This is a genomic window from Microbacterium pumilum (genome assembly GCF_039530225.1).
Lineage (GTDB): Bacteria > Actinomycetota > Actinomycetes > Actinomycetales > Microbacteriaceae > Microbacterium > Microbacterium pumilum.
Window position 1 is genome coordinate 3887450 of sequence record NZ_BAAAOH010000001.1, and the last position, 56787, is coordinate 3944236.

Sequence of the window (56787 nt, forward strand, 5' to 3'; positions counted from 1 at the left end):
CCCATTCCCATGAGCACGCGTGCGATGCCCAGGGTGATCAGAGTCGGAGACAACGCTGCTCCGATGCTGGCGACGACGTGCAGCGCCGTCACGGCGAGCAACGGGATGCGGCGGCCCACCTTGTCGCTGAGCGGCCCGACGATGAGCTGCCCGAGTGCGAAGCCCAGCATCGTGCCCGTGAGGGTGAGCTGGATCATCGTGGCGGTCGTCTGGAAGTCCTCCATCAGCACCGGGAACGCCGGCAGATAGAGGTCGACGGTGAACGGTCCGAGCGCCGTCAGCGCACCGAGCAGGATGATGTAGACCACCCTGCGCCCGTGTGAGATCGAGTCGCCCGGGTGAAGCATGATCGGCGCCGTGGCCGGATTCGGTCCGAGCGTGCGGATGGCACCCGTCGCGGGCACTCCGCCGATCGTGTGGATCGCCCCGGTGGCCGACAGGTCGCTGACGGTTCGGACAGCGCCGGTCGAGGGCGCGGGCGACGTCGAGGCGCCTTCGGTGGCATCCGTCGGAGGAATGACGGGAACAGTGGCGGTATCGAGCACAGGGTCTTCGTTTCAGAAACGGGAGCGGAGTGCGCCGACACCGGTGGGGCGCATGGGGATGGGTCGTTCCGGATCGGCTGGATCGAATCGATTCGGAGATCTCTATCGTAACGGATGCATCCCCCTTCCCCGCAACCGCCGACGCGGCATCGGGTGTTTGCCCCGGCTTCTGTCGGCGCCTTCTCAGACCCCCTCGCATGCGCTCGCATAGGATGGCCGTACTCTTTGCGCCACCCCCACCGACCTGTCCGCCAGCCCTGTGCCGGGCGCCCGAGCCGAGATCCTGCTTATGACCCCGACATCCCAGCGCCCGTCCGACAAGCGCGTCAGCGGCAACCCCGCAACGCAAGCCGACATCAATCTCACCGTCAAGCAGCAGCGGGAGCAGAAGCGCCAGGAGAAGCTGGCCGAGTACCAGAAGCAGCTCGCCAAGCGCCGGCGCAGCAAGCTCGTGTGGTGGGTCGTCGGATCGGCCGCCGTCGTGGTCGTCATCGCTCTGATCGTCGCCTCCATCGTCTTCGCTCCGAAGGCGGCACCGACCTACACCCCCGGCAGTGACGGCGCGGATATCGAGGGCGTCGAAACGTTCGAGAATGTGACCGAGCACGTCGACGGCACCGTGGACTACCCCCAGTCGCCTCCGGCAGGCGGGCCGCACAACCCGGTGTGGCTCAACTGCGGCATCTACGACCAGCCTGTGCCGAACGAGAACGCCGTCCACGCTCTCGAGCACGGCGCGATCTGGGTGACGTACGACGCATCGCAGGTCACGGGTGACGAACTGGCGAGCCTGAAGAGCCAGCTGCCGTCGACGTACGTGGTCCTCTCGCCTTTCGAGGGACTCGATTCGCCGATTGTGCTGAGCGCCTGGAACCACCAGCTGAAGCTCGATTCCGCGGATGACTCGCGGATCCCGCAGTTCTTCGAGGAGTACTGGCGCAGCCAGAGCGCGCCCGAGCCGACGGCGGCCTGCACCGGAGGGCTCGATGCTCCCGGCAAGCAGTCCTAGGCAGGATCCGTGAGCGAGGCCGACCCGAGCAGCGCCGAGCCGACGAGCACACCGACGAGCAGCGCCATGAGGCGTGGGCTGCTCATCGCTCTGAGCCTCGTCCTGGTCATCGCGCTCGGGTTCGCCATCGGGCGGTTCTCGACGTTCGGCGCGTCCCCGTCGTCGGCTCCGGCATCAGACTCGGCCGAGGCGGGCTTCGCGCGCGACATGCAGGTGCACCATGCGCAGGCCGTCGAGATGGCGATGGAGATCTACCGCAAGACCGACGATCCCGATCTCCGAGTGCTCGCCTACGACATCGCGACCGGCCAGGCCGGCCAGCGCGGCGAGATGTACGACTGGCTCGTGCAGTGGGGTCTGCCGCAGTCCGGGGCACCGATGATGGCGTGGATGACGGAATCCGACGCGGGACACGAGCACGGCGGGTCGAGTGCGCCCCCCCTGACGGATGACCAGGCGCGTGAGGCGATGGGCATGGCGACGGATGCGGAGATCAGCGCCCTCGCCGCGGCCACCGGCAGCGATGCGGACTGCATGTTCCTCTCGCTCATGATCCGCCACCACGAGGGAGCAATCCCCATGGCCGAAGCGGTCATCGAGCTCGGCTCGGAACCACGGGTGCGGGAAGTCGCGCAGAGCATGAAAGCGACCCAGACGGCCGAGATCGACGCCATGGAGAGCATGCAGAGCCGCCTCGGCTGCAGCGGCTGACCCCGGGTGCTCCTCGCCCCCCCCCGTTACAGTGGTCGCGTGACCGCAGCGAGTTCCCCCCTCCCCCGGCGGCGGCCGGTGGTCGTGACGATTGCGGTGGTGCTGGTGTATCTCACCGGGGCAGTGGGCGCGCTGATCGGCGTGCTGATCCTGCTCAGCCGGTACCAGGTCGACCGCGCTTCGGTGCTTCCGGTCTCGCTGCTGGGTGCGGGGATCATCCTGTTCGCGCTGTTGACGTTCGCGGTCGCCTCGGGACTGTCACGGGGCAGCACTCTGGCACGACTGCTCGTCACGCTCTATCTCGGAGCAGAGTTCGTCCTGAACGTCATCGCGATCGCCTCGACCGACTCGTGGGATTGGGTGGCGACGATCCAGGTCGTCGCAGAGGCCTTCGTCGTGTTCGCGCTCTGGGCGCCGCCCGGTCGAAAGCATTTCGCGCCTCAACCCGGGCAACCCGTCGCCACGGCGAGCGCCCGGCCCTGACGCTCATCCGAGGCTCGTGACTCCGGCTTTCGCGAGCTCCTTCGCGACAAAACGGCGATGGAAGAACCTCACGATCTCGATCGCCCCGATCGTGAGCACCGTCACGATCGTCACGAGATATGCGACATCCTCGCCCGGGTCGACGAGCTCGAAGAACTCTGACGCGAGCGGGATCGTGAAGATCACGAGGAGCGTGATGAACATCGCTCCGATCACGAGCACCTTGTAGCGGTTGATCGGGCGCGACAGCACGGTGAGCACCCAGATGCCCACGATGGCGAGGATGATCGTCGACCCCGTCCGCAGCTCGGGCTCCTCCGCCCCGAGCGACTTCGCCCCGAGCGTGTACAGCGTCAGCGCGATCGCGATGATCGTGCCAGAGGGGATCGCGAAGCTCAGCGAGCGCTTGAGGAACCCGGGCACATATCGCTGCGAGTTGTGCATCAGCGCGAGGAAGAACGCCGGGATGCCGATGGTCAGTCCGTCGGTGATGGAGAGCTGGCGCGGCAGGAACGGGAACTCCAGCACCAGCACGCCGAACAGGATGGCAAGTCCCGTGGCATAGACGGTCTTGTTCAGGAACAGCATCGACACCCGCTCGATGTTCGCGATGACCTGCCTGCCTTCCGCGACGACGTCGGGGAGGTGCGAGAACTGTCCGTCGAGCAGCACGAGTCTCGCCACCGCTTTGGTGGCCGCCGCTCCGGAGTTCATCGCGATGCCGATGTCCGCGGTCTTGATGGCGAGCGCGTCGTTGACGCCGTCCCCCGTCATCGCGACGGTGTGGCCGTTGGCTTGGAGCGCGACCACCATGCGCTTCTTCTGCTCGGGTGTGACGCGTCCGAACACCGTGTGCGTCTCGAGCACCTCGCCGAGCGCCGCATCGCTCTCCGGGAGCTTGCGCGCATCGAACCCTTCCGCGACGTCGAGACCCACTTCGCGCGCGATGGCCGCGACCGTGCGTGGATTGTCACCCGAGATGACCCGGATGCCGACCCCCTGCTCGCGGAAGTACGTGAGAGTCTGTGCGGCATCGGGCCTCACCCGCTCGCGGAAGGTCAGCACGACGGCCGGCGAGACGCCCGGAGGCAGACTCTCCTCATCGACAGCGGCATCGGTCAGGGCCGTCGCAGAGTGGGCCAGCACGAGCGTGCGGCGGCCGGTCGAGGCCAGCTCGGTGACCGTTCGGCCGAAGCCCGTGGCCGGGTCGGACGCCGCGTCGCCGAACACCATCTCCGGCGCGCCCAGCACCCACGTGCCGCCCGGGCCGTTCGCGAACGACACCGCGCTCCACTTGCGGGCGGACGAGAACGGGATGTCGCGGGCGACAGAGAGCGCATCCTGCACCGGATACGGCGCCTGCAGGCATCGTGCCGTCGCGTTCGCCGCGGGTGCGGCGCCGTACCACGCCAGCACCGCGTCGACGTCGGGCGCGGCATCCGGAACCGGGTGAGCACCGTCGAACTCGATCTCGCCCGCGGTGAGCGTGCCGGTCTTGTCGAGGCAGATGACGTCCACGCGGGCGAGCCCCTCGACTGCGGGCAGCTCGTTCACGAGCACTTGGCGGCTCGCCAGCTTCGCGGCACCGACAGCGAACGCGATGGAGGTCATGAGCACCAGGCCGAGCGGGATCATCGCGGTGAGGGAGGCGATCGTGTTCACGACCGCCTGCACCCACGTTCCGCTCTCCCACGCGGTGACCCAGCCGCCGGCGACCATCATCTGGGCGTTGAGGACGAGGAGTCCGATCGGACCGATGATCCAGCTCATGAACCGCAGCACGCGGTTGATCGAGGTGCGCAGCTCCGACGAGACGAGCGAGAACCGCTTCGCCTCACCCGCGAACTTGTTCGCGTACGAGTCGGCTCCGACGCGGGTCACCTGTGCTTCGCTCTCGCCCGCGACCACGATCGAGCCCGAGAGAGCCTCGTCGCCCGGCTTCTTGTCGACCGCGTCGGACTCGCCGGTGAGCATCGACTCGTCGATCTGCAGCGCGCGGGTGTCTATCACGATCGCGTCGGCCGGTACCTGGTCGCCTGCGCGCAGGATGAGTATGTCATCGAGCACGACGTCCACGGGTGGAATCTCGGCGTCGAGACCGTCGCGGCGCACCCGCGCGAGCGGAGCGTTGAGCAGCGCGAGCCGGTCGAGGGCTGCTTTGGCACGGAACTCCTGCCAGCATCCGATGATCGAGTTGGCGAAGGCCGCGAGCCCGAAGATCGCGTCCTGCCAACGGCCGAGCACCAGCAGGATGCCGAAGCAGGTGAAGACGATCGCGTTGAACAGTGTGAAGACGTTGGCGCGGACGATCGTCCAGACACTCCGGCTCGTGTTGGCCGCGAAGGAATTGGTGCGACCGGTGGCGATGCGCTCGGCCACCGCAGCCGCGCTGAGACCGATCGACGGGTCGACGTCGACGGGTGCGGAGACGACGGGCGCGGCATCCATGGACTCACCCTAACGATGAGCGGGACGCGATCAGCCGGCCGGGTCGAGTGGGCAGGTACGACGAGACCGGGAGTGCGCCTGCCCCCCGGCGGCGCGCTCCCGGTCCGTCGATCGGCCGATCAGCCCTTCGTCGCACCTGCCAGCAGGCCACGCACGAAGAAGCGCTGCAGCGCGAAGAACACGATGAGCGGCGTCAGCATCGTGATGAACGCACCCGCGGATTGCAGGAACCACTGGTTGCCCCATGTTCCCGATAGGGACGCCAGAGACTGCGTCATCGGCAAGGACGTCGATGGCGCGAATATCGTCGCGACCAGCAGGTCGTTCCAGACCCAGATGAACTCCAGCACCGCGAACGACGCGAGCGCCGGGGCCGACAGGGGCAGGATCATCCGGAAGAAGATCTGGCCGTGCCCGGCACCGTCCACGCGTGCCGCCTCGATCACCTCGCTGGGGATCTCGGCGATGAAGTTGTGCAGGAGGAAGACCGCCAGCGGCAGCGCGAAGATCGTGTGGGCGATCCACACGGTCGCGAAGCTGTGGTCGATGTCGCGCAGTTCGAGACCAGGGAAGATACTGACACCGTTGACGGTCAGGCCCCGGGAGAAGAGGCTGAGCAGCGGGACCAGGGCCATCTGGATCGGCACGATCTGCAGCGCGAACACCGCGATGAAGATGAAGTTCTTGCCCTTGAAGTCGATCCAGGCGAACGCGTACGCCAGCAGCGATGCGACGGCGAGCGCGAAGGCGACCACGGGGATCGTGATGGCCAGCGAGTTCAGGAACGACTGCGCGAGGGTCAGCGACGTTCCGCCGGCTGTGAGCGCGGCCTGATAGTTGCCGAGCGTGAAGTCCGGGTTGGTGAAGACGGTCCACCAACCCGTGGTCTGCGAGTCGGCACCAGGGCGGAACGAGGTGACGAAGAGGCCGAACGTCGGGATCGTCCAGAAGAACGCGATCGCGATGGCCGCGATCGTCGCACCCTTGGAGGTGAGGCGCTTCTGGGCCATCTTCTCGTGCCGGCGGGTGTCGCGGGCGACCTGTCGTGCCGAACGCCCATCGACGTTCGACTCGATCACCAGATTGGTGGTGGTCATCGGATCTCCCTCTGCTTCCTGATCTGAACGACGTTGAACCAGATGAGCGGTATGACGAATATGAACAGCACGATGGCGAGCGCGGCAGCGTGGCCGTAGCTCTGGAATCGCTGCTGCTGGTTCACCATCTCGAACGCGAGGACGGTGGAGTTCGCGCGACCACCGGTCATGACGGCGACGATGTCATAGATCTTGAGCGAGCCGATGGCGATCGTGGTCACGACGACGACAATGGAGGATCGGATGCCGGGAATCGTGACGTTGCGGAACCGTTGCCAGGCGTTGGCGCCGTCGATCTCCGCCGCCTCGTTCTGCTCCGGCGGCACCGCCTTGACCGCGGCGGACAGGATGACCATCGCGAGCCCGGTCTGGCTCCAGATGAAGACGACGACCAGCAGCAGCGTATTGACGAGGGGCTCGGTCGCGAGCCACGGCACCGGGGGGAATCCGAAGAACGTCACGATCGCATTGAGGAGACCGATCTGGTCGCCCTGGCGATAGTCGTACATGAATTTCCAGATGATGCCCGCTCCCACGAACGAGATCGCGAACGGCATGAAGATGAGGATCTTCAGTGCCTTCTCGCCCTTCGCGCGATCGATGAAGACCGCGTAGGCGAGTCCGATGACAGTCGCAAAGATCGGCGCCACGATCACCCAGATGATCGAGTTGACGACCGACCAGAAGCCCTCGGGGTTCGTGAAGACCCAGATGTAGTTCTCGAGTCCGACGAAGCTCTTCCCGGTCTTGTCGAAGAACGACTGGAAGAACGTCGAGATGGCAGGGTAGATCAACCCGATGAGCAGCAGGACCGCCGCGGGAGCCGCGAACAGGATCAGCTGGAAGAGGTAGCCCCTGCCCTGACGCGCCCGGAAGTCGGCGTAGAACAGTATGGCGCCGAGGAGGATCGCGATGGCCAGCACATAGATGACCGCGTTCTGGTACGGGCGCAGCAGCATGAAAGCGATGACCGGAATCGCGAAGCACGCGATCACCCGAATCCAGAAATAGACCGTGCCGGCACGGGGTGCGTATTCGATCAGAAGCAGCAGGATGCCGACGACGGCCCCGAAGACCAAGAGGATGATGGGGATCTGCACGATCGGCCCCATGTTGCCGATCCACTGGAAGAAGCTGTTGAACGAGACGCCCAGCGACGTCGGCCGGGCTCCCTCGACCGGCGGTCGGGTGACCATGAAGAGGAACAGGGCCGCGACCAGGATGAAGCCGATCCACACGACGATGACCGTCGTGCGGTGTTGTCGGGCGAAGAACGCGGCCTTCTCCGCAGCAGACTTCTCGGCTGCTGCGATCACATCAGCCTTGGTTTTCGGCGCCTTTACGGTGTCAGTCATGACTGCCTTTCCGAGCACGTCATCGGACTCATGGATGAGAGCCTGCCACGGCCGGGACTGCCGAGACCAGTGGCGGTGATGACAGCGGGGACGCTCGCCGAGACGAGCGACCCCGCTGTCATGGCGGGCTAGTTCTCGTAGCCTGCCTGGATGTCACTCAGGACCGTTGCGGTGTCCTTGCCGTCGATCCAGTCGACCATGCCCTTCCAGAACGACCCTTGGCCGACGGTCGCCGGCATCAGGTCGGCTGCGTCGAAGCGCACGGTGGTGTTCGGGTCCTGCAGCAGGGTCATCGCCTCGGTGAGGAACTCGCTGGAGGCGAGCGACGGGTCCGCGTTGAGGTTGGCGGAGATGTTGCCACCCAGCTCGACGCGGGTGTCGGCCCACTCGGGCGTCGACATGTATTCGAGCACCGCGACGGTGGCCGCGTCATCCGAGAATGCCGTGACGAACTCGCCACCGACCTCGAGCGTCGTCTCGCCACCCGCCTCGATGCCGGGGAGCGGGAAGGCGTAGACATCGCCATCCGGTGCGACGTTCGGCGTCGCACCATCAGCGGTCTGGACATCGAGGAAGTTGGCCGCGAGGAACGATGCCTGGTGCGTGAGCGCGCAGGTGCCGTCAGCGACCTTGGCCGCGACGTCGGCGAATGCCGTTGCGTTGATGCTCGCCACGTCGCCGAAGCCCGCGTTCACATAGTCGGGGTTCAACAGGATCTCGCCCACGGCGTTGAACGCGTCTTCGATCTGGGGATCAGTGAACTTGACCTCGTTCGCCACCCACTGGTCGTAGACTTCGGGTCCGGACTGGCGCAGCACGAGGTCTTCGACCCAGTCCGTGCCCGGCCATCCCGACGCCGCATCGGAGAAGAATCCGGCGCACCACGGAGCGGAACCGGTCTGCTCTTGGATCGTCGCCGTCAGGTCGAGCAGCTCATCCCACGTCGTGGGGACTTCGACGCCCCATTCCTCGAATGACGCGGGCGAGTACCACACGAAGCCCTTGACGTTCGCAAGCATGGGTGCCGAGTAGAACACGTCGTCGACAGTGCCGTAGGCCTTCCAATCCGGCGACCAGTTCGCGTCGACGTTCGCCTCCACAGCGTCGGGCGCCTCTTTGACCTCGCCGGTTTCGACCAGGCTCTTGAGAAGTCCAGGCTGCGGCACGATTGCGATGTCGGGTGCGGATCCGCCGGCCACCTTGGTGACGATGTTGCCCTCGAAGCTCTTGTCGCCCGAGTACTCCACCTTGATCCCGGTGTCTTCGGTGAACTGGTCGAAGGACTTCTGCATGTTCTCGGCCTCGATGCCGGTGATGCCACCCGCGATCGTCACCGTCTCGCCGGCGAGATCGGTCGGGTTCGCCTCCTCACCACCGCCCTCGGCACACCCCGCGAGCGTCATGGCGGCGATTGCGGCCACACCCACCCCCGCGATGATGCGGTGACGCGCAGTCGTGCGCATTCCATTCATTTCTGCCTCCTCGTTGAGCGTCCAGCGCGCTGTTCGCAAAGCGTATCCGCGCCCGAATCCATTCGGGAACCGATTCCACATTCACGCTAGGGGTTCCCCACCCCACGGCACAATCTCCAATGGTCACAACTCGGTAACCTGCGCGATAACAGTGGCGGAAGCGACAGCGGCGGGCCAATATGGCATGGAATCGGTCCCAGATTCCGCCGTGGTGCGGAGTGTCGCTGACGACGAGGGAGTGTTCTGACATGGCGGGCATCGCCGAGGTCGCCCGTCTCGCAGGTGTGTCCAAATCGACCGCCAGCCGTGCGCTGACCGGCTCCGGGTACACCTCAGACGAGACGCGGGAGCGCGTGAGATCTGCCGCGGCCACGCTCGGCTACGTGGCGTCGAACAGTGCCGTCACCCTCGCAACCGGACGCACGAACACCGTCGGCGTCGTGATGCCCTACCTCAACCGGTGGTTCTTCGCCGAAGTGCTCGAGGGCATCCAGCAGTCGCTTCTCGAGCGCGGGCTGGATCTGACCCTCTACGACGCGAAGCCGGGCACGGTCGGCCGATCGCTGATCTTCCAGGACTACCTCGCCCGCAAGAGGTTCGACGGGCTCATCGCCGTGGGGCTCGAGCCGGACGACCGGGAGTTCGACCGGCTCGTGCAGCTGGGGCGGCCCGTCGTCACCGTGGTCGGTTCGGCCGACACGACGACGGATGTCGCGATCGACGACGATTTCGCCGCCCGCCGGGCGACCGAGCACCTCGTCGCGCTCGGACACCGCCGCATCGCGTTCATCGGCGGCACACCGCAGCAGCATTGGGCTCACGTCGACCGGCGCCGGCTCGATGGATACCGAGGCGCGATGGCGGATGCCGGGCTCGCCGAGCATGCCTCGCACATCATCTCCGAGGTGACGGTGCCCGGCGGGTACGCGTCGGCCGTGGATGTGCTCGGCGATGCGCGCAGCCGACCCACGGCCCTCGTCGCGACGTGCGACGAGGTGGCGATCGGCGCGATCATCGCGGCTCGCCGCCTCGGCGTCCAGGTGCCGAGCGACCTCAGCGTCATCGGCATCGACGATCACGAGTTCGCCGAGATGTTCTCCCTCACGACGCTGCGGCAGGTCCCTCGCGAGCAGGGCAGGGTCGCCGTCGACCTGCTGCTCACCCACATCGCCGAGCCCGACAAGGCGAAAGCGGTGGTGCGGATGCGGTCGACGCTCGTGGTGCGCAACTCCACGAGTGCGCTCGATCCGCAGCATTCAGCTGTCGTCGTCGACAGTCGACAGCGTCAGGCGGACGCATCTCGCTGATGCTCCAGGGCACGAGGAAGGCCCCGGATGCGCGGCATCCGGGGCCTTCTCGCGAAGAATCCCAAGGCGGCACTGCCGCCTCGACTCACTTCAGGGTGACGGTGGCGCCGGCCTCTTCGAGAGCGGCCTTGCCCTTGTCTGCAGCTTCCTTGGTGACGCCCTCGAGGACGGCCTTGGGAGCGCCATCGACGACGGCCTTGGCCTCGCCGAGGCCGAGCGAGGTGAGCTCGCGGACGACCTTGATGACCTGGATCTTCTTCTCGCCTGCGGCCTCGAGCACGACGTCGAATGCCGTCTGCTCCTCGACCTCTTCGGCGGGGGCGGCACCGGCGGCAGCCGGGCCTGCAACGGCGACGGGCGCCGCGGCGGTGACCTCGAAGGTCTCCTCGAACTTCTTGACGAACTCCGAGAGCTCGATGAGCGTGAGCTCCTTGAACGCGTCGAGCAGCTCCTCAGTGCTGAGCTTTGCCATGATCTATCTCCTTGATTTGGTTGTTCAGCCGGGCCCGGAAATCAGGCCGCGGACTCCTGCTTCTCACGCAGCGCGTCGACCGTGCGAACGGCCTTCGACAGCGGTGCGTTGAACAGATAGGCGGCGCCGAACAGCGAGGCCTTCATCGCGCCGGCGAGCTTCGCCAGCAGGACTTCACGGCTCTCGAGGTCGGCGAGCTTGTTGACCTCATCCGCGCTCAGGGGGGCACCGTCGAAGTAGCCGCCCTTGATCACGAGAAGAGGGTGTGCCTTGGCGAAGGCACGCAGGCCCTTCGCGACGGCGACCGGGTCGCCGTGCACGAACGCCACTGCCGACGGACCCTTGAGGTCGTCATCCAGCGACGAGATCCCCGCGTTGTTCGCGGCGATCTTGGTGAGCGTGTTCTTCACCACGGCGTAATCCGCATCCTGACGAATGCTGTTGCGCAGCTCCTTGAGCTGGGCAACCGTCAGACCGCGGTACTCGGTCAGCAGAACGGCGGTCGAGTCCTCGAAATTCTTCGTGAGCTCGGCGACCGATGCTTCCTTCTGCGCCATGGCCACTCCTTGTTCGCCTCGCGGGACGGATCCCGCGAAGTGTGTCTACGAGACGCCCCGCGGTGGCGGGGCGTCGGCCGAGACATCCGGATCATGAGAACTCACGCTGCAGAAACAGAAACGCTCCGGCGCAAGCGCACGGAGCGTGATCCACAGGGAATTCGTTCGTGACACCTGCGCGGGCCCCTGCTGGTGCAGTGCTTCGATCTCGATGCGCTTGCGCGCACGTCGATCACCGGCGGTCTTCGGTTGCCCCCAGTCTACGTGAGGCCCCGCGACCCGCCAAATCGGGGGGTCTTGGTGGGCGCGCGCCGCCTCATGTGTCGTTCCCGTGCTGGTCCGGCGAGCCCGCACGGGCGCGACGTCATCGGCGTGGTTGCTCGGTGAGCCAGCACGGGAACGACGCAGGAGAAGCACCGACCGGGCGTACGAGGTGGTCGCCCTCAGGATGGAGGGCGGATGCCGAACGCCGCGAGGCGGGCCGCGAGGGCAGTGGAAGTCGTGATGTGCTCCGACCCCCACCGCGGAAATCTCCGGTCGGTTGTCCCCCGGATCCAGTCCTCCCGAGCCTTCTCGTCGAGCATCACCTGCTCCAGCGATCGTCCAGATCGTTGAGACTCATCGAGATACTTTCCCTGCCCGTCGAATTCGCCGAAGGCGTTTACGTCGTCAAGCGCGAAATCGACCCAATAGAAGCTGCCCTGCGGCCCGGGCACTCGAACCTGAAGCCGCGGGATCGCGAAACCCACGCGCGCGAGCTGCAGCCGGCTGACGCTCTCGCCCGGTGATTCCGCCAGCCCGTTCGCGAACTCGACTATCCCGAGAAGAGATCGGATGCCGCGAGCACCGCGTGCGCGTCCCGCCCGTGTCCGCAAGGCTTCGCGCCACTCCTCGGCCCGGTCATCGTTTTGGCGCCGGCCTGTGACGGCTGTCAGCCTCAGCGCGGCATCCGCCACGACGAGCGCGGGCTCGGTACGAACCGTGCGGGCAACATCGAACACGGTGCGCCAGCGACGTGCACCGGATGCCTCCGACCTCGACGATGTCGGCATCCGCGATATTCGTCTCGTGGCGGACGACGTCGGAACTGCTCGAGTGCTTGCCAGGCAACGGCACCGTGATGTGCACACGAGACGGTGTCGTTCGATAGAGCGGAAGTCCGTGGACCGCTGCAGCCGAGAGGTGGGACACGATGGGCCGTTCATCGCGGGCGTCCCGAGTGACCGCGGTGAGATGGATCAGATGGCGAGTTTCGGGCCGCATCGAGTCCCACTCAGAAGCTCGGATGTACCACCCCCGCCGGACGCGCCGCAGCTCTCCGCGCTCGCACGCGGAACCGAGCTGACGCGTTGTCCAGCCTTCAAGGGCCATGGACTCGAAGGAGCGCAATAGCGAGTCCAGTCTCACGATCGTGTCCGACATCCCGACATCCTCCCGACCTCCGTCCCGCGTCGGGACGGCCGGCAGCCGTCTGTTGACTACGCGCCGGATTGTGCGGCTGTGGAGGGATCAGTGGCGCTGCGCGAAACATTCCCGTGCTGGCTCGCCGAGCGGCCACGCATCGGGCGTACCTCGCGTGCGGGCTCGGTGAGCCAGCACGGGAACGACACCCGACAAAGGGCTCGCGCGACCACCGGATGCCGCAACCACAGTGTCGCGGGCGCGGATGTCGCGGCGCAGGGTTAGCCTCGAAACGTGACACCGGAACTCGCCGCCCGCATCGTTGCGGACTCACGCGACCGCGTGGCTTGGGTGCGGGCTCGCTCCCGAGGCATCACGGCGACGGATGTCGCATCCCTCACGTCAGACCGATCCATCCCGCGAGCCGCCGACGCCAAACTCATGGGATCGGGATTCTCGGGGAACGCCTACACCGCTCACGGTCGCCTTCGCGAACCCGAGATCGCGGCGTGGGTCGCCGCGACCCACGGCATCCAGCCTTCTTCCGCACTCTTCCACGCGGTCGTCGAGAAACGGCACCTCGCCACTCCCGACGGCATCGCCGTCGACAGCGCCGGCCGCATCCAGCTGTGCGAGATAAAGACCACGAACAAGTCCTGGAGCAGCATCCCGCGCTCCTATCTGCGGCAGGTCTGGTGGCAGCAGCATGTGCTGGGCGCCGAGCGCACGCTCATCGCGTGGGAGGAGCACGACGCATTCGTCCCGGTGGACGATGAGCCCCGATGCGCATGGGTCGATCGCGACGAGGCCGAGATCGCCAAGCTCGTGCGCCTCGCAACGGCACTGATCGACGAGCTGCACCGCCGGCATCTCGTCGGCCGTCCGCTCGCCGAGGCACCCGAGCCGGTCGAAGTGCCGCGGCAGCCCTTCCGCGCGCTCGCTCTCGCCGACTGAGCCCCTGGGGAATAGTTGACGAACGTCAACGATTGACTATATAGTTGACTAATCTCAACTGTTGACGATCGTCAACCATCTTGCGCCATCGTCGCCGCGCCTCCCGCTCATCACCATCCGAAGGACCCGCATGTCCGCTGTCACTTCCCCCGCACTGGAGACGGACGCTCCGGCGGCGCCCCGCCGTCGTGTGCTCGTTTCCCTCTCCGGCCTCCTCCTCGGCATGTTCGTGTCGATGCTGGCCTCGACGGTCGTCTCGACCTCGCTGCCGGTCATCATTCATGACCTCGACGGCGACCAGGCCGCCTTCACGTGGGTCGTCACCGCGACGCTGCTCACCACGGCCATCTCGACCCCGATCTGGGGCAAGCTCGCCGACCTGTTCAACCGCAAAGTGCTGTTCCAGGTCGCGATCGTGATCTTCGTGCTCGCGACCGCGGCCGCGGGCTTCTCGCAGGACACCTCGACGCTCATCGCGTTCCGTGCCGTCCAGGGAATCGGCGCCGGCGGCCTCGCGGCCCTCAGCCAGGTGCTGATGGCTGACATCATCAGCCCGCGCGAGCGCGGCAAGTACATGGGCCTGTTCGGCGGAGTGATGGCGCTGGCGACGATCGGCGGCCCGCTGCTCGGTGGCGTCATCACCGACACGCTGGGCTGGCGCTGGAACTTCTACGTCGCACTGCCGTTCGCAATCGCTGCGCTCATCATCATCCAGCGCACCCTGCACCTGCCTCACCGCGCCAAGATGAAGGCGCGCATCGACTACCTCGGCATCGTGCTGCTCTCCACCGCCGTCTCGCTCCTGCTCATCTGGGTGACGCTCGCCGGCGACTCGTTCGAGTGGTGGAGCATGCAGACCATCCTCATGGTCGGTGGCGCACTCCTCGCGACGCTGCTGTTCATCATCGTCGAGCTGCGCTCGAAGGAGCCGCTGATCCCGCTGTCGCTGTTCCGCAACCGCACCTTCACGCTCGCGGTCATCGCGTCGATCGCCACCGGCATCGCGATGTTCGGCGCATCCGTGTTCCTCAGCCAGTACATGCAGCTCGCACGCGGCGCCACGCCGACCGAGGCGGGCCTCATGACGATCCCCATGATCGCGGGCCTGCTGGTCTCGTCGATCGGCGTCGGCGCGCTGGTCACCCGGTTCGGACAGTGGAAGCCGTACCTCATCGTCGGCTCGGTCTCGCTCATCGCCGGCTCGTACCTGCTGTCGACGATCCACTACGACACGAACTTCGCCCTCGTCTCGCTGTACATGTTCCTGCTCGGCGCGGGCGTCGGCATGACGATGCAGAACCTCGTGCTCGTGGTTCAGAACACCTCCAAGCCGACCGAGATCGGTGTCGCGAGCTCGGGAGTGACGTTCTTCCGCAGCCTCGGCGGCACGATCGGCGTTTCGTTCATGGGCGCTGCGCTCGCGGCGAGCGTCACCGATCTCATGGCGGGGGCGAAGGATCAGCTGACCGCGGCCATCGTGAGCCTGGGTGCGAAGGGCGCCGACATCGCGGCGCAGATCCAGAGCGGCACTTTGCCGCAGGTCTCGACGATGCCGCCTGTCGTCCGGGTGATCTTCGAGGACATCTACGCGCAGGGCATCTCGCAGTCGTTCCTCATCGCGGTGCCGTTCGCGATCCTGAGCCTCATCGCGATCATCTTCCTGCCGAACAAGCCGCTCACGCGCATGACCACCAGCGAGCGCATCCAGGCCAGCGAAGCGGACCTGGCCACAGTGTCCGTTCCCGAGGGGATGGATGTCGCCGCCTCGGCAGACGAGAACGCCGCCGAGTCCTCTGATCAGGATGTCGCCGCACCCGCCGACGAGGACGCCACCGAGCGCTCCGTGGCGCCTGCTGAGGCATCCGCCGGCCGATAATGTCGTCGATGATGACCGAGTCGCCGGATCTCGAGGCCCGCACCCGTGCGGTGCGGGCCCTCGAGAGCGAGGTCGGTGAACTCATCAATCAATTCCGGCGGGTTCTCGCGGCGAACGCCGAACGCCTCAGCCCAGGTCTCCTTCCCGGCGCGTACAAGGTCTTCACGACCATCGTGCGCAAAGAGAGCGTGACGATCTCGACGCTCGCCGATTCGCTCATGATGGACAAGGGCCAGCTCAGCCGCACCGTGCGAGAACTCGAGCACCTCGGTCTCGTGCAGCGAGCGCCCGATCCCGAGGACGGCCGCTCGAGTCTGCTCTCGCCGACCGCCGAAGGTCTCGAGCGCCTCGCCGCCGCGCGCCATCCCTCCGACTCTTCGCTGCTCACGGCTCTGAACGAATGGCCGATCGAAGAGATCGATGATCTCGCGCGGCTGCTTCGTGCGCTCTCGGCCGGAACCGTGCCCTGACGAGCCTCCCTTCAGAGTCGATTCGCATGACGTCCGGCCGCGAGGATTAGCGGTCTGGTAGCAACCGCGTAACACGGGCGAGACATTGGCGCGGTTGACTGTGCTCATCAGGCAGCACGTGGTGCCGACGGCGACACCGATGCGGAAGGAGCGACCGATGAGATTCCGGCCGCTGCGAAACTCCACGGCACCAGAGATAGAGCTCTCTCCGGTTGCCGACCCCCCTGTCACGATGCGCGCAGCCGTGATCGAAGCCACCGGCGACCCGAGTGCGCTGCGCGAGGCCACCGTCGCGACACCCAGCCCCGTGCTGAGCGAGCTCCTCGTCCGCGTCGTCGCGGCAGGGGTCAATCCGATCGATGCCAAGACGCGCGCCGGATCGGGGGTGTCGGCGGCGATCGCCGATTACCCCGCGGTGCTCGGCTTCGACTTCAGCGGCATCGTGGTGCGCGCCCCGTACGAGACCCATCCCTTCCCACCGGGAACCGCCGTCTTCGGCATGGCCGCCTTCCCGCGATCGGGGGGCACGTATGCGGAGTACGCCCTTGTGCCGTCGCTCTCGGTCGCGCGCAAGCCGACCTCGCTGTCGCACGTCGAGGCGGCGGGCGTCCCGCTCGCGGCGCTGACCGCGTGGGGACTCGTCGTCGAGACCGCGCACGCGCACGAGGGTCAGCGCATCCTCATCCATGCCGGGAGCGGTGGCGTGGGTCACTTCGCCGTGCAGTTCGCGGCCTACTTCGGTGCGCACGTGACCGCGACCGCGTCCGGCCGCAACGGTCCGTGGCTGCGGGAGCTCGGCGCGTCGGTCGTCATCGATCACACCACGACGCGGTTCGAGGATGTCGTCAGCGACGTCGACGTCGTCATCGACCTGGTGGGCGAAGAGTACGATCACACCGGCTCGCGCTCGCTGGGAGTGTTGCGCCGCGGCGGCCTGTACGTTCTCGTGCCGACGGGCGGATGGCCGGGCTATGGGCAGGCAGCGGCTTCGGTCGGGGCTCGCGCAACCGGTTTCAAGGTCATCCCGGATGGCGCCGCCCTGGCCACGGTCGGTCGACTGCTCGACTCGGGCGCGGTGCAGGTGTACATCGACAAGGTGTTCGACCTCCAGGACGCCGCAGACGCTCACACCGCGCTCGAACAGGGCCACACCCGCGGAAAGATCGTCTTGCGAGTCAGCGACGACTGATGACATCGACGGGCGCCAGCACCCGGCGTCCTTCGGCGACGATCTCGTCGGCCACGGCGTCGAGCAGCTCCGACCGCAGATTCCACTGCTGCCAGTACAGCGGTACATCGACGGGATCGCCGCCCACCGCGACCAGCTCACCGCGGGCAAGGGGCTCGTCCGATTGGAACGTCGGCAGGAGTGCCCACCCCAGGCCGAGCTGCACGGCCGTCGCGAAGTCGTTCGACGCGGGCACGTAGTGCCGCGGCGGACGGGCCGGATCCGCACCCGAGTCGCGCAGCCAACGGGTCTGGAGGTCGTCCCGTCGGTCGAAGTCGAGCACGGGGGCACGGCCCAGTGACTCGGCGTCGAGGCCGTCCCCGAACCACCTGGCGACGAACGCCGGGGTGGCGACCGCCTCGTAGCGCATCGCCCCCAGCGTGCTGGCGCGGCATCCGGCCACCGGCGTCGCCCGCGACGTCACCGCGCCCATCACGGTGCCCGACTCGAGCAGTCCGGCGGTGAAGTCCTGATCGTCGCGATGCACCTCGAACACGACGGGATGCCGCTCCGAGAGTCTCGCGAGAGGTGGGAGGAACCACGTCGCCAGCGAGTCCGCGTTGACGGCGAGCGGAATGGTCGTGCGCGAGGCCTCACCGCTGTCGGCTCCGAGCGCACTGATGACGTCGTGCTCCAGCAGCGCCGCCTGGCGCGCGAGCCGGACGATTGCGGCGCCCGCCTCGGTCGGCCGGGCGGGCTTGGAGCGCACCAGCACCACGCGGCCGAGCTGCTCCTCGAGCGCCTTGATGCGCTGACTGACGGCTGACGGTGTGATGTGCAGCCGCCGGGCCGCGGCATCCAGCGTGCCCTCGTCCACGACCACGGCCACGGTCTCGGCGAGCTCGAAAGGAATACGCATCATCAGCCATGCTAATGCACCTGAAGAATCGTGAGCTGGACTATGGGATGCCGCGCACCTACCGTGAAGGCGTGCTCACTCCCCTGCTTGCCGGTCTCGGTCTCGGCTTCTCACTGATCGTCGCGATCGGCGCGCAGAACCTTTTCGTGCTGCGGCAGGGGCTGCGCCGCGAGCACGTTCTCGTCGTCGCCGCGATCTGCGCGCTGTCGGACGCGCTTCTGATCGTCCTCGGCGTGTCGGGCATCGGCTTCGTGCTGCAGGCGGTCCCGTGGCTCATCGATGTCGCGCGCTGGGCCGGCGCGGCGTTCCTCGTGGGATACGGCATCCTCGCCGCACGCCGTGCCTGGCGGCCGAACGGCAAGGGTCTGCAGACGGCAGACCCGGTGGACGGGTCGTTCCCTGCGCCTGAGGCGACCGAACCCTCAGGACTGGCGACGAAGGCCGTGGCGCAGGCCCCGGCTGTCACGCAGACGCGGCTCGTCCCTGTGATGCTCACATGCCTCGCCCTGACGTGGCTGAACCCGCACGTGTACCTCGACACCGTGTTCCTGCTCGGAACCGTCGCCAACTCGCACGGCGACCAGCGCTGGGTGTTCGCCGCCGGCGCGGTCATCGCGAGCATCGTGTGGTTCTTCGGCCTCGCGTTCGGAGCGCGCTACCTGGGCCGCTGGCTCTCGACTCCCCGGGCATGGCGCATCCTCGACGCCGTCATCGCCGTCGTCATGATCGTCATGGGAATCGGGCTCGTGCTGCCGCATTGACCGCCTGCCGCGTGCTCACGGCGGCGCGTTCAGCCTTCGATCTGCTGCTTGCGGGAGGTGACGAGTGCGCGGATGAGATCGTCGGGCAGCGGGTCGGTCGGCTGGAATCGGATCGTGCCCTTGTCGAGCCCCGTGTTCGCAACTTCCGTCACCGCGTCCGCGACCGCCGTGACCGCGGCGGGGCTGAACGGGTAGATGCCGATGTGCTTCTGCGTCCGCTTGACCGACAGCAGCGGCTTTCCGCGGTACACGAGGGCCGGCATCCCGTATCCGAGGCCCTGCTCGGCCTCCGGCACCTCGTCGCGCGCGATCGCGTAGATGTGCGCGATCGCACCTCGGTCTGCCTCGGCGAGCCCGGACAGATAGTCGTCGACGGTTCCCATGCCGACATCCTGTCACCGCGGTCGTACCGCTCGACACCCCGGAGGCGGCACGATGGAGGCATGCGCCGCGTGCACGTGACCGTCTCAGGCGACGTCCAGGGTGTCGGCTATCGGTACACGATGCGTCTCGTCGCCCGCGAGGTCGGTGTCGCGGGCTGGGTGCGCAATCGCCGTGACCTCACCGTCGAAGCAGAGATCGAGGGCACCGATGAGCAGGTCGACGAGGTGCTCGCGTGGATGGCGGAAGGGCCTCCCGGCTCACGGGTGGCAGCGGCGACGGTGACGGATGCCGCGCCCACCGGCGCGCGCGGGTTCGAGGTGCGGAACACGGCCTGATCCTCCGCACCCGTCGGCGGGGTGGATCAGTGAGGGAGGCCCAGCTGCAGCTCTCGGTAGACCTCGTGCGCGTCGTCGTGGGTCGCGAGCGCGGCGGACTGCCCCGCCCACAGCGAGAGCAGCTCGCCGTCGTCCCTCCGCGCGGCTTCGGCTCGGAACATCCCGGTGAGCCAGTTCTGGGCCGGAAACGGTGCGATGAGGCCGCTCGCCTCTATCGTCCGCATCGCGCGGTTCGGGATGCCGCGGGCCATGCGCCCGCTCATCGCCCGTGTCAGCACGGTGCCGGTGTCGACCGCCGCGGCGATGGCGTGGCGGTGCGCGTCCGGCACGACCGACTGACGGGTTCGGAGGAACGCCGTGCCCACCTGGACGCCGGACGCGCCGAGCGCGAGTGCCGCCGCGACCCCGCGCCGGTCTGCGATCCCGCCTGCGGCGATCACCGGTGCACGAACGGCATCGACCACCTGCGGCACGAGCGAGAAAGCGCCGACGAGCGACCGCTCCGCAGCATCCAGGAATGACACCCGATGGCCGGCCGCCTCGGCGCCGCTCGCGACGATGGCGTCGACCCCGGCCTCGTCCAGAGCCACGGCTTCGGCGACGGTCGTGGCGGTGCCGACGACCAGGATGCCCCGGTCGTGAGCCTCGGCGATCACGGCGGCCGGAGGCACGCCGAATACGACGCTCAGCACAGCCGGTGCGGCGGTCATGACGGCGCTCAGCTGCTCGTCGATTGCCGGCAGGAACGCATCGGGCGGCTCCGGCGCCGAGACACCCGCCGCCGTGTACAGCGGGGCGAGCGCATCGAAGTACGGCGCGAGGTCGACGTCTGCCGGCACCACCTCGTCGCCCGTCGGAAGCCAGAGGTTCACCGCGAATGGTCTCGGCGTGCGGGCGCGAAGGGCCGTGATCGTCTTGTGGATGCGCTCTCCGCTGTAGCCGTAGAGACCGTATGACCCGAGTCCGCCGGCCTCGCTGACGAGGGCGGTGAGCTCGAGCGACGAGGCTCCGCCGAATGGTCCGAGCACGATCGGCTCGGAGATGCCCAGCAGGTGCTCGAGTCGTCCGGTCATGGAATTCCCTCCGTCGACAGGATGCCTCGACGCTACTCGCCGAAGGTCGCGTCCGCTCGGCCCGCGGACCGCCCAGCCCGCGGTGCCGTCAGTCCGCTGACACTCCCAGCGCGTCCTTGCCCGCGGCGAGCAGCGTCGCTTCCGGCGTCAGCGGGTGGAAGGCCGCTGCCCGGATGTCGCGATAGCAGCGCTCGATGATCGACCCCTTGAAGAACGCGCCGCCGCCGGCGACCTGCATCGCGAGATCGCACACCTCGACCCCGGCACGCGCAACCTCGGCCTTGGCTGCCATGACGGCCAGGAAGCCCTCGTACGACGGTGTCGGATCATCTCCGAGGATTGTCAGCGCACCGTCCAGAGCCCACGATGCCACCCGCAGTTTGTTGCGCATCAGACCGATCGTCCGCTGCGCTGATGGGTCGTCGGGATGCCGCGCCGCGGCCTTCAGGGCCTCCGCGTAGGCGGCTTCGGCCACTCCGAGGTAGGCGCCGGAGATGATCGAGAAGCCGATGCTCGCGATCACCTGAAGCGGCGGATCGATGACCCCGTATGGTCGGTCGGCGAGCACACGCTCCTGCGGCACGAAGACGTCCGTCAGCACGACATCGTCACTCGCCGTGCCGCGCATACCCAAGACGTCCCAGTTGTCGGCGACCGAGACACCCTCTGCCGCGAGCGGGACGGCCATGTTCAGCACGCGCATTCCGCGGTCCGGGTCGGAGAAGGGGAACATCGTCGACATCACCGTGCCGCCCGTGGACTGGCTGACGAAGCGCTTCCTGCCGCTGACGCGGTAACCGCCGTCGACGGCGATCGCCTCTCCGGCAGGGTGGGTGAAGTCGCCTCCGCCGGTGGAGACGAGCACGATCTGCTCGTCAGCGATGCGGCGCAGCGTCGCCTCGGCCCCCGGCATCCCTCGCCGATATCGCCACGCGGTGAAGCACGTGACGTGCTGATGCATGGCACTGGCGAGCGCGGTCGCTCCGCAGTAGTGGCCGAGCGTCCGCTGCAGGCCGGCCAACTCGCGGATCGTGGCACCGTCGCCACCGAGCTCCAGCGGGACGGCAGCCTTGAGAAGACCGGCGTCCCGGAGGGCGTCGTATGCCTCGCTGACGAATGTGCCGTCGCGATCATGGCGGTGGGCGTTCACCGCCAAGACCGGCCCGATTTCATTCGCGCGGTCGTCGAAGGTGGATGTGTCGGTCGAGATGATGTCGATGGTGGTCATGGAGCCAGCATCCGCTCGCCGGTCCGTGCGCTCCAGTTCACGATCGAGACCTGGCTGGTCCACATTCGGGACTACCCTCGCACCGCCGGCAGGGGGACCATGGACGCATGGCGGATTACGGACGCTACTGCCCTGTGGCAATGGCCAGCGAAGTCATGGCCGATCGGTGGACGCCACTGATCGTCCGCGAGCTCGTGCTCGGAAACACGCGATTCAACGACATCGCGCGTGCACTGCCGGGCATATCCAGGTCCCTGCTCGTCCAGCGCCTGCGGCACCTCGAGCGGAACGGAGTGCTCGAGACGTGGCCATCGCCTACCGGCCACGGCAGCGAGTACCACCTCACTCCTGCCGGGCGCGACCTCGAGCGGGTCATCGACAGCCTCGCACGATGGGCGATCGAATGGCTCTTCGACGACATGGAGCCGCACCGGGTGGAACCGACCACCCTCATGTGGTGGATGCATCGTCGTGTCGACCCCGAGCGCTTCCCCCCGCATCGGACGGTGATCGAGTGGCGCCACACCGCTCCTGACCCGGAGACGATCTGGTTCGTGCTGGAACACGGCGCGGTGTCGGTATGCACCCAGCATCCGGGGTTCGACGTCGATATCGTCGTGTCGATGGCGACCGCGGATCTCGCCGACGTGTTTCAGGGCTACCGCCTCTGGCGGGAGGCTGTCGACAGCGGGGACATCTCCGTCATCGGCTCCCCGCGACTGGTCGCCGCGCTGCCGAGCTGGTTCGCGTGGAGCCCGTGGCTGGACATCACCCACGCGCGCTCGATCCGGCCGGCGAACGAGCCCCGCACGCTCGCCGGATGACGAAAGCCCCCGCCCTTGCGGGCGGGGGCTTTCGGTCCTGAGGCTCGATCCGCGGCAGAGCCGCGACACCGGAGCCTTACAGCGAGTTGACGTCCAGCGGGATGCCGGGGCCGAACGTGGTCGACACCGCACCCTTCTGGATGTAACGGCCCTTCGAGCTGGACGGCTTGAGGCGGATGATCTCCTCGAGCGCGGCCTTCAGGTTCTCATCGAGCTGATCCTCCGAGAACGACGCCTTGCCCACGACGAAATGCACGTTGGCGTGCTTGTCGACGCGGAACTCGATCTTTCCGCCCTTGATCTCCTCGACGGCCTTGGCCGGGTTGGGGGTCACGGTGCCGGTCTTCGGGTTCGGCATCAGGCCGCGGGGGCCGAGCACCTTGCCGAGTCGACCGACCTGGCCCATGAGCTCAGGGGTCGAGACGGCTGCGTCGAAGTTCGTCCAGCCGTCGGCGACACGCTGGATGAGCTCGGCGCCGCCGACCTCATCCGCACCGGCGGCGATCGCGGCCTCGGCGGCCGGACCCGTCGCGAACACGATGACGCGGGCGGTCTTGCCCGTGCCGTGGGGAAGGATGACGGTGCCGCGCACCATCTGGTCGGCCTTGCGAGGATCGACGGCGAGCTTGAGCGCGACCTCGACGGTCGAGTCGAACTTCGCCGACCCGGTCTGCTTCGCCAGCGCGACGGCCTCGGTGGGCGTGTAGAACCTGTCAGCCGCGATCTTCGCGGCGGCGGCCTGGTAGGCCTTGGACTTCGTAGCCATTGTCGTTATTCCCCTCAGTCCTCAACCGTGATGCCCATGGAACGGGCGGTGCCGGCGATGATCTTCGAGGCGGCCTCGATGTCGTTCGCGTTCAGGTCCGGCTGCTTCGTCTCGGCGATCTGGCGCACCTGGTCCTTGGTGAGCTTGCCCACCTTGGTGGTGTGCGGGGTCGACGATCCCTTGCCGACGCCTGCCGCCTTCTTGATGAGCTCCGCCGCAGGCGGGGTCTTCAGGATGAAGGTGAAGCTGCGGTCCTCGTAGACGGTGATCTCCACGGGGATGACGTTGCCGCGCTGCGATTCGGTCGCTGCGTTGTACGCCTTGCAGAACTCCATGATGTTGACGCCATGCTGACCGAGCGCGGGCCCGATCGGCGGCGCCGGGTTGGCGGCGCCGGCGTTGATCTGGAGCTTGATCAGGCCGGTCACCCTCTTCTTCGGTGCCATTTCCTCTTCCTTTCAGCGAACGAGCACTTCGACAGGCTCGGTGACCTGTTGCAGCGATCGTTCTCCCGCTGGTCCGGCATCTCCGGAGAGCGGTGAGTCCGCACGCGCGAAGGCGCGCACAAACCGGTCCAGTCTACCTCATCGCGTCACAGGAGCCGTCCGCTCGTACAGACTCCTGCGGAGGCCCGGCTTGTCGATCTTGCCGACGGGATTCTTCGGGATCTCTGCGACGAGAATGATCCGCGCGGGTCGTTTGAAGGCGGCAAGGAACTGGGCCACGTGGTGCGACAGGTCGCTCGTGGACACGTCCGCGCCGTCGCGTATCACCACGAACGCCACCGGCACCTCGCCGAACACGTCATGCGGTCCTCCGACGACGGCGACCTCGTGCACGTCCGGGTGGGAGTAGAACGCGTTCTCGATCTCCTTGGGGTAGACGTTCTCGCCGCCGCGGATGATCATGTCCTTGATCCGATCGACGATCTGCAGATATCCATCCTCGTCGAACCGGCCGATATCGCCGGTGTGCAGCCATCCGTCCACGACCGTGCGGGCGGTGTCGTCGGGGCGTCCGAGGTAGCCCGCCATGACGACGGGCCCCGCGATGACGACCTCGCCGCGCTCGCCCACAGGCACGGGATCGCCCGCTTCGTCGACCACCTCGACCCGCTGTCCCGGCAGCGGGAGACCGACCGTCCCCGGCTTGCGCAACCCCCGCAGCGGATTGATGGTCGAGGCCGTCGTCGTCTCGGACAGCCCGTACCCCTCGACGAGTGCGACAGAGAACCGGTCCTCGAATCGGCGGATCGCCTCGGCCGGCATCGGGGCCGCGCCGCACACCGCGAACCGCAGCGACGACGTGTCGGGGTGGACGTCATCCGCCAGGGTGTTGAGTATGGCGTAGATCGCCGGCACCGCCGAGAAGAAGGTGGGACGGAACCGCTCGACGTCCGCGAAGAACCGGTCCTTGGTGAATCGACCGGCGATCGTGACCTGACCACCGGCACGCAGCGGCGAGAGCGTTCCGAGCACGATGCCGTTCGCGTGGAACAAGGGGAGCACCAGCAGACTGTGATCGCGCTCGTCCAACTCGAACCATTCGATGAACGACGAGGTCATCGCGTCCAGGTTGCCGTGCGTGAGCATCACGCCTTTGGGGCTGCCGGTCGTGCCGCTGGTATAGATGAGCAGGGCCAGATCATCGGCGCCGAGCCCGTCCATGACCGACGCCGCGCTCGGCGCGGCGGCGTGTATCGCGCCGAGAGTGAGCGTCGGCACATCGGCATCGTCGAGCTCGGTCTCGGCGACGATGAGCTTCGCCGACGCATCCGTCAGCTGATACGACACCTCCGCGGATCCCAGAACCGGATTGATCGGTGTGACGACGGCACCGATCCGCCACGCCGCGAGCAGAACCAGGATGAGATCCACGCGATTGGGCAGGAGGACGGCGACCACATCGCCGCGCCCGATCCCGCGATCGGTGAGCGCCCCGGCCACCTGTCGCACCGCGGCGAGAAGCCCGGCGTTGGTCAGCTCGACCGCGTCGTCGCGGATCGCAGGCGCCGCGGGCGCGCGCTCGGCCCGCGCATCGGGAAGTGTCGAGAAGTGCATGTGGATCTCCGTGGGAGAGAGGGATGCCGCCCGCTGGGGACGAGCGGCATCCCGAACCTTCAGACGCGTGTGATGACCGGCGCCGAGACGAGCCCGAACCCGCGCAATTGCCCGAGCAGCTCGTAGTGCCCGAACGCCTGGCAGCCTGACGCGAAGCCCACCCGGTGGGGAGCCTGCTGGACCAGCGAATAGGCCGCGAACGCCTGAAGGAGTCCTGTCTGCTTGTAGTTGCTGTTGCCGTGGATCACAACATGCGATCGCCCGAGCGGGCCGGACGCGTGCACGGAATCCACCGATCGGTTGAGCCGCGGGTTCTCGCGCGGAGGCATGTCCGCCTGAAGCGAGGCCGCGATGTCGCCGAGGGCCTTCTCCTGAGCCTCCGGATCGAGAGGTCGCAGCTGCTCCTCGAACATCTGCACGGTCTGACCCACACCCTCCATCACCGCCCGATTGAGCACGCCGCCGATCGAGCGGACGCTGCTGACGCGCGGGTCGTTCTGGAACCAGATCGGGTGCGACATCCCACCCCACGGCACGGCGATCGCCAGCTCGTGGTAACCGGGCACCGGCACGTCGAAGGCCGCGGAGTGGTCCCACTCCACGAGCTGGTTCTGCTCGAGGTAGTACCAGTGCGCCTTGAGGATCGTGAAGATCGTCTGCATCGAAGCGTAGGTCGGCAGACCCTTCCACAGCACAAGGATGTCTAGGGTGTCGTATCCGCCCGGCTCCAGCGCGATGTTGGCCGCGATCTCGCTGACGGTGAACATGTGCGCGATGCCGGGTGAGAGCAGCAGCCCCGCCGCGGCGAACTCGTCGCCCCACGTCTCCCGTGCGTGCATCACCCAGTCCTGCTCGCCCGTGGTGTCGGTGTAGTGCGCGCCGATCTTGAGCGCCGCCTGGACGACTTCCGGACCGAACTTGATGAACGGGCCGGCGGTGTTGCAGATCACCTTCGCGCCGTCGAAGGCGTCGGCGAGCGCATCTGCATCATTCTCCGCCGCGACGATCTCGTAGTCCGCGGTTTCGATGCCGGGGATCTTCTCCACCACGGCGCGAACGCGGTCGGCATCGCGACCGGCAGCCACGAACGGGACGCTCAGTTCGCGGAGGTACTCGCAGATCAGGCGCCCGGTGTATCCGCTGACGCCGTAGACGACGACCGGCTTGTCTGTGCTCACGGTCGTCCTCTCACATTCCCATTGCGCCGTCGATGGACAGCGTCACTCCGTTGATGAACGCGGCATCCTCCGAGAGGAGGAACGCGACGCCGTTCGCGATGTCGTCCTCGGTCGCGAGTCGTCCGGACGGGGTCAGCGCCACCACGGCGCCGACGGCTTCATCGACCGACGGGAACAGACCCAGCCGCTCCATGTCCACCGCGAGCTGGGCCCCCATCGCGTTCGGAACGAGGCCCGGACAGACCGTGTTCACCCGAACGCCATAGCCCAGTCGCCCTGATTCTGCCGCCGCGACCTTGGTGAGCCGGTCGACGGCGGACTTGGATGCCGAGTACGCGGCGATCCCCGGGAAGCCGATGGTCGCGGCCACCGACGCGATGTTGACGATCGCACCGCCCGATCCGGCGGCACCACCTGGGCGCATGGCGCGGAAGGCGTGCTTGATGCCGAGCGCGGTGCCGAGCACGTTGACCTCGAGGATCTTGCGGACCGAATCGGGGTTCAGGTCGACGAACAGGTCGGAGATCTCGATGCCGGCGTTGTTCACCACGCCGGAGAGTCCGCCGAGCGCCTCCACCGCCTCGGCGCTCGCGCGCTCCCACGAGGCGTCATCCGTGACGTCCAGTGCGACGAACACCGCCGTCCGACCGTCCTGCGCGAGTGCCGCGACCGCGTCCGCGCCGGACTGTTCATCGATGTCGGCGATCGCGACCGCGCCGCCTGCCGCGAGGATGGCGCCGGCAGTTCGCAAGCCGAGCCCCTTCGCTCCTCCGGTGACGAGCACTCGGGCTCCCGTCAGATCTGAGGTCATGACCGCTCCAAATTCTTTCTCCGTCGAAAGTGGTGGCTTCAGCACACCAGAAAACTGGACAGGTGACAAGGTAAAGTTGACCACCTGTCCAATATTCGTCCTCATGGCCTGGGCGGCCGCCCGCTGGGCGCGTATCATCGACGGGTCAGCCGGAGAGGAGAAGTCATGAGCACCTCGACAGAGCGAGCCGAACGCGCGGCCGCGAACAAGTTCGCCGCACGACGGCGCGAGCTCGCCGACTCCGCGCTGGAGGCGATCGCCGAGCGAGGCTTCGCCAATACCGGCCTTCGCGACATCTCCGCACGGACCGAGCTCTCGACCGGCATCCTGCACTACTACTTCGACGGCAAGGACGACCTCATCGCGCAGGCGATCTGGCAGTACAAGTCCGAGTGCGCGCGTCGTTACGACCCGATCATCGAGACATCGATCTCAGCCGATGAGCTCATCGCGCGCTTCGGCGTCGAAATCTCGGCGACGCTGCGCGACGAGTCCGACATGCACCGGCTCTGGTACGACCTGCGCAATCAGGCGCTGTTCGAGGACGGCTTCCGAGAAACGATCGTCGCCATCGACGAGCTGCTCACCGACATGGTGTGGGCGGTCGTCGAACGGCACGCCGAGCTTCGTGGCGCGACTCCGACCATCGACCGTGCGACCGCCTACTCACTCTTCGACGGGCTGTTCCTGAACTGCCTGATCGCGTACCTGCGAGGCGACCTCGACGCGCTCGATCACATCCGCATACGCTCGGGCAATCTGCTGGCCGCATCCGTCTGAACCCCGCCTCGGGACGCCCGCAGCCCTGGCAGCAAGCCGTCGCACGCGACGATGCCCCGCCGGGAAAGCCGGGCGGGGCATCATGGGTCCGTCTCGGGCGCTGCTACTGCTTGGTGACCTGGTCGAACGACAGCTCGACCGGGGTCTCGCGCTCGAAGAGCGACACGAGCACCGTGAGCTTGCCGCTCTCGGGCTTGATCTCGCTGATCGTGCCGGGAAGACCCGCGAAGGAGCCTTCCTTGATCGTGATGGTCTCGCCGACCTCGAAGTCGACCTCGGTGATGACGCTGCGCGCGACGGCCTGACCGCCCTTGGCGGGCCCGCCCTTCGCGGGTGCGACCTCCTTGATCTCGACGAGGCTCTTCAGCATGTTGAAGGCCTCCTCGAAGCGGAGGGGAGTCGGGTTGTGCGCGTTGCCGACGAAGCCGGTGACGCCCGGCGTGTGGCGGACGACCGACCAGGTGTCTTCGTTGAGCTCCATGCGAACGAGCACGTAACCCGGGATGCGGACGCGCGTGACCATCTTGCGCTGGCCGTTCTTGATCTCGACGACGTCCTCCATCGGGACCTCGATCTGGTAGATGTCCTCCTCGACCTCGAGTGTGGACTTGCGCTGCTCGATGTTGGCCTTCACCTTGCGCTCGAAGCCGGCGTAGGAGTGGATGACGTACCACTTTCCCGGCTGTGCGCGAAGCTCGCTGCGGAATGCCTCGTAGGGGTCTTCGTCCTCGCCGGACTCGTCATCCGACTCCAGGTCGACAGGCGCTTCGGCGCCTGCGCTGCGCTCCGTCGAAGCGTCGGCGGGAGACACCGAGTCCTCGACGTCGTCGACGACGGCGGCTGCGGCATCCACGTCCGCGGCGAAGTCGTCGTCCAGGACGGGCTCGTCCTCGTCGCCGTTCACGTCGGGTCCGTCGTAGGGCGAGACGTCGTCGGCGTGCTCGGCGACATACTCGGCCTCTTCCTCCGCGATGGAGTCGTTCAGGACCTCGGCAGCAGCTTCGGTCTCAGCTGCTTCGTCAAGATTGAGAGCGTCGTTCACGATCGCGTCGGCCTCCGGGTCGTCGATGTCGATGTCGTCCAGATCGGAAAGGTCCTCGTCGTCCTCGTCGTCCACGACGTGGATCGCGAGGTGCTCGGCCGCTTCGACCGAACGCTCTTCTGCGGCGAGGACGTTGCCCTCCTGAGCTTCGTCGTCCTCCGAGGACTGCTCGGCGGCCGTCGCCCAGTCGGCGTCGTCCGTATATCTTTCAGACACTTGAATTCACTTCCGTTTCGTATGTGACCGGATGCTTCGATGCGACCACATCGCGCCCTTGGTGCAGCTGCTCGCCGGGGGGCGCTTTCACAGGATCAGGACGCCGGAACGCCGAAGACGTAGGCGGTCAGCCACACGAACAGCACGTCGAGGCCGTAGACGATTCCCATCATCACGACCACGAAGCCCAGCACGACCGCCGTGTACTTCAGCAGCTCCTGACGGGTCGGCGTGATGACCTTGCGGAGTTCCCCCAAGACCTGACGGATGAAAAGGGCGATCCGCGAGAAGACACCCGGCTTCTTCTCACGGGGCACGTCGCTCTTCGCGACGACCTCGCCCTTCGGCTCGTCCTGAACCATCGATGCCACCTGATTACCTTTCGTGTGCCGACGAACGTCGACCCACCATGTTGTCAACGTTGCGCTGACGCGCAGGGCGGACAGGAATCGAACCTGCAACCTGCGGTTTTGGAGACCGCTGCTCTGCCAATTGAGCTACCGCCCTAGAGACCCTGAGGCCTCGGGTGCCCGCACTCCTGCGCCGTGACCTGTGTGAAAGGAGCTTGCCCGAACCGCGGGCACGGCAAAAGAATGCAGACTTCAACTGCACGCCCAAGTGTACGGCATGCCCCCAACGGCCGCGAACTCGCCGGGGCCTCCGCAGACCGCTCGGGTTCGACTCGGCCGCGACAGGGACCCCCGATCCTGCCTACGATGCGACCATGACGATCGCGCAGACTCTCCTCGACGAACTGTGGGATTTCTCGGATGCTGCGGGTTCCGAACAGCGACTGCGCGCGGCCGCGGCGCAGGAGACGGATGCCGCATCCCGCGCCGAACTCGAGACCCAAGTGGCGCGGGCGCTGGGCCTGCAGGATCGGTTCGACGAGGCGGACGGCGTGCTCGACAGGATCGCCGCGCAGTCGGTGCCGGTCGCGGTCCGCGTCGCACTCGAGCGCGGGCGTCTGCGCAACTCCGCAGGCGACGCCGGAGCCGCTGTCCCGCTGTTCCGCGCGGCCGCCAGCGCCGCGGCGGGTGACGAACTGGTCTTCCTGCGGGTGGACGCTCTCCACATGCTCGCGATCGCCGACCCCGCCCGCGCCGACGAGTGGACGGCACGCGCCCTCACGGTGCTCGACGCCCACCCCGACGCGCGCTCCCAGCGGTGGCGGGTCGGTCTGCACAACAACGCCGGGTGGGCGCGGTTCGACGCCGAGGACTTCTCGGGTGCCGTCGCCCAGTTCGAGTTGGCGAGGGATGCCGCGACCCGCTGGGGCACGCCACAGCAGATCGTATGGGCAGACGAGGCGCTCGAAGAGGCCCGCGCCCTGCTCTAGCCGGCGATGCGGATGAGCTTCTTGTTGACGAACTCGTCGGCTGCCAGAAGGCCCATCTCGCGGGACGTGCCGGAGCGCTTCACACCGCCGAACGGCAGCTCGGGCGAGTCGGCGAGGACGACGTTGACGTAGACCATGCCGGCGTCGATCTTGTCGGCGACGCGTGCGGCCTGTGCCTCATCGGTGGTGAAGACGTACGACCCGAGCCCGAACGGGGTGTCGTTGGCGACCTTCACCGCTTCATCCTCATCCGCGACCTTGTAGACGACGCCCACCGGGCCGAAGAACTCCTCGCGATACGCGTCCATGTCGGGCGTCACATCTGCGAGCACCGTGGCCGGATAGAACGCGCCATCCCGCGTGCCGCCGGCAACCAGCCGGGCGCCCTGGGCGACGGCCTTGTCGACCTGCGCTGCGAGGCGCTCCGCAGCCGTCACGGACGAGAGCGGACCGAGATCGGTGTCGTCGGCGAACGGGTCGCCGAGCTTGGCCCCCGTCATCGCCGCAGTGAACTTCTCGAGGAAGGCGTCGTAGAGACCCTCGACGACGATGAACCGCTTCGCCGCGTTGCACGACTGGCCGGTGTTGTCCAGGCGCGCATCCACCGCGGACTGCACCGCACCGTCGAGGTCGTCGGTGGACAGCAGGATGAAGGGGTCGGATCCGCCGAGCTCCAGCGCGACCTTCTTGAGGTTGCGCCCTGCGACCTCGGCGACGGCGGCCCCCGCCCGCTCCGACCCCGTCACCGAGACGCCGTGCACACGAGGGTCCGCGATGACGGTCGCCGCCTGGTCATTGGTGGCGTAGATGTTGACGTACGCGCCCGCCGGCAGGCCGGCATCCTGATAGAGCTGGTCGATGGCCGCGGCCGACTCGGGGCACTGCGGGGCGTGCTTGAGCAGGATCGTGTTGCCGATCACCAGATTCGGCGCGGCGAAACGGGCCACCTGGTAGTACGGGAAGTTCCACGGCATGATCCCGAGGAGCGCGCCGATGGGGCTGCGGCGGATGACCGCGGTGCCTTCGCCGAGGATGTCGATGGGCTGGTCGCCCGTGATCTTCTCGGCGTTGTCGGCGTAGTACTCCGTGATGTCGGCAGCGAAGTCGACCTCGCCGAGCGCTGCCGACAGCGGCTTGCCCATCTCGCGCACGATGATCGCGGCGAGCTCGTCACGACGCTCGCGGTGCAGCTCAGCGGCGCGGCGCACTAGTGCGGCGCGTTCGGGGACCGGGGTGTCCCGCCACTCGCGGTAGGCGGCATCCGCCGACGCGATCGCGGTCTCGAGCTCGGCATCCGTGAGCGTCGGGTAGGTGGCGAGGGTCTCGCCCGTGGCGGGGTTGATGACGGCGTAGTCGGTCATGTTCGCTCCGATTCGTGTGGGGGTTGCACGCCGGGTCAGCGCTTGGCGCGGCGGAGGCTTGCGGGTGAGTCGATCGACAGCGTCTCGCCCCGGAAGAAGGCGGGCCGCCTGATCGCCTGCCAGATCATGATGACGATACCGATCCCGATGACGGCGACGCCCAGGATGAAGACGAGTCCGAGGCCCCCGATGTTCGAGCCGCTGCCGTAGTCGGGATCCATGCTGTCGATGAGCGTGCGTACGAACAGGAACGCCAGGATGATGCCCCCGACAAGGGGGAAGACGAGCGTGAAGAATACGTTGCGCGCCGAGTCGAACCATTGCTTGCGGAAATACCACACGCACGCGAACGCGGTCAGCCCGTAGTAGAAGCAGATCATCATGCCAAGGGTGGTGATCGTGTCCCAGAGCACGTCTTCGCTGATGAATCTCATCACCGCGTAGAACACCGACGCGACGATGGCAGAGACGATCGTCGCGTACCCGGGGGTGAAGAAGCGAGGGCTGACCGCGGCGAACTTCGGCGGGAGGGCACCGTAGTGGCCCATCGCCAGCAGGGTGCGCGCAGGAGACACGAATGTCGACTGAAGGGATGCCGCAGAGCTGGTGAGCACCGCGAGCGAGACGAGCCAGGCGACGGGCCCCAGGATCGGCCCGGACAGATAGAAGAACACGTTCGACTGGATGTCCTCGTTGCCGAGCCCCAGCTCACCGGTTCCGACGCCCGCGTATGAGAGCAGCGACACCGAGATGAGGAGGTAGAGGGCCACGATGATGACGACCGTGAGCGTCGCCGCACGACCCGGCGTCTTCTCGGGGTCCTTCGTCTCCTCGTTCATGGTGAGGGTCACATCCCAGCCCCAGAAGATGAAGATCGACAGCGACAGCCCCGCGACGACCGCGCCGAGGTCTCCCACCGCGAACGGGTTGAACCACGACAGCTCGACGGGACTCGCGTCGAAGGCATTGCCCTGCGCAACGGCGGCGAATGCCGCGACCGAGAAGACCACGAGCACCAGCACCTGGAAGCCGACGAGGTAGTACTGGAGTTTCTGGGTGGTCTGCATGTCGCGGTACGACACGAATGTCGCCCCGAGCATGAACAGCAGACACACGCCCACGTTGATGAACGGGTTGAACGCGAGTTCGGCGATCGTGCCGGGGCTCCCGGCGAGCTGATCGATCAGCAAGAAGAGGAACTCGACGGCGATTCCGGCGAGGTTCGACAGCACCAGGATCGTGGCCGCGATCAGGCCCCAGCCTGCGAGCCACCCCACCCACGGGCCGAACGCACGCGCGCCCCACGTGAAGGACGTGCCGGAGTCGGGCATCGCGCGATTGAGCTCGCGATAGCCGAAGGCCACGAGGAGCATCGGGATGAAGCCGACGAGGATGATCGCCGGCACCTGGAAGCCGACCTCGGACACGGTCGGGCCGAGGGCGGCGGTGAGCGTGTACGCCGGAGCGATACACGAAATGCCGATGACGACGGCACCGATGAGGCCGACGGTCCCGGCACTCAGGCCCTTCTTCGACAGTCCTCCGTCGAGCGGATCGCCGGTGACGGGAGTCGACGCCCCGGCGGTGGGATGCTGAGTGGCGCTCATCACTGAGCCTCTTTCTCGAGGGTGCGCCCGCCTGTGCTTTCGACGGTGCGCGTACGGGGAACAACGATCATAGGCACGGGGAGTTCGTGGAGCATCTTCGCAGCCGTCGAGCCCAGGAACAGACGACGCGGCTGCGCGAGCCGACTGGAGCCGACCACGGCGATCTCACCCGGCTCCCAGCTGAGATGCGAGACGGCGTCTTCGATGCTCTCGCCCCGTGCGACCACGACTTCGGCATCGATGCCGTCAGGCAGTGCGGCGAGCGCCTTCGACAGCACGTCGTCGGCGTGGGCGGCGCCCGCGACCCGGATGACGCCCGTGTCGACGCTCGCCGGCAGGTCGACCGACACGAGCGACAGCAGCCGCAGCTCGGCGCCGGTGTCAGACGCGAGCCCGATCGCCTCCTCCAGGAGCGCATCGGCACCCGGCCGCGCGCCGATCGCGGCCGTGATGCGCGTGATGCCGGTGCCGGGATCGATCCGGCGCGAGCCCTCGGGCGCGAGGACGACGGGAACATCCGACGAGTGCAGCAGCTGGGTGGCGACGGTTCCCAGCCGGTGACGACCGCGCAGTCCGCCGTTGGCCGCTCCGACCACGATGTGCGTCGCACCCGACTCGGCCGCGGCGGCCTCGAGCCCCTCGGCGAAGGACTCGGCGAATCGCACGTGCGTCCGATAGGTCACCGTCTCGGGGATCGCCGCGATCGCGTCGGCGAGCCACGCGTCGGCCTGACCCTGGAGATACCGGTCGTAGCTCGCATCCGGCGGGGTGATCACGCTGCGATCCTCGGCCGGCAGCACGACTGTCAGATCGAGCGAGCCGCCCGAGGCTCGGGCCAACCGTGCACCCAACGCGACGGCGTCGGCACCGGCATCCGTTGCGGTGTAGCCGACGACGATGCTGCCGCTCACGCGCGCGCCTCTTCGATGATGTCGGCTGCGACGAGGCGACCCATGCGGATCGCGCCGTCGACGTGCTGGTATCCCGCGCCGGCCATGTCACTGCACGCGAAGTGAATGGGGCCGACCGGGGTGCGCTGGTCGGCACCGTAGCGGGTGAGCCCCCCGAGGTCGAAGCTCGCGGCGTAGGCACCGCGCGTCCACTCCTCGCTCCCCCAGTCGCTTTCGTAGTAGACGATCGGGTTCTTCGCCTCGGGCCCGTAGTAGTGCGAGAGCGATTCGAGGATCCGCTCCTTGCGCTCCTCGGCCGAGAGCGTGAAGACGTCGTCCGCGTTCTGGTCCGATACGAAGCCGACCAGCGTCCCGCGCTCATCGCCGTGGTTCGTGTTGTCGTACGCCTCGTGAGACAGCTCGTACGGGCTGAACGCCGTGCCTGAGAGGCCTTGCTCGCGCCAGAACGGCCGGTCGTAGACGGCATGCACCTTGATCACGAAGCCCATCGAGATGTGCTGATGCAGCTGATGCTGACGCCGCGGGAGTGCCGGGATGAACTGGATGCGGCTGTAGAGCACCGGTGCGTGCGCGAGGATCGCGTAGCGGGCGCGGACGGTCATGGTGTCGGTCTTGGCCGTGACTCCCCCTGAGCCCGTCGAAGGGCCCGACCATTCGAGCGAGCGCACGGGCTGGCCGAGGAACACATCGTCGCCGAGGCGCTCCGCCAGCAGCAGCGGCACCTGCTGCAGGCCGCCGACGACCCGCTTGTCGAGGATGAAGTCGGCGTCGACGAGATGGGAGTAGGAGCCGGCGGATGCCGCCATGAGCAGCGACTGCAGCAGCGAGAAGGAGTGCGTCGGCTTGGTCAGCATCGCCGATCCCGTCGCGAACGCGACGTTGCGAACGGCCTCGTCGTCATCAGTCTGCGCGCGCAGCCACGAGTCCCATGAGATCGAGTCCCACTCGCCGGCGTTCGGGTGCTCCCAGGGGCGATCGGGATCGATCTCGGCCACCATCGCATCGAGCCGCTCAGTGAGCTCGGCGATGACTCGCTCGGTCTCGGGCGCGACGGGGAACATCTCTCCCGTGAAGCGGTGCGACGTTCCGTCGGGGCCGACGTAGACGCTGTCGCCTTCGCGATAGCGGTCGTACGTCTCGAGCCCGAGTTCGGCGACCGTATCGATGAGGGCATCCTGATCGGGCGACACCCACTGCCCGCCGATCTCGAGCATGGCGCCGTCGATGACGTCTGTCCACAGGCGTCCTCCGACGCGGTCCCGCGCCTCGAGCACCGCAACCGAGAGCCCCGCCTTGCGCAGCTCGTTCGCCGCGGTCGTGCCGGCCGCACCCGCGCCGACGATGACGACATCCCGGGTGATCTCGCTCATTCTGACTCCTTCGTCTCGGTGCTTCCCGACTCGCGAGAACACATGCTCTCGGCGAGCTCACGCCCCGTCGGCGCCCACGTGGTGTGGGGTCGCCGAGATCGTATGTTCTCGCGCATTCGGGATGGGGTGGGCCCGGGCGCGGAGGCGGAGGCGGGTTAGGTGCTGGACAGTGCTTCGGCCACGACGTCCAGGCCCTCGTGGAGCAGGTCGTCGGTGATGGCCAGCGGCGGGAGGAAACGGATCACGTTCCCGTAGGTGCCGCACGTGAGGACGATGACGCCCTGAGAGATGCAGGTCTTGGCGACCGCCGCCGTGAGCGCGGCATCCGGCTCGCCTGTCGCCGGGTCCACGAACTCGGCCGCGATCATCGCGCCGTGTCCGCGCACGTCGCCGAGCCGCGGGTCGGCTGCCTGCAGCGTGGTCAAGCGCTGCTTCAGGATGTCGCCGACCTCGCGTGCCCGCTCGATCAGGCCGTCGTTCTCGAAGGCGTCGAGCGCGGCGAGCGCGGCAGCGCACGCGACCGGGTTGCCGCCGTACGTGCCTCCGAGGCCGCCCGCGTGCGAGGCATCCATCATCTCCGCCCTGCCGGTCACGGCCGCCAAGGGCAGGCCCCCCGCGATGCCCTTGGCGGTCGTGATCAGATCAGGCACGATGCCGAAGAGATCGCTCGCAAACATCTCGCCCGTGCGGGCGAATCCGGTCTGGATCTCGTCGGCGATGAAGACCACGCCGTTGGCGCGGCACCAGTCCACGAGCGCCGGAAGGAATCCGTCGGCGGGCACGATGAAGCCGCCCTCGCCTTGTATCGGCTCGATGATGATCGCGGCGAGGTTGTCTGCACCGACCTGCTTCTCGATGAGCGAGATCGCCCGCTTGGCGGCATCCGGCCCGCTCAGACCGTCGCGGAACGGATACGAGAGCGGGGCGCGGTAGATCTCCGACGCGAACGGGCCGAACCCGCTCTTGTAGGGCATCGCCTTGGCAGTCAGCGCCATCGTCAGGTTGGTGCGGCCGTGGTAGCCGTGGTCGAACGCGACGACCGCCTGCTTCTTCGTGTATTTGCGCGCGATCTTCACCGCGTTCTCGACCGCCTCGGCTCCCGAGTTGAACAGTGCGCTCTTCTTCTCGTGGTCGCCCGGGGTGATGCGGTTGAGGGTTTCGGCGACCGCCACATACGACTCGTACGGCGAGATCATGAAACAGGTGTGCGTGAACTGGGCCACCTGCGCCTGGACGGCGGCGACGACTTTGGGGTGCGCGTTGCCGAGAGTGGTCACGGCGATGCCCGAGCCGAGGTCGATCAGCGAGTTGCCGTCGGCGTCGACGATGACGCCGCCACCGGCTGCCACGGCCTCGATGGGCGCGGTGTGGCCGACTCCGGCTGCGACCGCGGCGGCCTTGCGCGCCAGAAGCTCTTGCGAGCGAGGACCAGGGATGCTCGTGACCATGCGTCGCTCCTGCGGGAGCGTTGGTCCGCCGAGCGGGGGCGCGGTGATCGTGTCGGTCGTGCTCATGTGGGCGAGCGTAGGGTGTGGAATGATCCGGCGACACCTGCCGTCCTGTACATTCTCGGTACGTCACTGTACGAGCGGTACACACAGGTACTTGCGGGAGGTCGGCATGGAGGCCGTGAGCGAGACCCCGACGTTGCGCGCGCTGCTCGCGCGGACCGACCTGCGGCTGCGGCTCGATGAGGAGAGCGCGATCCAAGAGGGCACCATCGACCGTGCGGTGCGGTGGGTGCACAGCTCCGACCTCGCCGACCCGACACCCTTCCTCTCCGAGGGGCTCGTGCTGCTGACCACCGGAACGCAGTTCGAGGGCACTGGCGACGATGCCGAGACGTATCGCGCGTACGTGCGGCGACTGACGCTGCGGGGCGTGGTCGGGCTCGGCTTCGGCACCGAAGTCGTGCGCGATGGCATTCCGCCGGCACTCGCCGGGGCATGTCGCGATGAGCGGATGCCGCTGTTCGAGGTCCCCTACCGCACCCCGTTCATCGCCGTGGCCCGGGCCAACGCCGAGGCGATCGCGGCGCAGTCCTACGCGCGCCGAAGCTGGTCTCTCGCCGCTCAACGCGCGATCGCGCTCGCGGCGCTCCGGCCGGATGGGCTCGGCGCGACGCTCGCCGAGCTCGCTCGCCAGCTCAACACCTGGGTAGGGATGTACGACGCCGCCGGCGAGCTGGTGCGCGAGCACCCGGCGCTGGGGCTCGATGCCGCGACGGCAGCGGACCTGCGCCTCGAGGTGGACACGGTGCTTCGGCGTGGCGCACGGGCCGGGTCGTCCCTGCGCCTCGGCGAGACCCCGTTCACACTCCAGACGCTCGGTCGCGGCGGGCATCTTCGCGGCCTGATCGCGATAGCCGCCGGCGACCTCGACCAAGAAGGCCGCGGCGTGGTCACCGCTGTGATCGCGATGGCCGGCTTGGCGCTCGAGCAGCATCAGGGGCTGAGTCGCGCTCGCGGTGCGCTGCGCGCCGGGCTCGTGCAGTCGCTCCTCACGGGCGACCCCACCCTCGCCCGTCGGATCGTGCGCGACCTCTGGGGACCGCTCCCGCCCGCACCGGTGGTCGTCGCGCTGACGGATGCCGCGGCCGCCGGCGCAGACGCAGTGGCCGAACTGCTCGAACTGCGCGTCGATGAAAGGCGCGGCACCCTCTTCTTCGGTCGCGGCGACAACGGCCTCGTCATCGTCGCCCCGGCCGGCGATCGCGGCCCGATCGACGAGATCGCCGCACGCTTCGATGTGCGCATCGGCGTGTCGGATCCGGTGTCGTACGACGAGTTCGGGGCGGCGGTCGACCAGGCGCGCGTCGCGCGCGACCGCGGTAACGGCCCGGTGACGGAGTTCTCGTCGGTCGCGCGCTCGGGCGTCCTGTCGGCTTTGTCGAGTGACGCACGTGCTCTCGCTGCAGCGGAGCTCGCTCCCCTCACGATTCACGACGCGGAGCACGGCACCCACCTCGTCGAGACTGTGCGCGTGTGGCTCGACCACGACTGCTCGCACGAGGCATCGGCCCGCGCGCTCGGCGTGCACCGTCACACTGTGCGCGCCCGACTGGCGCTCGCCGAGCGCGAGCTCGGCAGCGACCTGTCGGCATTCGCCACCCGGGCCGAGCTCTGGGCCGCGCTCCGCGCGCTCGACGCGGGCTGAGCCGCACTCGCACTCGCACTCGCACTCGCACTCGCGCTGTCCCGGTGCGCGAGATCACATGCTCTCGGCGGTTCCACACCCCATGGGGCACGACGCGCTGTGACCTCACCGAGAGCATGTGATCTCGGGAGGGAGGCGGGCGGGGGGCAGGATGGGGCGCGTGGTGGATGCCCAGGTGCGCAACGGCGAGGTCTCGTGGTGGTGGCGGCAGCTCGGCGGTGCGCCGGCGGTGCGCGCCCCGCTGGGCGGGTCGACGGATGCGGATGTCGCGATCATCGGCGCCGGCTACACGGGCCTGTGGACCGCGTACTACCTGAAGCGCGCGCAGCCCGACTTGCGGATCTTCGTGCTCGAGCAGCGCTTCTCCGGGTTCGGCGCTTCCGGCCGCAACGGCGGCTGGCTCACGAACTCGGTCACGGGTGGGCGCGAGCGCTACGAGAAGTCCCACGGGCGGGATGCCGCCATCGCACATCAGCGAGCGCTCAACGAGACCGTCGACGAGGTGATCGCGGTCACGGCGCGCGAGGGCATCGCGGCCGACATCGTCAAGGGCGGCGAGGTCTCGGTCGCCCGAACCCCGTCCCAGCTCGCCCGCCTGACGGACTGGGCTGGCGCAGAGCAGGCGTGGCCGCACACCGACCTCGAGGTGTGGGATGCCGGCGACACCGCCCGCCGCATCCTCATCGACGGCGCACTCGGCTCGGCGTGGCATCCGCACGCTGCACGCATCCATCCCGCGAAGCTCGTCTCCGGCCTCGCCGCCGCTGTCGAGCGGATGGGCGTCACGATCTTCGAAGGCACCCGGGTGTCGGAGATCGCTCCCGGTCGCGCGGTGACCGATCGCGGCACAGTGCGCGCCACCTTCGTGCTGCGTGCCACGGAGGGCTTCACGGCCGACCTCGCGGGCGAGCACCGCACATGGCTGCCGATGAACTCGTCGATGATCGCGACAGCGCCGCTGCCCGCCGCCGTCTGGCAGCAGATCGGCTGGTCGGGGCGCGAGGTCGTCGGCGACATGGCGCACGTGTACATGTACGCGCAGCGGACCGCCGATGACCGGATCGCTTTCGGCGGGCGCGGCGTCCCCTACCGCTTCGGTTCGCGCGTCGACGCCGATGGCCGGACGCAGCAGCGGACCATCGCATCGCTCTCCGCGTTCCTGCGCGACTTCTTCCCCGCTGCGGCCGACGTGCCGATCGAACATGCCTGGGCGGGGGTGCTGGGGGTTCCGCGGGACTGGGCCGCGACGGTGGGGCTGGACGCCGCCACCGGCGTCGGCTGGGCGGGCGGATACGTCGGCACGGGCGTCACGGCCACGAACCTCGCCGGACGCACGCTCGCCGACCTGGTCCTGCGTCGCGACACCGCCCTCGCTCGCCTGCCGTGGGTCGCGCACCGCGCGAAGCGCTGGGAGGTCGAACCGCTGCGCTGGCTCGCGGTCAAGACGATCTACACCGCGTATCACGCGGCTGATCGGGCGGAGGCATCCGGTTCGTCGGATCGCACGTCGGTCTTCGCGAAGGCGGCAGACCTGATCGCCGGGCGCTGACTGACACTGCCATGATGAACCTGTGGATCTCGACTGCGACGCCTCGATCGCTTGAACTTCGCACCGGCGGTCACCGCGCCGTGGTCAGACCGGCGCGTGCGCCTCCAGGAATTCGTACACATCGGTCGTGTCCACCCCGGGAAACGCCCCGGTCGGAAGGGTCGCGAGCAGCGTGCGCGGGGTGCGCACATTGGGCCACGAGTTGTCTCGCCAAGCGGCCTCGAGCTCCGCGGGAGCCCGGCGGCAGCACACCTCGACCGAGTGCTTCGACACGCCGCGATTGGGCGTATCGCGCCCGAGGAACCACTTCGTGTCGTCGAACCGGACACCGACTGAAACGGAGTTGGCGCCCTCGCTCGACGACTCGACGCGCGCCGTGCACCAGTACGTCCCGTTGCCGGTGTCGGTGTACTGGTAGTACGGGTTGAAGTGATCGTCGACGTCGAAGACCACCCGCGACGTCCACCTGCGGCAGCACATCTGGCCCTCGATCGCACCGAGCCGGTCGGCCGGGAAGTTGACGTCGTCGTTCTCGTACGCCTTCGTGATGGTGCCCGACTCGTGCACCTTGAGGAAGTGCACCGGGATGCCGAGATGCACCGATGCGAGATTCGTGAAGCGATGCGCCGCCGTCTCGTACGAGACCGAGTACGCATCGCGAAGGTCTTCGATCGAGATCGCCCGATCGCGCTTCGCGTCCTTCAGGAACGGCACCGCGTGCGCCTCGGGAATGAGCAGCGCACCCGTCAGGTAGTTCGTCTCGACACGCTAGCGGAGGAACTCGGCATAGCTCGTCGGCTCGCTGTGGCCCAGCATCCGACTCGACAGCGCCTGCAGCACCGCAGTTCGCGGATCACCCTTCGACGTCAGCCGGCTCGACAGGTACAGCCGGCCGTTCTTGATGTCGGCGACGCTGCGAGTGGTCTGCGGCAGATCGGGCACGTAGTGCAGCGTGAATCCGAGGTGCGCGGCGATGTCGGATGCCGTGCGCTGGGTCAGCGGACCGCCGGGGTGGTCGACGGCACCGAGGATCCGTCGTGCCTGCTCCTCGAGGTCGGGGAAGTAGTTGTTCTGGGTGCGCATCAGCTTGCGGAGCGCGACGTTGGCCCGGCGCGCCTCTTCGGGGGTGGCAGCGCGCTCGTCGCGAAGCCGCTCGATCTCGCCCTGCAACGCCAGCATCGCCTTGAGCGCCTCGGTCGGCACCGTCTTGCCGACGCGGAACGGCGGGATGCCAAGCGCCTGGAACGTCTGACCGCGCATGGCGCGCTCCAGTCCTATCTCGAGCGTCGCGCGCTCGCCGAGAGGTTCCGACTCGAGGAGCGCATCCAGCGTCGTGCCGAGTGCGCGCGCGATCGCGCGGAGCAGCGTGAGCTTGGCCTCGCGCCGTCCGTTCTCGATCATCGAGAGCTGACTCGGAGCGCGGTCGACCGCTGTCGCAAGCTCCTCGAGCGTCATGCTGCGCTCGGTGCGGAGTTGGCGGATGCGGCGGCCGATCGTCAATGAGTCCACTTCCTCATCGTCGGTGAGCGGGGCGATGTTTCCGTGAGGCAGCGCTGTGGACATGACGGCATTCTCTCACAGGAGCAGAAATATGCCTGAACTTCACGTCCGAATCGGCGAGGGATGTCGGGGAAGTTCACTCAGAGTGGTCATACGAGCACCCGCCCGCTTCGACAGCCTCAGCGACCGAGAACTGCCGCGGCATCCGAGAAGGAGACCCGACATGACGATCCACTCCACCCCCGGCCACCCCCCGCTCCGTGCGGGCGACCAGACGCAGACCGCGGCGGAGCTCCTGGAGATCTGGGAGACCGACCCGCGGTGGGACGGCATCGAGCGCACGTACACCGCCGAGGATGTCATCGCGCTCCGGGGCTCGGTGCGCGAAGATTCCACCCTCGCGCAGCGTGGCGCGGAGAGCCTGTGGAACCTCGTCAACACGGAGGACTATGTGCGCGCACTCGGCGCGTACACCGGCGGTCAGGCGGTGCAGCAGGTGCGAGCCGGCCTCAAGGCGATCTACCTGTCCGGGTGGCAGGTCGCCGCCGACGGCAACCTCGCCGGCCAGACCTACCCCGACCAGAGTCTGTACCCCGCGAACTCGGTGCCGGCCGTCGTGCGTCGAATCAACAACGCGCTCCTGCGCCAGGACCAGATCGAGCACGCCGAAGGCGAACTCACCCAGGACTGGCTCGCCCCGATCGTGGCTGATGCCGAGGCCGGCTTCGGAGGGCCGCTGAACGCGTACGAGCTCGCGCACTCCCTCATCCAGGCCGGCGCTGCCGCCATCCACTGGGAGGACCAGCTCGCGAGCGAGAAGAAGTGCGGCCACCTCGGCGGCAAGGTTCTGGTGCCGACACAGCAGCACATCCGGACGCTCAACGCGTCGCGGCTCGCCGCCGACGTCGCCGGCGTGCCGACGGTCATCATCGCCCGCACGGACGCTCTCGCTGCCGACCTGCTCACCAGCGACGTCGACGAGCGCGACCGCGAGTTCACGACCGGCGAGCGCACTCCCGAGGGCTTCTATCGCGTCCGGCCCGGTCTCGACGCGGTGATCAGCCGCGGCCTGGCATTCGCACCGTACGCCGACCTGCTGTGGGTCGAGACGGGCGAGCCCGACATCGAACTTGCCCGCGCGTTCGCTGCGGCCATCCACGCGCAGTACCCGGGCAAGCTGCTCGCGTACAACTGCTCGCCCAGCTTCAACTGGAAGCGCCACCTCGACGATCGGCAGATCGCGACCTTCCAGCAGGAGCTGGCGGATCTGGGCTACAAGTTCCAGTTCATCACCCTGGCGGGCTTCCACGCCCTGAACCACTCGATGTTCGACCTCGCTCACGGCTACGCCGAACGCGCCATGAGCGCGTACGTCGAGCTGCAGGAGGCCGAGTTCGCGTCAGAAGCTCGCGGCTACACCGCCACAAAGCACCAGCGGGAGGCCGGAACCGGCTACTTCGACCGCGTATCGACGGCGCTCAACCCTGAGAGCGCCACCCTCGCCCTGGTGGGATCCACCGAGGCCCAGCAGTTCCACTGACCCCCAATCCATGTCCCGATTTCCCTCGGCTCCGACGATGCAGACCGAGGGATTTCGGGACATGGATGGCGGGACACACCCTCACACAGACAGGACAATGCCATGACCATCACCGACACGGGCTCACCGCCCACGACCAGTCCCCTCCACGCTTCGACAAGCTCAGGGACCTTCACCGGACCGATCGCGACGCACCAGCCGACGATCGAGATCCTCGGCGCGGTCCGCGACCGCTACGACGAGATCCTCACACCCGACGCGATCGCGTTCCTCACCGCGCTGCACGACCGCTTCTCGGCGCGACGATACGACCGCCTCGCCGACCGGATGCGCACGCGCTTCGAGGTCGGCATCGGCCGCGACCCGAGGTTCCGCGACGAGACCGCCCACATCCGAGAGGATGCCGAATGGCAGGTCGCGGGCGCCGCCCCGGGACTCGAGGACCGACGCGTCGAGATCACCGGACCGACTGACCCGAAGATGACGATCAACGCGCTGAATTCCGGCGCGAAGGTCTGGCTCGCCGACCAGGAGGACGCCACGAGCCCCACCTGGAAGAACGTCATCGAGGGGCAGCTGTCACTGCGTGACGCGATCCGAGGCGAACTCAGCTTCACGAGTCCCGAGGGCAAAGTGTACGAAGTCACCGCCACCGAGACCCCCACGATCGTGATGCGGCCGCGCGGCTGGCACCTCGCGGAGCAGCACATCCGCTTCATCGACCGCTCCGGACGCCGGCTGTCGGCATCCGGTTCACTCGTCGACTTCGGCCTCTACTTCTTCCACAACGCCGAACGGCTGATCGCGAACGGTCGCGGCCCGTACTTCTATCTCGCGAAGCTCGAATCGAGCGAAGAGGCGCGGCTGTGGGACGACATCTTCGCCTTCAGCGAGGAGTACATCGGCATCCCGTACGGGACGATCCGCGCAACGGTGCTGATCGAGACGCTGCCCGCCGCGTTCGAGATGGACGAGATCCTCTTCGCGCTGCGCGATCACTGCGCGGGCCTGAACGCCGGGCGATGGGACTACATCTTCTCGATCATCAAGAACTACCGCGGACGCGGAGCGCGGTTCGTGCTGCCCGACCGCAGCGAGGTCACGATGACGGTGCCGTTCATGCGCGCCTACACCGACCTCCTCGTCAAGACGTGTCACCGCCGGGGCGCTTTCGCGATCGGGGGCATGAGCGCGTTCATCCCGAACCGGCGCGACCCCGAGGTCACCGCGCGCGCCTTCGAGAAGGTGGCGGCCGACAAGAAGCGCGAGGCCGGCGACGGCTTCGACGGCACGTGGGTCGCGCATCCCGACCTGATCCCGGTGGCTCGCGCCGAGTTCGACGCCGTGCTGGGCGATCGGCCCAATCAGGTCGACCGGCAGCGCGACGACGTCGAGGTGAAGGCCTCGCAGCTGCTCGATGTGCACATCGGGCTGCCGGTGACCGCCGCGGGGGTGAAAGCGAACGTGTCGGTCGCGATCCGCTACCTCGAGGCGTGGCTGCGGGGCCTCGGCGCCGTCGCGATCGACAACCTCATGGAGGATGCCGCGACCGCGGAGATCTCTCGCTCACAGGTGTGGCAGTGGATCCATCAGGATCGCTCGACCGAGGGCGGCACGCCCATCACGCGGGAGTACATCGAGCGGCTGATCGCCGAAGTGCTCAGCGAGGTGGAGCGCCGCGACCCTTCGACAGGCTCAGGGACGGACCGATTCGACGATGCGGCTGACATCTTCCGCGAGGTGTCGCTGCGGGAGGAGTTCCCGGCGTTCCTGACGCTCACGGCCTATTCGCGCTACCTCGTCGACAGCGAATAGCGGGCCCGGATGTCGCGGATGTCGCCTCGAGGCGGCGTTCGCGGCATCCGCTCACAGCTTCTCCCCCATGCCGCCATGCCCCCACGGCCACATCGCATCGTGCCAAAGCGGGATGACCGGCCTCCTCGACGCTCGTCGCCCCGACACGATGGGCACACCCGGCTACGCTCGAAGGCGTGACAGAACGCGCCCCACTCTCCCGCAAGCTCTCCGCCATCGCCGAGTCCGCGACCCTCAAGGTCGACGCCAAGGCCAAGGCGCTTCAAGCCGCCGGCCGACCGGTCATTTCGTACGCTGCCGGCGAGCCCGACTTCGCCACTCCCCAGTTCGTCGTGGATGCCGCCGCAGAGGCGCTGCGCGACCCGGCGAACTACCGCTACACCCCCGCTGTCGGGCTTCCCGTGCTGCGGGAGGCGATCGCCGCCAAGACGCTCCGCGACTCGGGGCTCGAGGTCGACGCATCCCAGATCATCGTCACGAACGGCGGCAAGCAGGCCGTGTATCAGGCGTTCCAGACCGTCGTGAACCCGGGCGACGAGGTGCTGCTGCCGGCCCCGTACTGGACGACGTACCCCGAGGCGATCGCCCTTGCGGACGGCGTGCCCGTCGAGGTGTTCGCCGGCGCCGACCAGGAGTACAAGGTCACCGTCGAGCAGCTCGAGGCGGCGCGCACCGACAGGACGACCGCGCTCGTCTTCGTGTCGCCCTCGAACCCGACCGGCTCGGTCTACACGCCTGAAGAGACCCGCGCGATCGGTGAATGGGCGGTCGAGCACGGCATCTGGATCATCTCCGACGAGATCTACCAGAACCTCGTCTACGAGGGTGTGAGTGCCACCTCGATCGTCGACGCGGTTCCAGATGCCGCAGCCCAGACGATCCTCGTGAACGGCGTCGCCAAGACCTACGCCATGACCGGCTGGCGCGTGGGTTGGATGGTCGGGCCGAAGGACGCCATCAAGATCGCCGCCAACCTGCAGTCGCACCTCTGCTCGAACGTGAACAACATCGCCCAGCGCGCGGCGCTCGCGGCTCTGACGGGTCCGCAGGACGAGGCGGAGCAGTTCCGGCTTGCGTTCGATCGACGCCGCAAGCTGATCGTCGGCGAGCTCGCGAAGATCGAAGGCGTGACCGTGCCCAACCCGCTGGGCGCGTTCTACGTCTACCCCGACGTCCAGGGGCTGCTCGGCAGGACCTGGCGCGGAATCACTCCGACCACGTCGCTGGAGCTGGCCGACCTCATCCTCGAGAAGGCCGAAGTCGCGGTCGTTCCCGGCGAGGCGTTCGGCCCGAGCGGCTATCTGCGCCTGTCATACGCGCTCGGAGACCAAGCACTGCTCGAGGGTGTGCAGCGGCTTCAGGAGCTCTTCGCCTGACCTGGCCGGGCGGCTGGGCTAGAGTTCTACGTTCACCAGCACCGGTTCGGGCTGGAGGATGAGTCCGAACTCGGACTGCACGCGACCCTGGATGAAGCGGGCCAGCTCGGCCAGCTCCGCCGCGGTCGCCGATCCTCGGTTCGTCAGCGCGAGGGCGTGCTTGGACGACAGCGCCGCGCGCGAGCGAGGCAGCTTGAAGCCCTTGCGCAGTCCGGCGTGCTCGATGAGCCATGCCGCGCTGACCTTCACCTCGGACTGGACGTCGGACGGCGGTGGCACGTAGCCGTCGTATGCGGCGAGCGGGATGACGAGCACGGGGTCGAGGTCGGGGGTCACCGGCCACCGCGGGCACTCGGCAGGCAGGGTCCGGGCGAACGACGCGGAGACGATCGCGTTCTGGAAGAAGGATCCGGCGCTGTAGGTGTCGGGGTCGGCGCCGTCGAGCACCATCCCCTTGCGGCGGCGTGTCTCGATGACGTGATCGCGGATCCACGAGACCGGCACGGCTTCGCCCTCGCGCAGGCCGAGCGCCGTCCGCAGCTGCTCGCCCACGATCGGTCGCGGGCCGTCGCCGACTTCGGCGAGTTCGAGCGTGACCGAGAGGATGACCGCCTGCCGAGCGGGCGCCGAGCCGTAGTGGTGCTTCAGCGCCGAGGTGCGGAATCCGAGGCCGAGCTCGGCCGCCGGCACGACCGACACCGCGCCCGTCGACTCGTCGACGAGCTCGACTTCGACGAGCGTCTGGACGATCTCCTGCCCGTACGCTCCGATGTTCTGCACCGGGGCGGCGCCGACGGTACCTGGGATCCCCGACATGGCCTCGATGCCGGCAAGGCCCTCCCCCACCGCGTACGCGACGAGGGCATCCCAGTCATGGCCGGCCTGCACACGCAGTCGTGCGAAGCCGGGCCGGGGTGACGGCATCCGCTCGATACCGTGCGTGAGCACTCGCACGACCGTCCCCTCGAAGGGCTCGTCGCCTATCAGCAGGTTGGATCCGCCACCGAGCGCCAGCCAAGGATCGCCCTCGGCCCACACCGATCGGAGGGCATCGACGAGCTCGTCCGCCGAGGTCGCGTCGATCATGCGTGCGGGGGCGCCGCCGGTGCGCAGCGTCGTGAGCTGCGCGAGCGGAATCGGCGTGACTTCTGGCATCGGTCAGGCGAGGCGGATGCGCACCTGCGCCTTGACGAGCACCGTGGCTTCCTCGAACGTCACGGTCAGGTCGATGCGAGCCGTCTCGTCGTCGACGGCACCGACCCTGGCGAGGACCGACACGTCGGCACCGGCATCCGGATCGACGACGACGGGCCGGGTGAACCGCACGCCGTAATCGAGGATGCGGCCGACATCACCGAGCCACGGCACGATCGTCTGCACGGCGAGCCCCATCGTCAGCATGCCGTGGGCGAGGACCCCAGGCAGCCCGACGGCTGCGGCTACGTCGTCGCGGTAGTGGATGGGGTTGAAGTCCCCGGACGCGCCGGCGTAGCGCACCAAGGACTCGCGGCTGAGGTGGACGGTGCGCTCGGCGACCACATCGCCGACGGCGAGGGCACTCATGCGTCATCCTGCCCGACGAGGAGGACGGATGTCGCGGTCGCGACGTGCTCGCCGGCGGCATCCGTGATCTGGGTCTCGCTCGTGACCATGGCGTTGCCCCCCATAGTGCGGATGCCGACGACCGAGAGGTGCGCGGTCAGCTCATCGCCGGCCACGATGGGCCGGGAATACCGGAAGCGCTGCTCGGCGTGGATGGTCCGTGACAATTCGATGCCGGACTCGGGCTCGGCCAGGAGCTGCTGCAGTCCCTGCTCCTGAATGACGATCGCGAATGTGACCGGGGCGACGACATCCGAGTAGCCGAGCGCGCGGGCCGCCTCGGGATCCGTGTGCTGCGGGTCATCCGCGAAGACGGCACGGGCGAACTCGCGCATCTTCTCTCGGCCGACGAGGTACGGAGCCGTCGGCGGGAAGCTTCGGCCGACAAGATCGGGATTCACTGGCACCGTGCCATCCTATCGAGCGGGCGTCGGCGCTCTCCGGCTGTCACCGGCGGTGGCCGCGCACGGCACGCATCGCCATCTGCACCGCGATGATCGCGAGGAAGACGGCGAACAGCACGTTGCCGGTGAACGGGTCGACGATCGTCGCCAACCAGGCGCCGACCGCCGTCGTCGTACACGCGGCGACGCCCACGAGCACTGCTGCGAAGAGGTCGACGTTCCGACGGCGGATGTTCCCGACCGTGCCTGAGACAGCCGTCGGGATCATCATGAGCAGCGACGTGCCCTTGGCGATGAGGTCGCTCGCGCCGAACAGGATCATGAGGGTCGGCACGACGATGATGCCTCCGCCGACGCCCAGAAGCCCGGCCAGTGTTCCCGTGACGACCCCGAGCACCAGCAGTCCGATGACGGTGATGACCGTGAGCGGAAGGTCCGCGTCGCGCGAGGGGACCACGATGAAGAGGCTGACGATGACCGCTGCGAGGAACCCGACGAACGACCAGCGCAGCACCGTGAGCGAGAGCCGCGGCAGCAGCCAGGTGCCGATCTGCGCGCCGACGACGGCGCCGACGGCGAGGATCAGCCCGGGGATCCACGCGACCGAGCCATGGATGGCGTACGAGATCACGCCGACCGTCGCGGTCGGCACGATCGCGGCGAGCGAGGTGCCGGCGGCGAGCCTCTGGTCGAAGCCGAGGATCAGCACCAGCAGCGGAACGATGACGGTGCCGCCCCCGACGCCGAACAGGCCGGAGAGCAGTCCGGCCAGCAGGCCCACGCCGATGCACGTGAGCACGAAGCGCGGGTTGCGAGGCCGGGCTGCAGCCTCGCTCATTGGTCGGCGGAGTACGACTCGTCGACCAGCCAGCCGTCGGGCGTCCCCACCACGATGTAGCGGAAGTGGTCTTCGTACTGCTGAGGCTGGGCGGCCTCCTCGCCCTGGTCGTCGAGCGGACTCGTGTAGGTCTCGGTCGTGTAGACCGAAATCGAGTCGCCCTCCTGCTCGACCGACGTGACAGTCAGCTCGTAGTCCGTGAAGTCGGTCGTGAAGTTCTCCGTCGCCTGGGCGAACTCGTCGCAGTCGACGACTTCGAGCGCGTTGCGGAACTGCTCCGTCGTCGATGCGAAGTACGCGGCGCAGTCGTTGCTCTCGATCGCGTCATTGAACATCTCGACGGCAGCGGCCGCAGCCGTCTCATCCGCACCCGTGGGCGGATCGATCTCGGCCGGCTCCTCCGTCGAGGTGCCACCGGTCGACTGGCCAGACGATCCGGCGTTCGAGGTCAAGCTGAGGAAGAGCACGGGGACGAGAACTGCGAGCGCGATCACGATCCCGAGGACGATGACGCCGAGCACCACCCACACGATCCAGAGCCGGGACTTGCGGGGTTCGGTCGCCGCGATGAACGCACCGCCGTCGGTCGGATAGACGGGCGGCTCGCCCGCGGGATAAGCCCCGGCGTAGCCGGCGTCGGGCGGATACACCGCCTCCTCGGCGCCGGGATAGCCTGCGGGGTATCCTCCCGGATAGGCGGTTCTCGCATGGGCGTCGGGGTGGAGCGGCTCGGTTGCACCGCTCGGCTGCTCGGCGTACGCGGCCGGCTCGTGTTCCGGCGTCGCGACGTGCTCGGTCCACACCGTGCCGTCCCACCAGCGCATTGCGCCGTGCCCGTCGTCGTACCAGCCGGGGGGTGTCGTCGTCATGGCACAACCCTACCTACGGCCGTGCCGCCACCCGTTCCAGCGGCGGGATGCCGGCAGTCCCGGCATCCCGAGCCCGTCGTCGGTCAGCGGCTGCTGAATGCCGCGTCGAAAGCCGCTTCGGGTGCCGCGAACGCGTTCTTCTTCACGAACTCGAGCGCCTCGGGGGCGCCGAGCAGGCGATCCATGCCGGCGTCCTCCCACTCGACCGAGATCGGTCCGTCGTACCCGATGGAGTTCAGGGCACGGAAGGATGCCTCCCACGGCACGTCGCCGCGTCCGGTCGAGACGAAATCCCACCCTCGGTGCAGGTCCGCCCACGCGAGGTGCGAGCCGAGGCGGCCGTTTCGACCGTTGCCGAGGTTGAGCTTCACGTCCTTGCAGTCGACGTGGTAGATCAGATCCGTGAACTCGAGGATGAAGTCGACGGGGTTCAGCTGCTGCCAGATGAAGTGCGACGGATCCCAGTTGAGTCCGAACGTCTTGCGGTGGCCGATCGCCTCGAGCGTGCGCACCGTCGTCCAGTAGTCGTAGGCGATCTCGCTGGGGTGCACCTCATGCGCGAAGCGGACGCCGACCTCGTCGAACACGTCGAGGATCGGATTCCAGCGGTCCGCGAAGTCCTGGTACCCGGCATCCACCGCCTCCTGCGAGACGGGCGGGAACATCGCGACGTACTTCCAGATGCTCGATCCTGTGAACCCGACGACGGTCTTCACGCCGAGCTTCGCCGCCAGCCGGGCAGTGTGCTTCATCTCCTCGGCAGCCCGTTCGCGGACCCCTTCGGGATCGCCGTCGCCCCACACCTGATCAGGCAGGATGTCGCGGTGCCGCTGATCGATGGGGTCGTCGCACACCGCCTGACCTTTCAGGTGGTTCGAGATCGCCCACACCTTCAGTCCATAGCGCTCGAGAAGGTCGAGCTTGCTCTGCACGTACTCGTCGTCATCCCAGCGCCATGGGTCGAGGTGGTCGCCCCAGCAGGCGATCTCGAGGCCGTCATAGCCCCAGCCGGCCGCAAGGCGGGCGACCTCTTCGAGCGGCAGGTCGGCCCATTGGCCGGTGAACAGGGTGATGGGTCGCGTCATTGCGGTGTCCTTCCGGGATCGGGGATGACTGAGCGGCTTCGGTCAGTCGGTCGGGGTCCACATGCTGCCGGCTGCGGAGCTGCGCTCGACGGCGTCGAGCACACGCTGCACGTGCAGGCCGTCGTCGAACGAAGGCAGCGGCTGGGTGCCGGCCACGATCGCCGTGACGAAGTCGTACACCTGGTGCGAGAAGCCGTGCTCGTAGCCGAGCATATGACCGGTCGGCCACCACGGCGAGAGGTACGGGTGGTCGTGCTCCGTGACGAGGATGCGGCGGAAGCCCAGTTCGGTCTCTGGCAGTGTCGCGTCGTAGAAGTCGAGCTCGTTGAGCCGCTCCAGGTCGAACGAGATCGCGCCGAGCGAGCCCGCGACCTCGATCCGCAAGGCATTCTTGCGGCCGGTGCGGAAGCGCGTGGCCTCGAACGAGGCGAGCGCCCCCGAGTCGAGCCGGCCGGTGAACAGTGCGATGTCGTCGACCGTGACCGCACCGCGCTCGGTCGAGGCGGTTCCCGACAGCCCGACGCTCTCGCCGAGCAGCGGACGCTCGGGGACGATGGTCTCGATGATGCCCGACACCGTCGTGACCTTCTGCCCCGTGATGTACTCGGTCAGGTCGACGGCGTGCGCGCCGATGTCGCCGAGCGCGCCGGATCCGGCGCGGTCCTTCTGCATCCGCCAGGTGAGCGGGGCATCGGCATCCATCAGCCAGTCCTGCAGGTACTCGGCCCGTACCTGACGGATCTCGCCGATCCTTCCGGCGGCGACGAGATCGCGCGCGAAGGTTGCCGCGGGTACCCGCCGATAGGTGAAGCCGACCATCGAGCGGATGCCGCGCTCGGCCGCCTGCGTCGCCGCTTCGGTCATCGCCTCGGCCTCTGCCACGGTGTTGGCCAGCGGCTTCTCGCACAGGACGTGCTTGCCGGCCTCGAGCGCCGCGATCGCGATCTCGGCGTGCGTATCTCCGGGCGTGACGACGTCGACGACGTCGATGTCGTCGCGCGCGATCACGTCGCGCCAGTCCGTGGCAGCCTCGGCCCAGCCCCATTTTCGGGCGGCGTGCTCGACCGCAGCGGCGTTGCGCCCCACGACGACGGTCATCTCGGGCTCGCGCGCGAGATCGAAGAATCTGGGGGCGACTCGCCAGCCCTGGGAATGTGCCGCGCCCATGAAGCCGTGGCCGATCATGGCGACGCGTAACGGTCCCTCTGCTTCGGCAATCTCAGCAACCGGGGCAAGCTCAGCATCCGGTCGAAGGGTGTCGGTCAACGAAGTGTCCTCTCGGAAGGTCGGGGAGGGGCGCCCGCCGTGATCGACGGGCGCCCCGCGAGGATCGTCGCGCTTACTCGAACGCGAGGTCGATGAACTGGTCGACGTTGTCCGCCGTGACGACAGGGGCGTCGAGCACGATGCGGTTCGGGATGCTGGGCGTGATCAGGTCGCCCATCGTCTTGGACTGCGCGATGAGGCGAGCAAGTGCGACGCCGTCGGCGGCCTGCGTCGAGGGGTAGATGACGGTGGCCTCGAGTACCGAGTCGCCGGCCTTGATGTGCTCCATCGCGGACAGGCTTCCCGCACCCCCCACCATGAAGAACTCGTCACGACCGGCGGACTCGATGGCTGCCAGCACGCCGATGCCCTGGTCGTCGTCGTGGTTCCAGAGTGCGTCGATCTGCGGGTTGGCCGAGAGCAGCTGGGATGCCGCCGTCTCGCCACCGGCGACCGTGAAGTCTGCGGCCACTCGAGGACCGACCTCGAGCCCGCAGTCCTCGAGCGCGTCGGCGAAGCCCTGTGAGCGGTCCTGCGTGAGCGGCAGCGAATCGATGCCGGGGATCTCCGCGACGATCGCGTCCGGGTTGTCCCCGAGCTTTGCGCAGATGTACGTGCCGGCGCTGACGCCCATGCCGTAGTTGTCGCCGAGAATGGTCGCACGCGCGGCGAACGGACTGGAGAAGACGCGGTCGACGTTGATCACCGGCACGCCCGCATTCATCGCGGCGATCGCGGCCTCGGTCAGAGCGGCGCCGTCGGTGGGCAGCAGAACGATGGCGTCGACCCCCTCGTTGACGAAGCCCTCGACCGCCGCGATCTGCGCGATGGGGTCGTTGGTGCCTTCTGCCACCTTCAGCTCGACGTCGTCGAAGCTGTCTGCCGCGGCCTGGGCGCCCGAGTTGATGGCACCGAGCCAGCCGTGGTCGGCAGCGGGACCCGAGAAGCCGATGACGACGGTGTCGCCGGACTCCGCGTTCTCTTCGTTCGAGGTGCCCTGGTCGACGACGTCCTCCTCCGCCCCCGAGCCGGTGCAGCCGGCGAGCAGGCCGACGGCGGCGATGACGGCGGTGCCGGTGAGAATCAGTCGCGTGCGCGCCTTCAGGTGTGAGCGCATATTTCTTCCTCCTTGAATGTGATGCAGCTGGTGCAGCGCGCTGCCACGAGAGGGAAAGTGCTGCCCGCACTCGAGGAGGTCCACGCTGACGCGACTCACCGTAGCAGAACGGTTCCGCGAGTTGTCATCTTTTGATTCCGGCCCGTCAGAAGTCATGGGGTCGTCATTTCGCACGCGTCATCGGGTGTCCCTGTCCCGCCATGAGCCCTGTGACGTGCACCATCGTTGCCGGATCGAGACTCGGCATCGACGCGGTAGGCGTGTTACGTTCGGCACGTGATCAAAGTTGACCATCAATCGGCATTACTCGCGGTTCGTGGCGTGACGAAGTCGTTCGCGGGAGTCCAAGCGCTCCGTGGGGTCGATCTCGAGATTCTGCCTGGAGAAGTCCATTGCATCCTGGGACAGAACGGCGCGGGCAAGTCGACGCTCATCAAGGTGCTCGCGGGCGTGCACCGCCCTGACGAGGGTGAGATCTCGTGGGTCGGTGAGGTGGTCGAGATCCCCACTCCCGAGGCCGCAATCGAGTTGGGCATCGCGACGATGTACCAGGAACTGGATGTCGTCGACGGTCTGACCATTGCCGAGAACATCTTCCTCGGGCACGAGCTTTCGCGCGGTGGTTTCACCCACCGCTCCGAGGCGGCGAAGCAGACCCGGGAGCTGCTGCGGCGCCTCGGCCACGCCAACCTCTCGCCCAATGCCGAAGTCGGCAGCCTGAGCGCGGCGAACAAGCAGATCGTGAGCATGGCGCGCGCCCTCTCGCACGACATCAAGCTCATCATCATGGACGAGCCATCCGCCGTGCTGGACGGCCAGGAGGTCAAGAACCTCTTCCACGTCGTCAACGAGCTCACCTCGGCCGGGATCGCGGTCGTCTACATCACCCACCGCCTCGAAGAGATACGCCAGATCGGCGACCGCATCACCGTGCTGAAGGACGGACGCTCGATGGCGAGCGGCCTCCCGGTCGCCGACACTCCCACCGCGGAGCTGATCCGCCTCATGACCGGTCGAGAGGTGGCCAACGTCTTCCCTTCGGCGGTGCCGGTCCCCGACGACGCCCCCACGGTGCTCGAGGTCGAGGGCCTCGCTCTTGCGGGAGTCTTCTCCGATGTGTCGTTCTCGGTGCGCGCGGGCGAGGTGATCGGGCTCGCGGGCCTCGTCGGCTCCGGTCGGTCTGAGATCCTCGAGACCGTGTACGGCGCGCGGACCGCGACAGCGGGCGCGGTGAAGGTCGCGGGCAAGACGCTTCGCCGCGGCTCGGTCGTCGCCGCGGTGGGCGCGGGAATCGGCCTGTCCCCGGAGGAGCGCAAGAGCCAGGGACTGGTGCTGGACGAACCGATCTATGTGAACGTCACGCTGTCGTCGGTATCGCGGTTCGCCAAAGGCGGCTTCCTGAACGAGCGTGCCGAACGCAAGGCGACGCTGGAGCAGATCGAGGCGCTCGAGCTGCGACCGGCGGACCCAGACCGCGCCGCGATGACCCTCTCGGGCGGCAATCAGCAGAAGATCCTGCTGGCTCGCTGGCTCGTTCACGGGACCCGCGTTCTGCTGCTGGACGAGCCCACCCGCGGCGTCGATGTCGGCGCCCGCGCCGAGATCTATGCCCTCATCCGCCGTCTCGCCGCCGCCGGGAACGCCGTCGTCGTCGTCTCCAGCGAAATCGAAGAGGTGCTCGGGCTCGCCGACACCGTCCTGGTCATCTCGGACGGTCGCGTGGTGCAGACCGTTCCCGCCTCACAGATCGACGAGCACGGAGTGCTCGATCTCGTCATGAAAGGAATCGCCGCGTGAGCGAGCAGACCGCTGGGATCCAGAACATCCCCCCGCAGCCTGTCGGGCAGCCAGAACCCGACAGCCGCGGCCAGAAGACCGGGTTCCAGAGGTTCATGTCCGGATCCGTCGGCCGCAACCTCGGCCTTGTCGTGGCCCTCCTGCTGCTCATCGTCATCGGTGCCATCACCGCCCCCGATACGTTCACGAGCGTCAGCAACATCCTGACGATCCTGCGGCAGGCCTCGATCATCGGTGTGATCAGCATCGGCATGACCCTCGTGATCATCGCCGGCGGCATCGACCTGTCGGTCGGCTCGGTGATGGGCCTCGCATCGGTCGTGGCAACCCTCGCAGTCCTCCAGGATGCGGCCGATCAGTCCCACTGGATCGTCATGGTCGTCGCCGCCCTCGCCGTCGGCCTGGCAGCCGGCGTCATCAACGGCATCGTGATCGCGTACGGCAAGGTGGTCGCCTTCATGGCGACACTGGCAATGCTGGTGGCCGCGCGAGGGCTCGCCGAGATCCTCGCGAACCGTCGCACGCTGCAGGTCGGCAACCGCGACTTCATCAACTTCATGAACCTCGACATCGTCGGCGTCGA

52 protein-coding genes, 1 tRNA gene and 1 pseudogene (2 of these 54 only partly in view) are annotated in these 56787 nt (G+C 67.8%); 20 read left to right on the forward strand and 34 right to left on the reverse strand.

All coding sequences use genetic code 11. From position 1 onward, the window contains the following. Nucleotides 1–347, reverse strand: the start of a protein-coding gene (locus ABD188_RS17570) for a multidrug effflux MFS transporter (RefSeq protein ID WP_344067209.1). Its footprint begins 883 nt before the window's first position; the window shows 347 of its 1230 coding nt (coding positions 1–347); it begins with the start codon at nt 345–347; its stop codon lies off the left edge, out of view. A gap of 487 nt (nt 348–834) precedes the next feature. Between ABD188_RS17570 and ABD188_RS17575 the strand changes: the two genes are divergently transcribed. The 3 genes from ABD188_RS17575 (at nt 835) to ABD188_RS17585 (ending at nt 2748) form a co-directional block, all read left to right on the forward strand. After that, nucleotides 835–1554: a thioredoxin-like domain-containing protein gene (locus tag ABD188_RS17575; RefSeq protein ID WP_344065336.1), complete on the forward strand. Its 720-nt coding sequence runs from the start codon at nt 835–837 to the stop codon at nt 1552–1554. A 66-nt stretch (nt 1555–1620) separates the two neighbouring features. Continuing rightward, complete coding sequence (locus ABD188_RS17580) at nt 1621–2265, forward strand: DUF305 domain-containing protein (protein ID WP_344065338.1); 645 nt, start codon at nt 1621–1623, stop codon at nt 2263–2265. A gap of 39 nt (nt 2266–2304) precedes the next feature. Next, nucleotides 2305–2748, forward strand: coding sequence for a hypothetical protein (locus tag ABD188_RS17585; RefSeq protein ID WP_344065341.1), 444 nt, complete (start codon nt 2305–2307; stop codon nt 2746–2748). A 3-nt stretch (nt 2749–2751) separates the two neighbouring features. Here the strand turns inward: ABD188_RS17585 and ABD188_RS17590 are convergent, their stop codons facing one another. The 4 genes from ABD188_RS17590 to ABD188_RS17605 all read right to left on the reverse strand — a co-directional run bounded on the left by ABD188_RS17590 (nt 2752) and on the right by ABD188_RS17605 (nt 9111). Next, on the reverse strand, nt 2752–5196 hold the full coding sequence (locus ABD188_RS17590) for an HAD-IC family P-type ATPase (RefSeq protein WP_344065343.1): 2445 nt from the start codon (nt 5194–5196) through the stop codon (nt 2752–2754). Between the two features lie 119 nt (nt 5197–5315). Continuing rightward, on the reverse strand, nt 5316–6293 hold the full coding sequence (locus tag ABD188_RS17595) for a carbohydrate ABC transporter permease (RefSeq protein ID WP_344065346.1): 978 nt from the start codon (nt 6291–6293) through the stop codon (nt 5316–5318). Then, on the reverse strand, nt 6290–7489 hold the full coding sequence (locus ABD188_RS17600; RefSeq protein ID WP_344067212.1) for a carbohydrate ABC transporter permease: 1200 nt from the start codon (nt 7487–7489) through the stop codon (nt 6290–6292). Before ABD188_RS17600 ends, ABD188_RS17595 begins: the two co-directional genes overlap by 4 nt. A 287-nt stretch (nt 7490–7776) precedes the next feature. Continuing rightward, complete coding sequence (locus ABD188_RS17605; protein WP_425561382.1) at nt 7777–9111, reverse strand: ABC transporter substrate-binding protein; 1335 nt, start codon at nt 9109–9111, stop codon at nt 7777–7779. A 257-nt stretch (nt 9112–9368) separates the two neighbouring features. Here ABD188_RS17605 and ABD188_RS17610 point away from each other — a divergent pair, with 257 nt between their 5' ends. Next, nucleotides 9369–10427, forward strand: a complete 1059-nt coding sequence (locus tag ABD188_RS17610; RefSeq protein ID WP_344065351.1) for a LacI family DNA-binding transcriptional regulator — start codon at nt 9369–9371, stop codon at nt 10425–10427. Nucleotides 10428–10512: 85 nt separating this feature from the next. Here ABD188_RS17610 and rplL read toward each other — a convergent pair whose 3' ends face one another. From rplL to ABD188_RS17625, 3 genes are all read right to left on the reverse strand, one after another. Next, complete coding sequence (gene rplL / locus ABD188_RS17615; RefSeq protein ID WP_344065353.1) at nt 10513–10899, reverse strand: 50S ribosomal protein L7/L12; 387 nt, start codon at nt 10897–10899, stop codon at nt 10513–10515. A gap of 41 nt (nt 10900–10940) precedes the next feature. Continuing rightward, nucleotides 10941–11456: a 50S ribosomal protein L10 gene (gene rplJ / locus ABD188_RS17620; protein ID WP_344065357.1), complete on the reverse strand. Its 516-nt coding sequence runs from the start codon at nt 11454–11456 to the stop codon at nt 10941–10943. A 443-nt stretch (nt 11457–11899) separates the two neighbouring features. Then, complete coding sequence (locus tag ABD188_RS17625) at nt 11900–12508, reverse strand: hypothetical protein (protein ID WP_344065359.1); 609 nt, start codon at nt 12506–12508, stop codon at nt 11900–11902. 643 nt (nt 12509–13151) lie between these two features. Between ABD188_RS17625 and ABD188_RS17630 the strand changes: the two genes are divergently transcribed. The 4 genes from ABD188_RS17630 (at nt 13152) to ABD188_RS17645 (ending at nt 17346) form a co-directional block, all read left to right on the forward strand. After that, a complete protein-coding gene (locus ABD188_RS17630) occupies nt 13152–13811 on the forward strand; it encodes a YqaJ viral recombinase family protein (protein ID WP_344065362.1) in 660 nt (219 codons plus the stop codon). A gap of 130 nt (nt 13812–13941) precedes the next feature. Next, nucleotides 13942–15687 carry an MDR family MFS transporter gene (locus ABD188_RS17635; protein WP_344065365.1) on the forward strand — a complete coding sequence of 582 codons (1746 nt, stop codon included), beginning with the start codon at nt 13942–13944 and terminating at the stop codon, nt 15685–15687. A gap of 8 nt (nt 15688–15695) precedes the next feature. Beyond that, a complete protein-coding gene (locus tag ABD188_RS17640) occupies nt 15696–16157 on the forward strand; it encodes a MarR family winged helix-turn-helix transcriptional regulator (RefSeq protein WP_344065368.1) in 462 nt (153 codons plus the stop codon). Nucleotides 16158–16314: 157 nt separating this feature from the next. Further along, complete coding sequence (locus ABD188_RS17645; protein ID WP_344065371.1) at nt 16315–17346, forward strand: NADP-dependent oxidoreductase; 1032 nt, start codon at nt 16315–16317, stop codon at nt 17344–17346. Here ABD188_RS17645 and ABD188_RS17650 read toward each other — a convergent pair. Then, the gene (locus tag ABD188_RS17650; RefSeq protein ID WP_344067216.1) at nt 17333–18244 is read right to left on the reverse strand and encodes a LysR family transcriptional regulator ArgP; all 912 of its coding nucleotides are present in this window, start codon (nt 18242–18244) and stop codon (nt 17333–17335) included. The two genes, ABD188_RS17645 and ABD188_RS17650, sit on opposite strands and share 14 nt — an antisense overlap. A gap of 71 nt (nt 18245–18315) precedes the next feature. On the opposite strand from ABD188_RS17650, the gene lysE reads away from it, so the two are divergent. Beyond that, entirely contained in the window at nt 18316–19005 is a 690-nt protein-coding gene (gene lysE / locus ABD188_RS17655; RefSeq protein ID WP_344065374.1) for an L-lysine exporter, read from the forward strand. Nucleotides 19006–19034: 29 nt separating this feature from the next. On the opposite strand, the gene ABD188_RS17660 is transcribed toward lysE, so the two are convergent. Continuing rightward, nucleotides 19035–19388 carry an iron chaperone gene (locus ABD188_RS17660; protein WP_344065377.1) on the reverse strand — a complete coding sequence of 118 codons (354 nt, stop codon included), beginning with the start codon at nt 19386–19388 and terminating at the stop codon, nt 19035–19037. Between the two features lie 60 nt (nt 19389–19448). On the opposite strand from ABD188_RS17660, the gene ABD188_RS17665 reads away from it, so the two are divergent. Next, a complete protein-coding gene (locus tag ABD188_RS17665; RefSeq protein WP_344065380.1) occupies nt 19449–19724 on the forward strand; it encodes an acylphosphatase in 276 nt (91 codons plus the stop codon). A 26-nt stretch (nt 19725–19750) separates the two neighbouring features. On the opposite strand, the gene ABD188_RS17670 is transcribed toward ABD188_RS17665, so the two are convergent. Together ABD188_RS17670 and ABD188_RS17675 are read right to left on the reverse strand one after the other, a co-directional pair. Further along, complete coding sequence (locus ABD188_RS17670) at nt 19751–20797, reverse strand: NAD(P)H-dependent flavin oxidoreductase (protein WP_344065383.1); 1047 nt, start codon at nt 20795–20797, stop codon at nt 19751–19753. A gap of 88 nt (nt 20798–20885) precedes the next feature. Further along, complete coding sequence (locus ABD188_RS17675; RefSeq protein ID WP_344065386.1) at nt 20886–22025, reverse strand: acyl-CoA dehydrogenase family protein; 1140 nt, start codon at nt 22023–22025, stop codon at nt 20886–20888. 107 nt (nt 22026–22132) lie between these two features. On the opposite strand from ABD188_RS17675, the gene ABD188_RS17680 reads away from it, so the two are divergent. Then, on the forward strand, nt 22133–22849 hold the full coding sequence (locus ABD188_RS17680; protein WP_344065389.1) for a winged helix-turn-helix transcriptional regulator: 717 nt from the start codon (nt 22133–22135) through the stop codon (nt 22847–22849). A 76-nt stretch (nt 22850–22925) separates the two neighbouring features. Here the strand turns inward: ABD188_RS17680 and rplA are convergent, their stop codons facing one another. The 5 genes from rplA to ABD188_RS17705 form a co-directional block, all read right to left on the reverse strand. Beyond that, nucleotides 22926–23615 carry a 50S ribosomal protein L1 gene (rplA, locus tag ABD188_RS17685; RefSeq protein WP_344065392.1) on the reverse strand — a complete coding sequence of 230 codons (690 nt, stop codon included), beginning with the start codon at nt 23613–23615 and terminating at the stop codon, nt 22926–22928. A 14-nt stretch (nt 23616–23629) separates the two neighbouring features. Further along, nucleotides 23630–24061 carry a 50S ribosomal protein L11 gene (gene rplK, locus ABD188_RS17690; RefSeq protein WP_344065395.1) on the reverse strand — a complete coding sequence of 144 codons (432 nt, stop codon included), beginning with the start codon at nt 24059–24061 and terminating at the stop codon, nt 23630–23632. Nucleotides 24062–24199: 138 nt separating this feature from the next. Continuing rightward, nucleotides 24200–25675, reverse strand: coding sequence for a class I adenylate-forming enzyme family protein (locus tag ABD188_RS17695; protein WP_344065398.1), 1476 nt, complete (start codon nt 25673–25675; stop codon nt 24200–24202). A 59-nt stretch (nt 25676–25734) separates the two neighbouring features. Next, nucleotides 25735–26853 carry a DUF5938 domain-containing protein gene (locus tag ABD188_RS17700; protein WP_344065401.1) on the reverse strand — a complete coding sequence of 373 codons (1119 nt, stop codon included), beginning with the start codon at nt 26851–26853 and terminating at the stop codon, nt 25735–25737. Between the two features lie 10 nt (nt 26854–26863). Then, a complete protein-coding gene (locus tag ABD188_RS17705) occupies nt 26864–27664 on the reverse strand; it encodes an SDR family NAD(P)-dependent oxidoreductase (protein WP_344065404.1) in 801 nt (266 codons plus the stop codon). Nucleotides 27665–27829: 165 nt separating this feature from the next. Here ABD188_RS17705 and ABD188_RS17710 point away from each other — a divergent pair, with 165 nt between their 5' ends. Beyond that, nucleotides 27830–28444 (forward strand): TetR/AcrR family transcriptional regulator, encoded by a 615-nt coding sequence (locus ABD188_RS17710; protein WP_344065407.1) that lies wholly within the window; start codon nt 27830–27832, stop codon nt 28442–28444. A gap of 103 nt (nt 28445–28547) precedes the next feature. On the opposite strand, the gene nusG is transcribed toward ABD188_RS17710, so the two are convergent. The 3 genes from nusG to ABD188_RS17725 form a co-directional block, all read right to left on the reverse strand. Continuing rightward, nucleotides 28548–29702: a transcription termination/antitermination protein NusG gene (gene nusG, locus ABD188_RS17715; protein ID WP_344065410.1), complete on the reverse strand. Its 1155-nt coding sequence runs from the start codon at nt 29700–29702 to the stop codon at nt 28548–28550. 95 nt (nt 29703–29797) lie between these two features. Then, nucleotides 29798–30064, reverse strand: a complete 267-nt coding sequence (secE, locus tag ABD188_RS17720) for a preprotein translocase subunit SecE (RefSeq protein ID WP_344065413.1) — start codon at nt 30062–30064, stop codon at nt 29798–29800. Nucleotides 30065–30136: 72 nt separating this feature from the next. Beyond that, nucleotides 30137–30209 (reverse strand) — tRNA-Trp (locus tag ABD188_RS17725). Nucleotides 30210–30426: 217 nt separating this feature from the next. Here ABD188_RS17725 and ABD188_RS17730 point away from each other — a divergent pair. Next, entirely contained in the window at nt 30427–31041 is a 615-nt protein-coding gene (locus ABD188_RS17730) for a hypothetical protein (RefSeq protein WP_344065416.1), read from the forward strand. Here ABD188_RS17730 and ABD188_RS17735 read toward each other — a convergent pair. The 5 genes from ABD188_RS17735 to gabT all read right to left on the reverse strand — a co-directional run bounded on the left by ABD188_RS17735 (nt 31038) and on the right by gabT (nt 37804). Next, nucleotides 31038–32402 carry an NAD-dependent succinate-semialdehyde dehydrogenase gene (locus tag ABD188_RS17735; RefSeq protein WP_344065419.1) on the reverse strand — a complete coding sequence of 455 codons (1365 nt, stop codon included), beginning with the start codon at nt 32400–32402 and terminating at the stop codon, nt 31038–31040. The two genes, ABD188_RS17730 and ABD188_RS17735, sit on opposite strands and share 4 nt — an antisense overlap. A 35-nt stretch (nt 32403–32437) precedes the next feature. Continuing rightward, nucleotides 32438–34009, reverse strand: coding sequence for an APC family permease (locus ABD188_RS17740; RefSeq protein WP_344065421.1), 1572 nt, complete (start codon nt 34007–34009; stop codon nt 32438–32440). After that, complete coding sequence (locus ABD188_RS17745; RefSeq protein ID WP_344065424.1) at nt 34009–34920, reverse strand: universal stress protein; 912 nt, start codon at nt 34918–34920, stop codon at nt 34009–34011. The genes ABD188_RS17740 and ABD188_RS17745 overlap by 1 nt, the downstream gene beginning before the upstream one ends. Next, on the reverse strand, nt 34917–36290 hold the full coding sequence (locus tag ABD188_RS17750) for a flavin monoamine oxidase family protein (protein WP_344065426.1): 1374 nt from the start codon (nt 36288–36290) through the stop codon (nt 34917–34919). The genes ABD188_RS17745 and ABD188_RS17750 overlap by 4 nt, the downstream gene beginning before the upstream one ends. A 155-nt stretch (nt 36291–36445) precedes the next feature. Further along, nucleotides 36446–37804 carry a 4-aminobutyrate--2-oxoglutarate transaminase gene (gene gabT, locus ABD188_RS17755; RefSeq protein WP_344065429.1) on the reverse strand — a complete coding sequence of 453 codons (1359 nt, stop codon included), beginning with the start codon at nt 37802–37804 and terminating at the stop codon, nt 36446–36448. Nucleotides 37805–37910: 106 nt separating this feature from the next. On the opposite strand from gabT, the gene ABD188_RS17760 reads away from it, so the two are divergent. Then, nucleotides 37911–39446: a PucR family transcriptional regulator gene (locus ABD188_RS17760; protein WP_344065432.1), complete on the forward strand. Its 1536-nt coding sequence runs from the start codon at nt 37911–37913 to the stop codon at nt 39444–39446. A gap of 175 nt (nt 39447–39621) precedes the next feature. Continuing rightward, complete coding sequence (locus tag ABD188_RS17765; RefSeq protein ID WP_425561383.1) at nt 39622–40995, forward strand: NAD(P)/FAD-dependent oxidoreductase; 1374 nt, start codon at nt 39622–39624, stop codon at nt 40993–40995. 84 nt (nt 40996–41079) lie between these two features. On the opposite strand, the pseudogene ABD188_RS17770 reads toward ABD188_RS17765, so the two are convergent. Further along, nucleotides 41080–42558, reverse strand: a pseudogene (locus tag ABD188_RS17770) (helix-turn-helix domain-containing protein). Nucleotides 42559–42718: 160 nt separating this feature from the next. Here ABD188_RS17770 and aceA point away from each other — a divergent pair. The 3 genes from aceA to ABD188_RS17785 all read left to right on the forward strand — a co-directional run bounded on the left by aceA (nt 42719) and on the right by ABD188_RS17785 (nt 47226). After that, nucleotides 42719–44035 carry an isocitrate lyase gene (gene aceA, locus ABD188_RS17775; RefSeq protein WP_344065434.1) on the forward strand — a complete coding sequence of 439 codons (1317 nt, stop codon included), beginning with the start codon at nt 42719–42721 and terminating at the stop codon, nt 44033–44035. Between the two features lie 102 nt (nt 44036–44137). Then, the gene (gene aceB, locus ABD188_RS17780) at nt 44138–45850 is read left to right on the forward strand and encodes a malate synthase A (RefSeq protein ID WP_344065437.1); all 1713 of its coding nucleotides are present in this window, start codon (nt 44138–44140) and stop codon (nt 45848–45850) included. A 176-nt stretch (nt 45851–46026) separates the two neighbouring features. Further along, nucleotides 46027–47226, forward strand: a complete 1200-nt coding sequence (locus tag ABD188_RS17785; RefSeq protein ID WP_344065439.1) for a pyridoxal phosphate-dependent aminotransferase — start codon at nt 46027–46029, stop codon at nt 47224–47226. A gap of 18 nt (nt 47227–47244) precedes the next feature. On the opposite strand, the gene ABD188_RS17790 is transcribed toward ABD188_RS17785, so the two are convergent. From ABD188_RS17790 to ABD188_RS17825, 8 genes are all read right to left on the reverse strand, one after another. Continuing rightward, a complete protein-coding gene (locus ABD188_RS17790) occupies nt 47245–48381 on the reverse strand; it encodes a UDP-N-acetylmuramate dehydrogenase (RefSeq protein WP_344065443.1) in 1137 nt (378 codons plus the stop codon). Between the two features lie 3 nt (nt 48382–48384). After that, nucleotides 48385–48789: a MaoC/PaaZ C-terminal domain-containing protein gene (locus tag ABD188_RS17795; protein WP_344065446.1), complete on the reverse strand. Its 405-nt coding sequence runs from the start codon at nt 48787–48789 to the stop codon at nt 48385–48387. Next, nucleotides 48786–49235 carry an FAS1-like dehydratase domain-containing protein gene (locus ABD188_RS17800; RefSeq protein ID WP_344065449.1) on the reverse strand — a complete coding sequence of 150 codons (450 nt, stop codon included), beginning with the start codon at nt 49233–49235 and terminating at the stop codon, nt 48786–48788. Before ABD188_RS17800 ends, ABD188_RS17795 begins: the two co-directional genes overlap by 4 nt. 40 nt (nt 49236–49275) lie before the next feature. Continuing rightward, entirely contained in the window at nt 49276–50070 is a 795-nt protein-coding gene (locus ABD188_RS17805; RefSeq protein WP_344065452.1) for a sulfite exporter TauE/SafE family protein, read from the reverse strand. Then, a complete protein-coding gene (locus ABD188_RS17810) occupies nt 50067–50939 on the reverse strand; it encodes a DUF2510 domain-containing protein (protein ID WP_344065455.1) in 873 nt (290 codons plus the stop codon). Before ABD188_RS17810 ends, ABD188_RS17805 begins: the two co-directional genes overlap by 4 nt. An 83-nt stretch (nt 50940–51022) precedes the next feature. Next, nucleotides 51023–52024 carry a sugar phosphate isomerase/epimerase family protein gene (locus ABD188_RS17815; RefSeq protein WP_344065458.1) on the reverse strand — a complete coding sequence of 334 codons (1002 nt, stop codon included), beginning with the start codon at nt 52022–52024 and terminating at the stop codon, nt 51023–51025. A gap of 42 nt (nt 52025–52066) precedes the next feature. Then, complete coding sequence (locus ABD188_RS17820; protein WP_344067221.1) at nt 52067–53209, reverse strand: Gfo/Idh/MocA family protein; 1143 nt, start codon at nt 53207–53209, stop codon at nt 52067–52069. A 154-nt stretch (nt 53210–53363) separates the two neighbouring features. Next, entirely contained in the window at nt 53364–54407 is a 1044-nt protein-coding gene (locus ABD188_RS17825; RefSeq protein ID WP_344065461.1) for a substrate-binding domain-containing protein, read from the reverse strand. A 321-nt stretch (nt 54408–54728) separates the two neighbouring features. On the opposite strand from ABD188_RS17825, the gene ABD188_RS17830 reads away from it, so the two are divergent. Both ABD188_RS17830 and ABD188_RS17835 read left to right on the forward strand, forming a co-directional pair. Beyond that, nucleotides 54729–56204: a sugar ABC transporter ATP-binding protein gene (locus tag ABD188_RS17830; RefSeq protein ID WP_344065464.1), complete on the forward strand. Its 1476-nt coding sequence runs from the start codon at nt 54729–54731 to the stop codon at nt 56202–56204. Then, on the forward strand, nt 56201–56787 hold the 5' portion of the coding sequence (locus ABD188_RS17835; protein ID WP_425561356.1) for an ABC transporter permease. 469 nt of this gene lie beyond the right edge of the window; 587 of the gene's 1056 nt are visible here — the first part of the coding sequence; the start codon lies at nt 56201–56203; its stop codon lies off the right edge, out of view. The genes ABD188_RS17830 and ABD188_RS17835 overlap by 4 nt, the downstream gene beginning before the upstream one ends.

Excerpts from the sequence above, each read along its gene's own strand:
- ABD188_RS17575 (WP_344065336.1), top strand. The coding sequence starts at position 835 with ATGACCCCGACATCCCAGCGCCCGTCCGACAAGCGCGTCAGCGGCAAC.
- ABD188_RS17580 (WP_344065338.1), top strand. The coding sequence starts at position 1,621 with ATGAGGCGTGGGCTGCTCATCGCTCTGAGCCTCGTCCTGGTCATCGCG.
- ABD188_RS17590 (WP_344065343.1), bottom strand. The coding sequence starts at position 5,196 with ATGGATGCCGCGCCCGTCGTCTCCGCACCCGTCGACGTCGACCCGTCG.
- ABD188_RS17595 (WP_344065346.1), bottom strand. The coding sequence starts at position 6,293 with ATGACCACCACCAATCTGGTGATCGAGTCGAACGTCGATGGGCGTTCG.
- ABD188_RS17600 (WP_344067212.1), bottom strand. The coding sequence starts at position 7,489 with ATGGTCACCCGACCGCCGGTCGAGGGAGCCCGGCCGACGTCGCTGGGC.
- ABD188_RS17605 (WP_425561382.1), bottom strand. The coding sequence starts at position 9,111 with ATGCGCACGACTGCGCGTCACCGCATCATCGCGGGGGTGGGTGTGGCC.
- ABD188_RS17610 (WP_344065351.1), top strand. The coding sequence starts at position 9,369 with ATGGCGGGCATCGCCGAGGTCGCCCGTCTCGCAGGTGTGTCCAAATCG.
- rplL (WP_344065353.1), bottom strand. The coding sequence starts at position 10,899 with ATGGCAAAGCTCAGCACTGAGGAGCTGCTCGACGCGTTCAAGGAGCTC.
- rplJ (WP_344065357.1), bottom strand. The coding sequence starts at position 11,456 with ATGGCGCAGAAGGAAGCATCGGTCGCCGAGCTCACGAAGAATTTCGAG.
- ABD188_RS17625 (WP_344065359.1), bottom strand. The coding sequence starts at position 12,508 with ATGCCGACATCGTCGAGGTCGGAGGCATCCGGTGCACGTCGCTGGCGC.
- ABD188_RS17635 (WP_344065365.1), top strand. The coding sequence starts at position 13,942 with ATGTCCGCTGTCACTTCCCCCGCACTGGAGACGGACGCTCCGGCGGCG.
- ABD188_RS17640 (WP_344065368.1), top strand. The coding sequence starts at position 15,696 with ATGATGACCGAGTCGCCGGATCTCGAGGCCCGCACCCGTGCGGTGCGG.
- ABD188_RS17645 (WP_344065371.1), top strand. The coding sequence starts at position 16,315 with ATGAGATTCCGGCCGCTGCGAAACTCCACGGCACCAGAGATAGAGCTC.
- ABD188_RS17650 (WP_344067216.1), bottom strand. The coding sequence starts at position 18,244 with ATGCGTATTCCTTTCGAGCTCGCCGAGACCGTGGCCGTGGTCGTGGAC.
- ABD188_RS17660 (WP_344065377.1), bottom strand. The coding sequence starts at position 19,388 with ATGGGAACCGTCGACGACTATCTGTCCGGGCTCGCCGAGGCAGACCGA.
- ABD188_RS17665 (WP_344065380.1), top strand. The coding sequence starts at position 19,449 with ATGCGCCGCGTGCACGTGACCGTCTCAGGCGACGTCCAGGGTGTCGGC.
- ABD188_RS17670 (WP_344065383.1), bottom strand. The coding sequence starts at position 20,797 with ATGACCGGACGACTCGAGCACCTGCTGGGCATCTCCGAGCCGATCGTG.
- ABD188_RS17675 (WP_344065386.1), bottom strand. The coding sequence starts at position 22,025 with ATGACCACCATCGACATCATCTCGACCGACACATCCACCTTCGACGAC.
- ABD188_RS17680 (WP_344065389.1), top strand. The coding sequence starts at position 22,133 with ATGGCGGATTACGGACGCTACTGCCCTGTGGCAATGGCCAGCGAAGTC.
- rplA (WP_344065392.1), bottom strand. The coding sequence starts at position 23,615 with ATGGCTACGAAGTCCAAGGCCTACCAGGCCGCCGCCGCGAAGATCGCG.
- rplK (WP_344065395.1), bottom strand. The coding sequence starts at position 24,061 with ATGGCACCGAAGAAGAGGGTGACCGGCCTGATCAAGCTCCAGATCAAC.
- ABD188_RS17695 (WP_344065398.1), bottom strand. The coding sequence starts at position 25,675 with ATGCACTTCTCGACACTTCCCGATGCGCGGGCCGAGCGCGCGCCCGCG.
- ABD188_RS17705 (WP_344065404.1), bottom strand. The coding sequence starts at position 27,664 with ATGACCTCAGATCTGACGGGAGCCCGAGTGCTCGTCACCGGAGGAGCG.
- ABD188_RS17710 (WP_344065407.1), top strand. The coding sequence starts at position 27,830 with ATGAGCACCTCGACAGAGCGAGCCGAACGCGCGGCCGCGAACAAGTTC.
- secE (WP_344065413.1), bottom strand. The coding sequence starts at position 30,064 with ATGGTTCAGGACGAGCCGAAGGGCGAGGTCGTCGCGAAGAGCGACGTG.
- ABD188_RS17730 (WP_344065416.1), top strand. The coding sequence starts at position 30,427 with ATGACGATCGCGCAGACTCTCCTCGACGAACTGTGGGATTTCTCGGAT.
- ABD188_RS17735 (WP_344065419.1), bottom strand. The coding sequence starts at position 32,402 with ATGACCGACTACGCCGTCATCAACCCCGCCACGGGCGAGACCCTCGCC.
- ABD188_RS17740 (WP_344065421.1), bottom strand. The coding sequence starts at position 34,009 with ATGAGCGCCACTCAGCATCCCACCGCCGGGGCGTCGACTCCCGTCACC.
- ABD188_RS17750 (WP_344065426.1), bottom strand. The coding sequence starts at position 36,290 with ATGAGCGAGATCACCCGGGATGTCGTCATCGTCGGCGCGGGTGCGGCC.
- gabT (WP_344065429.1), bottom strand. The coding sequence starts at position 37,804 with ATGAGCACGACCGACACGATCACCGCGCCCCCGCTCGGCGGACCAACG.
- ABD188_RS17760 (WP_344065432.1), top strand. The coding sequence starts at position 37,911 with ATGGAGGCCGTGAGCGAGACCCCGACGTTGCGCGCGCTGCTCGCGCGG.
- aceA (WP_344065434.1), top strand. The coding sequence starts at position 42,719 with ATGACGATCCACTCCACCCCCGGCCACCCCCCGCTCCGTGCGGGCGAC.
- aceB (WP_344065437.1), top strand. The coding sequence starts at position 44,138 with ATGACCATCACCGACACGGGCTCACCGCCCACGACCAGTCCCCTCCAC.
- ABD188_RS17790 (WP_344065443.1), bottom strand. The coding sequence starts at position 48,381 with ATGCCAGAAGTCACGCCGATTCCGCTCGCGCAGCTCACGACGCTGCGC.
- ABD188_RS17795 (WP_344065446.1), bottom strand. The coding sequence starts at position 48,789 with ATGAGTGCCCTCGCCGTCGGCGATGTGGTCGCCGAGCGCACCGTCCAC.
- ABD188_RS17805 (WP_344065452.1), bottom strand. The coding sequence starts at position 50,070 with ATGAGCGAGGCTGCAGCCCGGCCTCGCAACCCGCGCTTCGTGCTCACG.
- ABD188_RS17810 (WP_344065455.1), bottom strand. The coding sequence starts at position 50,939 with ATGACGACGACACCCCCCGGCTGGTACGACGACGGGCACGGCGCAATG.
- ABD188_RS17815 (WP_344065458.1), bottom strand. The coding sequence starts at position 52,024 with ATGACGCGACCCATCACCCTGTTCACCGGCCAATGGGCCGACCTGCCG.
- ABD188_RS17820 (WP_344067221.1), bottom strand. The coding sequence starts at position 53,209 with ATGATCGGCCACGGCTTCATGGGCGCGGCACATTCCCAGGGCTGGCGA.
- ABD188_RS17825 (WP_344065461.1), bottom strand. The coding sequence starts at position 54,407 with ATGCGCTCACACCTGAAGGCGCGCACGCGACTGATTCTCACCGGCACC.